The organism is Helicobacter pylori SA213A (genome assembly GCF_000476275.1).
Lineage (GTDB): Bacteria > Campylobacterota > Campylobacteria > Campylobacterales > Helicobacteraceae > Helicobacter > Helicobacter pylori_CL.
In genome coordinates, this window is the sequence record NZ_CBOM010000015.1 from 1 (window position 1) to 40,996 (window position 40,996).

Here is a 40,996-nt window from a genome sequence, read left to right on the forward strand (position 1 = left end):
AAAATCCCCTTATTAGAAATGATTTAAAATCCTATTTAGGGTTATTATATTCAAATGATGGTTTTATTTAGCGTAGTGTTACTAAAAAGTTAACTGATCTTTGTTAAAACGAGCCAAAAGCGTTACTGATAGATACGATTCAAACGAGTGAAACGATTTTAAAAAGCATTCCAAACTCTCAAAAATAGACAAAGCCACGGCTTTAAATAAGAAAGACCCTAAAAGAGAAATGGGGCTTTTGATTTTCCATTCTCAAAACCCTAAATACCCTCTCGTTTTTTGTCCGTTACTGGTTTATGGGTGTTTTAACATATAAAATTCCAACGCTTTTTCAAAGAGGAGCGAGCGATTAGGAAAACCTTTCTCTTTCATGTATTCATCCACTTTAGCCATAAAACTGGGCGAAAGTAAAACGCTGTGATTGATTCTTCGCTCTTTACTTGTTTTTTCTTCATATTCTATCTCTTCTATTTCAGCTAACAAACTCGGCGAAAGCGAAATGTTAAAACTGCTCCTTCGTTCGCTGCTCACTTTTATTTCTGCTTCTAGCTCGGCTAATTCGGTTAGCAACCTTTTGCGTTTGGCTTGTAAAGCCTGAATGGTTGTGTGTGCTTTATGGTGTTCCATTATTGTTCCTTTAAAATATCTTTATTTTTCGCATTCTACTATAAAATAGGATTTTGTGAGTAAATTCATTAAGAATGAAAATTGGAATTTTTCTTTAGAATTTAACTGGATATTTGATTTTAATTTTAATCCAATTCCTTAAGGTGCTTTAACAATTCTTCTTCATTCAAAACGCTCACGCCATGTTTTTTTGCTAGAGCGAGTTTTGAGCCGGGGTTTTCTCCAGCGATTAAAAAATCGGTTTTAGCGCTCACGCTTGAAGAAATTTTTGCCCCTAAATTTTCTAACATTTGAGCGTATTCTTGCCGTGGTTTAGAAAGCGTGCCGGTTAAAACAATCGTTTTATCACTGAAAACGGAAGAGCTTTCCTGCTTTTCTTTAATATCGCTATTTTTAGGGTTTAATAAATCAAATAACGATTGGATAAACTCTTGATTGCTCGCATAAAAATTGACTAAAGAACGCGCCATTTCCACCCCAAAGCCCTCCATTTCTAAAAACTCAGCTTCGCTTTTTTCTAACACATTTAAGCCGTATTTGGCCAACGTTTTACTCGCTCCCTTACCGATATGTTCAATCCCTAAAGCGTTGATCAAACGCCATAAAGGGGGGTTTTTGCTCTTTTGAATAGCGTCTAATAAATTTTGAGCTTTTTTGATTTTGAATTTGTCTAATTGCATTAAATCTTCTAATTTTAAAGCATACAAATCCAGGGCGTTAACAATGAGTTTTTCTTCAAAAAGCTGCTCTATGACTTTATCGCCTAAGCCTTGAATGTTTAAAGCGTCTTTAGAAGCGAAATGAATCAAGCTTTCTTTCAATCTCGCCGGGCAATTAAGGTTTTGGCAATAAGTAAAAATCTCTTCGCATAAGAGTTCATGCGAGCATATAGGGCAAACTTTGGGGCGCATGATTTTTTGTTGCGAGCCATCTCTGTAAGATTCTAAAGGCTTGATGATTTTAGGGATCACATCGCCGCTTCTAATGACGACGACCCTATCGTTGAGCATGATATTCTTTTTTTCAATTTCAGAATAATTGTGCAAGGTTGCTTTGGTAATCATAGCCCCAGCAATTTCCACAGGCTCTAAAAGAGCGACCGGGGTTATCGCCCCGCTGCGCCCCACTTGGTTGATGACTCCTATGATTTTGGTGTGTTTTTCTAGAGCCGGGAATTTATAAGCGCAAGCGAATTTAGGGGATTTTTGCGTGTAACCTAACTCCTTTTGGGTATTCAATTCATTCACAACGATCACCATGCCGTCTAAAAGGGCGAAAAAGCCCTCTCTTTCTCTAATTAGGGTGTGGTAATTTTCTTCTATTTCTTGGTGGTTTTTGTTTAGGCTTAAGTATTGAATAGCGCTAAACCCTAACGAAACAATAAAATCCAAACATTCCTTAAAGCTTAAAAAATTTAAAGAATGTTTGCCCACGCCCCAAGGAATGAATTGCAATTTACGCTTTTTAGTGATTTCACTATCAAGTTGCCTCAAACTCCCTGATGCGGCATTTCTAGGGTTAGCGAATAGAGATTCATTAGCGTTTAAGCGCTCTTTGTTTAAAGCGTCAAAATCCTCTTTAGAAATGATCACTTCGCCCCTGATTTCTATTTCTCCATTATAAGCGATAGAATGGGGGATATTAGCGATGTGTTTGGCGTTGTGGGTAACAAGCTCTCCTTCTAAGCCATTACCCCTAGTGGTTGCCTTCACTAGCTTGCCATGTTGATACAAAAGATTGAGCGAAACCCCATCAAGTTTGGGCGAGCACACGAACGAAGCGTTAGGATAAACTTTTAAAATGCGTTGCAACCACGCTTGCAATTCACTTTGATTGAACACATCATCTAAGCTCCACATCCGCATTAAATGGGGGTTTTTATTGAACGAATTGGTGGCAGTGGCCCCCACTTTTTGGGTAGGGGAATTGGCTTGAATGCTATTAGGGTTTTTTTCTTCATAAGCTTTTAATTCTTGGTAAAGTTCATCATAGATCGCATCGCTTACGATTGACTCATCAAGGTTGTAATAATGGTGCGATAGGGTGTTTAAGTATTCAATTCTTTCTAAATATTCTTTTTGGCTTTTTATCATTTTTGTAAAAACCTTTTAAACTAAATTAGGGTAGTATTATAACATTTAATCTTTGATAGGGCTTTAGGGGAAAATAGGTGGTAAGAGATATTGACAAAACGACTTCGTTGCACTTAAACAACGAAGCGCAATTTCTGTGCTTTAGATTAGATGCAGAAAAAGACGCCCAACTTTATGGCATGAATATTTTTAAGATCCGAGAAATTATCCATTATGACGGGGAGGTTACAGAGATTCTTGGGGGGAGCGATGGCGTGATGCTCGGGTTTCTTAGCGTTAGGGGTGAATCCATTCCTTTGGTGGATGTGAAAAGGTGGTTGCATTATAACGCTAATGATCCGAGCCGCAATTTAACAGAATGCAGCGTTAAAGATGACCATAATTTAGTGATCGTGTGCCATTTTTCTAACCATTCCATCGCTCTAAAAGTTTTAAAAATTGAAAGGATCATTCATAAAAATTGGACTGAGATTAACGCCGGGGACAAACAAGGCATTAATGAAGAGGGTAAGCTTAGCGCTATCACTCGTTTTGATGAAGAACGAGTGGTGCAGATCTTAGATGTGGAAAAGATGATTAGCGATGTTTTCCCTAGCTTGAAAGATTTAGACGATTTGACTTTGCGTTGCATAGAAGCCATTCAAAGCCAAAAACTCATTTTAATCGCTGAAGACTCTCTAAGCGCTCTTAAAACCCTAGAAAAAATCGTTCAAACTTTAGAATTGCGTTATTTAGCCTTTCCAAACGGGAGAGAATTGTTGGATTATTTGTATGAAAAAGAACATTACCAACAAGTCGGCGTGGTCATTACGGATTTAGAAATGCCTGTTATTTCAGGGTTTGAAGTGCTAAAAACCATTAAAGCTGATCATAGAACTGAGCATCTTCCTGTGATTATCAATTCGTCCATGAGCAGCGATTCTAACCGCCAATTAGCCCAATCTTTAGAAGCGGATGGTTTTGTGGTAAAATCTAACATTCTTGAAATCCATGAAATGCTTAGAAAAACGCTTTCATAAATTTAATTTTTGTTTTAATTTAAAGGGATAAAACATGCGAAGTCATTTTTGCACAGAAATTAGTGAAAAAGATGTGGGTAAAATCATCAAAGTGGCCGGGTGGTGTAACACTTATAGAGACCATGGAGGCGTGGTTTTTATTGATTTAAGGGATAAAAGCGGTTTGGTGCAACTCGTCTGTGATCCTAGCTCTAAGGCTTATGAAAAGGCTTTAGAAGTCAGGAGTGAATTTGTGCTAGTGGCTAAAGGAAGAGTGCGTTTGAGAGGCGCTGGGTTAGAAAACCCCAAACTAAAGACCGGAAAAATTGAAATCGTTTTAGAAGAATTAGTCATTGAAAATAAAAGCGCTACCCCGCCAATTGAAATTGGTAATAAAAATGTGAATGAAGATTTGCGCTTGAAATACCGCTATTTGGATTTACGCTCTTTGAGCGCTTATGAAATCTTTAAATTGCGCAGCGAAGTGGCTTTAATTGCTCGTAACACTCTAGCTCAAAAAGGCTTTTTAGAGATTGAAACCCCCATTTTGTCTAAAACCACGCCTGAGGGGGCTAGGGATTATTTAGTGCCAAGCAGGGTGCATGAGGGCGAATTTTTTGCCCTTCCTCAAAGCCCGCAATTATTCAAACAGCTTTTAATGGTGGGGGGGATGGACAGGTATTTTCAAATCGCTCGTTGCTTTAGAGATGAAGATTTGAGAGCGGACAGGCAGCCAGAATTCACGCAAATTGATGCAGAAATGAGTTTTTGCGATGAAAATGATGTGATGGGCGTGGTAGAAGATTTGTTGCAAGAGGTTTTTAAAGCGATTGGGCATACTATCCCTACACCTTTTAAACGCATGCCTTATAAGGAAGCGATGGAAAATTACGGGAGCGATAAGCCGGATTTACGCTTTGGATTGCCTTTAATAGAAGTGGGGGATTGTTTTATGGACAGCTCCAACGCTATTTTTTCTAATATCGCACAAGATTCTAAAAACAAACGCATCAAAGCTTTAAATGTCAAGGGGGCTGATGCAACTTTTAGCCGTAGCGTTTTAAAGGAATTAGAAGAATTTGTGCGCCAGTTTGGGGCTCAAGGCTTGGCGTATTTGCAGATTAAAGAAGATGAAATTAAAGGGCCTTTAGTTAAATTTTTAAGCGAAAAGGGGCTTAAGAATATTTTAGAAAGGACTAACGCGCAAGTAGGGGATATTGTCTTTTTTGGTGCGGGGGATAAAAAAATCGTGTTAGATTACATGGGGCGCTTGCGCTTAAAGGTGGCTGAAATGCTTGATCTGATTGATAAAAATGCCTTGAATTTCTTATGGGTAGTCAATTTCCCCATGTTTGAAAAAACCGAAAACGGCTATCACGCTGCACACCACCCCTTTACGATGCCTAAAAACATAGAATGCGAAAACATAGAAGAAATTGAAGCGTATGCGTATGATGTGGTGCTTAATGGCGTGGAGCTTGGTGGGGGGAGCATTAGGATTCATAAAGAAGACATGCAAAAAAAAGTCTTTGAAAGGATCAATATTGATGAAGATGAAGCGCAAAAGAAATTTGGCTTTTTACTAGAAGCGCTAAAATTTGGCGCTCCTCCTCATGGGGGCTTTGCGATAGGTTTTGACAGATTAATCATGCTAATGACTCAATCTCATAGCATTAGAGATGTGATCGCTTTCCCTAAAACGCAAAAAGCTTCATGTTTATTGACTGACGCTCCTAGCCCCATTAGCGAAGAGCAACTAAGAGAATTGCACATTCGCTTAAGAAAATAAGTTTAAAGGATATGATGTGAAACAACTATTTTTGATTATTGGAGCCCCAGGGAGTGGTAAAACCACGGATGCAGAATGGATCGCTAAAAACAACAGTGCAACAATCGCTCATTTTTCAACTGGGGATTTATTGAGAGCTGAGAGCGCTAAAAAGACCGATCGGGGCTTATTGATTGAGAAATTCACCTCTCAAGGCGAATTAGTGCCTTTAGAAATTGTGGTAGAAACAATCCTTTCAGCGATTAAAAGCTCTGAAAAAGGGGTCATTTTAATTGATGGCTATCCTAGAAGCGTGGAGCAAATGCAAGCTTTAGACAAGGAATTGAACGCTCAAAATGAAGTGGTTTTAAAAAGCGTGATTGAAGTAGAAGTGAGTGAAAAAACCGCTAAAGAAAGGGTTTTAGGGCGCTCTAGGGGGGCTGATGATAATGAAAGGGTGTTTCATAACCGCATGCGGGTGTTTTTAGATCCGTTGGTTGAAATCCAAAATTTCTACAAGGCTAAACGTTTGCATAAAATCATTAATGGCGAAAGAAGCATTGAAGAAATCGTGCATGAAATGCAAGAGTATATTTTGTCTTTTAGGAATTAAATGCGACTAAAGAATGAGCTGTGATTTCTGTCTATATCATTTCTTTAAAAGAAAGTAAAAGGCGTTTAGACACTGAAAAACTCGTTTTAGAGTCTAATGAAAAATTTAAAGGCCGTTGTGTTTTTCAAATCTTTGATGCCATTAGCCCTAAACACCAGGATTTTGAAAAACTTATTCAAGAGCTTTATGGCGCCCCGAGTTTATTGCAATCTGATTGGTATCATTCTTATGTGGGCGCTGGTTTGACTTTGCCTGAATTAGGGTGCTATTTGAGCCATTATCTTTTATGGAAAGAATGCGTCAAATTAAACCAACCGGTCGTTATTTTAGAAGATGATGTAACACTAGAGTCTAACTTTATTCAAGCCTTAGAAGATTGTTTGAAAAGCCCTTTTGATTTTGTCAGGTTTTATGGGTGTTATTGGTATTACCACGAGACAAAATTCCATGTTTTACCTAAAGAGTTTGTCTTCGCTCCTTGTGATGATTCTTCAAAAAGCCGCTTTTTTTTAGGAAAATTTAAAAAATTTTTTAATGTTTCTAGATTTTTAAATCTTTCTACTCATAAAGTTATGCACTATATCCTAAAAAAAATACAAAAAAAGTATTACGAAACGCATGAAAAAGAAGCCTTTTTTTTAGAGCATTTCTACCTCACTAGCGTGTATGTGGCTTCCACAGCCGGCTATTACTTAACCCCTAAAAGCGCTAAAACTTTTACAGAAGCAACGGAGCGTTTTAAAATCATAGAGCCGGTGGATATGTTTATGGATAATTCTTCTTATCATGATGTGATGAATCTGACTTATGTGCCTTGCCCTGTTTCTTTGAATGAGCATTCTTTAGACAGCACAATCCAAAAGCCTAAAAAAGAGAGTTTGAAATCCTACCCGCTTCCGCCTAAAAAATCAATTTTTAAAAATCTTTTCTACTATAGCCTTAACGCTAAAAAACGCTTAAAAGCCTTTAATCAATACAGCAAACAATACGCTCCTTTAAAAACCCCTAAAGAAGTTTAAAAAGAACGGGCTTTATGCTAGAATCAATGCAAATATTTAGGAGTTTATTTGACACAAGTTTATATCATTTCTTTAAAAGAAAGTAAAAGGCGTTTAGACACTGAAAAACTCGTTTTAGAGTCCAATGAAAAATTTAAAGGCCGTTGTGTTTTTCAAATCTTTGATGCCATTAGCCCTAAACACCAGGATTTTGAAAAATTACTTAAAGAGTTTTATGACGCCCCGAGTTTGTTAAAATCTGATTGGTTCCATTCTGATTATTGTTATAAGGAATTATTACCCCAGGAATTTGGGTGCTATTTGAGCCATTATTTTTTATGGAAAGAATGCGTCAAATTAAACCAACCGGTCATTATTTTAGAAGATGATGTAACGCTAGAATCTAACTTCATTCAAGCCTTAGAAGATTGTTTAAAAAGCCCTTTTGATTTTGTGAGACTCTATGGGCATTATTGGGGAGGCCATAAAACCAATTTGTGTGCATTGCCTGTATATACTGAAGAGATCGAAGAGGTTAAGAATACTGAAACACCTATTGAAGAAACGCCCATTGAAAATAATGAAGTTACCCCCCCCCCCCCCCCTACTTCCACACACACACAACAAGACCCTATTATTGAAACGCAACAAGAATCATCTGATCCTTGCATAGCACCCCCAAAAATATCTTTTAATAAAAGGGTTTTTAGAAAAATTAAAAGAAAACTCAACCGCTTCATTGGAAGTATTTTAGTCCGGACAGAAGTGTATAGGAGTATCGTAGCAAAATACGATGAACTCAATAAGAATATTGCAGTAAAATACGATGATCTCACAGGAAAATACGATGATCTCAATAAGAATATTGCGGAAAAATACGATGATCTCACCAAAAAATACGAATCCTTATTGGCAAAAGAAACAAACATTAAAGAGACCTTTTGGGAATCTCGTGCTGATAGTGAAAAAGAAGCCTTGTTTTTAGAGCATTTCTACCTCACCAGCGTGTATGTGGCCACTACGGCAGGCTACTATCTCACGCCTAAAGGCGCTAAAACTTTTATAGAAGCCACGGAGCGTTTTAAAATTATAGAGCCGGTGGATATGTTTATGAACAACCCAACTTACCATGATATTGCGAATTTCACCTATTTGCCTTGCCCTGTTTCTTTAAGCAAGCATTGTTATGTTAGTACCATTCAAAATGTGAAAAAGATTGACTTTTCATTAAAACCCCCTAAAAAATCTTATTATGATAACCTTTTTTATCATAAGTTTAATGCAAGGAAATGTTTAAAAGCGTTTTACAAATACACCAAACAATACGCTCCTTTAAAAACCCCTAAAGAGGTTTAAAAAGAACGGGCTTTATGCTAGAATAAGTCTTTTTACTAACTTATTTAAAGGAGATTGCAATGAATTTAGACAAACTGGAAGTAAGCCATGACGCTAACGCTTTGCTCGTGGTGATTGAAATATCCAAGCATTCTAATATCAAGTATGAATTGGATAAAGACAGCGGGGCTTTAATGGTGGATAGGGTGCTTTATGGGGCGCAAAATTACCCTGCAAATTATGGCTTTGTGCCTAGCACTTTGGGGGCTGATGGCGATCCTGTAGATGTGCTGGTTTTAAGCGATGTGGCTTTCCAAGCCGGGAGCGTGGTGAAAGCGCGCTTGATTGGGGTTTTGAACATGGAAGATGAAAGCGGGATGGATGAAAAACTAATCGCTCTGCCGGTGGATAAGGTTGATCCCACGCATTCCTATGTCAAAGATATTGATGATTTATCCAAACACACTTTAGATAAAATCAAACATTTTTTTGAAACTTACAAGGATTTAGAGCCTAACAAATGGGTGAAAGTCAAGGGGTTTGAAAACAAAGAGAGCGCGATTAAGGTTTTAGAAAAAGCCATAAAAGCCTATCAAGGCTAAAGATTTTAAAGGGTTTGGCTTAAAATGAAGCCATAAAGCCCTTTTTAACGCTCTTTTAAAAGGCTTTATTCTCATTGAGCGTTGGTATAAAATTGCTTTAGGGTAATTTAAAGCGGGTTTTTGCATCAATTCCAAGAAAAACAACACCAAAACCTACAATTTAACGATTTTAACCCCACTACCGCCTAAATTAATAGGAGCGTCGCTAAAGCTTGCCACTTTAGGGTGGTTTTTTAAAAATTCTTTCACAAACTTTTCCAAAATCCCGCTCCCTTTGCCATGACAAATCAGCACTTCTTCAAAGCCTCCTAAAAGCGCGTTGTTTAAAAAAGCGTCTAATAGATCCAAAGCTTCTTCGCTGCGTTGCCCTCTCAAATCAAGGCACAAGCTCGCTTCTTTAGGTTTAGGAATGATGGTTTTAGGGGGTTTGAATTTGTTTTTAGGGGGTTTTTGGATTTTTTTCAACAAACTCCCATGCACTTTCAAACGCATGCCAAGCTCGGTTTCTATCAAATAATAGCCCTTATCCAAAATCTGAGCGATCAGCACGCTTTCATTTTTATAACGCGCCTTTTCGTTAGCCTGAAAGCTTGTTGTGGTTTGTGGGGTTTCATGGCTATTTTTATGTTTGTTTAAAATCTCGCTCGCTTTATGGATTTCTTTATGCATAGAGCTGGTGTCTTTTGAAGCGACTTCGCTTTTTAGCGCATTCAAGGCTTGTTGGTAGGATTTTTCCAATTCCAATTTTTTATTGTGAAAGATTTCTTTTTGTTTTTCTGTTTCCAAAAGCCATGCGTTTTTTAACTCTTCTTGTTCTTTTAAAGCGTTCTCTAAACGCTCATTTTTTTGTTTCAATTCCCTTTCTAGCGCGCTGGAATTTTCAATCAAAACATTCAATTTTTCCTTATCTTCGCCATAAAACGCTTTCGCTTTTTCAATCAAAAACCGTGGCACGCCATAACGCAAAGCGGTTTCAAACGCATAACTTTTGCCAACAACGCCTTTTAAAAAAGTGTAAGTGGGCCGTTCTTTTTCTTCATCATAAAGAGCGGCTAGTAATTCCACTTCTTGGTTTTCTGCCATTAACACGCTTAAGCGTTTGTGGTGTGTGGTGATAATGATTTGATTGTTTTGTTTGAGCAATTTCTCTAACAAGGTTTTATACAAACTGCTCGCTTCATCAGCGTCAGTCCCTAACTCAATTTCATCAACGCCTAAAAGCATGTTTTCTTTGGATAAAAGAGCGCTAAATTGCTTCATTCTGCCTGCAAAAGTAGAGATATTGTTCGCGCTGTTTTGGGGGTCGTTGATAATGGCGTGGATTTCTTTGAAATAAGGGATAACCGAATGATGAGCATTGATTTTCATAGGAATGAGGTGCTTGCTTAAAAAAGCCGCGCTTAAAAGCGATTTTAAGAGCATGGTTTTCCCGCCCGCATTCACGCCAGTAACAGCGAGCATGGATTTTTCAAACTTCAAATTTAAAGGCTTTGGATCTTTTAAAATGGGGTGCGAAAAGTTTTCTAAAACCATTTTTTTTTGCGTAAAACTTGGCATGACAAATTCTAAATTGTAGGCTTTAGCGAAATTGAGCCGTGCTTGCAAGCTGTCTAAAAAGTCAAATTCTTTGAAAAGGAATTTTAAAAATAAAAGGTGTTTTTGCAAGCTATGGCTTAAAGTTTGACACATTTCACTAATACAGCAATCTATTTCATTGTCAATTTGCACGATTTTTTGCGCGATTTTTTGCGCACTTTCTGGCAAAAGATAAAAATAGCCATTAGCGCTCCTTTCTAGCACAACGCCTTTAATCGCGCTAGAGAACCCGCTTTTTAACAAAAGGCATTCATAGCCATGCTTAAAATGGCTTTGAGTATCCACTAAATAAGGGGCAAGCTCTTTAGAATGCGCGTAATTACGAATGATTTTAGCGCCCTCTTTTTTGAGGCGGCTCAAACTCTCATTTAAAGCGTCTAGGGTGGCGTTAGCCCCTTGTTTGATTTTCCCTTCATCATCAAATAAAGGGATTAAATCCTTAAAAAATAAAGGCAACACAATAGCATTAAGGCGTTCATAAAATTTTAAATGCGTGAAATTTTTAAAAGCGTTTTGCAAAATGACAATGTAGTGCAATCGTTTGACAATCTCATAAATTTCATCTAAATGGAGCGTTCCTAATTTGGTGAGCTTGATAAGAATAAGATCGCTTTCTTTCACGCTTTTAGGGGCGATCAAACCGATTGCATCCACTTCATTCAAGTAAGTGAAAGCCTGTTTAAGATCGTTTTCTAAAGCAATAGAACCTCTTTCTTTTGCAAAAAAGGTTTTAAAAAGAGCGATAAACTCTTTTAAATCCAGGCTTTCTTCTAGGGGTTTTGGCGGAGTATTATTCATTGTTATTATTCATCATTAGGGTTGGATTAAGGGATCTTTTTGAAGCGTTTGACAAGAGTCTAAATCCACGAGAACATCTTTCATGGGGGTTTGTTTTTTGCCTAAAAAGCTCAAAGTCCCGCTCACTAAATTAAAGGTTTGGTTATTCACTTTAATGCCTTTACACAACAAGGTTTCCCCCCTTAAAAACGCTCTTTGCAAAGCGATTTCTTGTTGGTTTTGTTGGTTTTGTTGATAAGTATAAACGCTGATGCTCGCTCCTATAATCCCTACGATTAAAAAAGCTAAAATCTTTTGTTTGGGGCTAACTAAACCAAAATCCCTTAAAACTAAAAACAATAAAACCAGCGTTAAAAATAAAACAACCGCTGCACCCATTATATTTCGCCTCTCAATTGATAGGTAATATCCCCCGCTCCAAAACCTATCACAAAGCCTTTTTCAATCGTTTCTACCACATTATCATTGACTAAGAGCTCTAAAAAATCCCCTTTTTTACGCACCCTGTCTATAAAGGTGGGGTTATAATGCTTAAAATGGGCTTTCAAATCAATGTCTCTTTTGACTTCACTCGCGCTATAAACGGGTAAAATGATCAATCTGTCGCAATGCTCTAAAAAACATTTTTTAAACTCTTCTAAATTGTCCATTAAGCGGGAGTATTTGTGCGCTTGCCAGATCACAATAATCTTTTCTTGCGTGTTCAATAAGTTAGCATAAATCCTAGCGCTTTTTAAAGTGGCGCTGATTTCAGTGGGGTGGTGGGCGTAATCATCAATGAGGATGAGTGCGTTTTTTTGCAAAATATCAAAGCGTTTTTTAATGCCTTTGAAATTCAATAAATTATTTCTAATTTCTTCTAAACTTAATTCATCTAAAGCGCTTAAAATGGCCAAACTCGCATTCGTAGCGTTATGTTCGCCTAACCCCCACACCAAAAAAGCCCCCAAGTCTTTCAATTCAAATGAAGTGTAAGGCTCGCCGTCTTTTAAAATGTATTGGATATTATAAATGTCTTTTTTTTCTAAAACAATGGCGTCTTTAGAATAGTTTTTTAAAAAAGGATCTTCCTTATAGATCACTCTTTTTTGAGCATGGTCTAAAAAATATTCATAAGCAAAGAAAAAACGCTCTAAATCGTGATCATAATGTTCCAAATGTTCTGGCTCGGTGTTAGGCACAATCGCAGCATAAGGGTTGGAAAATAAAAAACTTGAATCGCTTTCATCCGCTTCAAAAACCAAGCTAGCATTCGCACTCTCTCGCACATTGGAATCAAACTCTTTAGAATGCGCCCCAATAATCGCTCCAAAAGCGGGGCAAATCGCACTCAACATGGCCGTGATACTGCTCTTTCCATGAGCCCCACACACGCTAAAAACGCGCTTGTCTTTAAGGATAGAATACAAAGCGTCTTTGCGAGACAAAATAGGGATTTCTAATTCATTAGCCCTTTGTATTTCGGTATTGTCTTCTTTAATAATGGCTGAATGGATAATGACATCTTGATCTTTAATCGCCTTTGGATCATGCGGGATATTAATTTCTACGCCTAAAGCTTTCAAATACTTGACGCTAGGGCTTATGGCAATATCAGAGCCGCTGATTGTAGCCCCTTGCGCTTTAAGGTATTTGGCTAAGCCTGAAATGCCAATCCCCCCTATACCGATAAAATGGATCTTGCAATCTTGCAGGTTTTTGAGTAAAACTTTTGGGGTTTCAAGCATGATTTTCTCGGTAAGTTTCAATGATTTCTAAAGGCTTTTCTAAAAGGGGGGTGTCATAGACAAGGGCTAAACGCACGCAGTCAGCGCCGATACGATTACGCCCTAAATACAAAGCCGGTAAAGTAATAATGCCTTCGTTTTGATAAAGCGTTTTGGCAAAATTTTCGCCGTTTTGAACGGGCAGATACGCATAAAAACTATAAGGATAAATGAGCGTATTTTTAAAGATTTTTCGCGCCAATTTCAAATTATTCGCATAAATATTGCGGAAAAATTCTGCATGTTCATCATCTAGCCAAGCGATTTCACTAGCCTTTTGGATCGCATTAGCGCTCGTATAGCCTAAATAGGTGCGAAACGCTTTGTATTTTTCTAAAAGGCTGCTGTCCCCAGCGATAAAACCACTCCTTAGCCCTGGAGCGCTAGAGCGTTTGGAGAGCGAATGGATCACCAAAACATTTTTAAACGCTCCATTACCAACCAGCATGCAAGCTTCTAAAAGCGAAGGGGGAGGCGTATTTTCATAAATTTCACTATAGCATTCATCATTAATTAAAATAAAATCATGTTTTAAAGCGAGTTTGACCCAAATAATCAGCTCTTCTAAAGAAAGGGTTCTTCCGGTGGGGTTGTTAGGGGAATTTAAGATCACTAAATCCACTTCTTGCAACTCTTTTTCATTCAAGCTTGGCGTGAAATCATTTTCTTTAGTTAAGGGCATTAAAAGGCTTTTAGCTCTAGCGAATTGGGCTGATCCTTCATAGATTTGATAAAAGGGGTTAGGGTAGGCGATGGTGGGGTTTTGATAATCAAATAAAACAAAACTAGGGAAATTGAACAACACTTCCCTAGATCCTAGCGTGGAAACTAATTCGTTTTCTTTCAATTCTATCTTGAAACGGCGTTTAAAAAAACCTCTTTGAGCCTCTCTCAAACCCTCTTCAAACGCGCTTTTAGGGTAGATATTGAGCGAATGAGCATGCTGTTTGAGAGCGTCTTGAATGAATTTAGGCGTTTCAAATTGCGGCTCGCCGATGCCTAAATCTAGCCCCTTTTTTTAGGGGTGATCTCTTTAAACAAGGCTCTTAATCGTTCAAAAGGATAAGGCTCAAAAGTCATAGGGCTACTTTAATCTTAAAATGGAATAGTTAATCTTACCTAAAATTTAAGCGTTTATCATTGAAAGCGTTAAAAAAGAGCGAAAGAGAGCATAAAAGAGAGCACATAAAAGAGTATAATAGCGCATAAGAATTTAACTGATGAAGAGGTTTAATGCTAGAAAATAGAGTTAAGACCAAGCAAATTTTTATCGGTGGCGTCGCCATAGGGGGTGATGCTCCTATTAGCACGCAAAGCATGACCTTTAGCAAAACCGCTGATATTGAAAGCACTAAAAATCAAATTGACAGACTCAAACTCGCTGGGGCTGATTTGGTGAGGGTGGCGGTGAGTAATGAAAAGGACGCCCTAGCCTTAAAAGAATTGAAAAAAGTGTCTCCTTTGCCTTTAATCGCTGATATCCATTTCCATTATAAATTCGCTCTCATTGCCGCTCAAAGCGTGGATGCGATCAGGATCAATCCCGGAAACATCGGCTCTAAAGACAAGATCAAAGCGGTGGTTGATGCTTGTAAAGAAAAAAACATTCCTATAAGAATTGGCGTGAATGCCGGGAGTTTAGAAAAGCAGTTTGATCAAAAATACGGGCCGACTCCAAAAGGCATGGTAGAAAGCGCTTTGTATAACGCCAAACTTTTAGAAGATTTGGATTTTACCAATTTTAAAATTTCTTTAAAAGCGAGCGATGTGATGCGCACCATAGAAGCTTACAGGATGCTTCGCCCTCTTGTGATCTATCCCTTCCATTTGGGGGTTACTGAGGCGGGGAATCTTTTTAGCTCCAGTATCAAATCCGCCATGGCTTTAGGGGGGCTTTTAATGGAGGGCATTGGGGATACGATGCGCGTATCCATCACAGGGGAATTAGAAAATGAAATCAAAGTGGCCAGAGCGATTTTACGCCATAGCGGGCGTTTGAAAGAAGGGATTAATTGGATTTCTTGCCCCACTTGCGGGAGGATTGAAGCCAATTTAGTGGATATGGCGAGCAAGGTAGAAAAACGCCTAAGCCACATTAAAACCCCTTTAGACATTAGCGTGATGGGTTGCGTGGTGAACGCTTTAGGTGAAGCCAAGCATGCAGACATGGCGATCGCTTTTGGGAATCGCAGCGGTTTGATCATTAAAGAGGGTAAAGTCATTCACAAATTGGCTGAAAAGGATTTGTTTGAAACTTTTGTGATAGAAGTGGAAAATTTAGCTAAAGAAAGAGAAAAAAGTTTAAAGGATTAGGCATGATCAATAAGTTTAAAAATTTTGTGAGCAACTACCAGCAATCTAACCACTATAAAGAGCCTTTAGGCTTTGGCATTGCCAGAGTGGATATTGCCCCTATTTCCAAAAAGATTTTATGCGCCACTTACCCTGTTTTGAACTGGAAAGAGGAAAATCTAGGCTCTTATGCGGTGTTTTGCAATTCACTTTCTAAAGACAAAATCCTAAAAGAAAGCGCGAGCGAGCACGTTATTGAGATTGATGAAAGTTTTGTGTTAAAAGCACTGGATTTTTATACGCCCTTTTTGAATGAAGCCTATTCCAATAAAATGGCTCATAGAAACATTCAAGTGGTTTTAGAGCTTTTAAAGGCTTTAGAAGAAAATCGTTTGAAGAATAGCGATGGGGAGTCTCTTTATCGCTTGGTGATCTTGTATGAAGACAAGCCTTGCGAGAGCGTGGAAAGCACGTATATGAAACTTCTAGCGCTCTCTTTAGGTAAAGCCCCTTTGAGGAGTTTGAATTTAGAGGGCATTTTTAACCAGCTTTCTAATGCGGCTTGGAGCGGTAACAAGCCTTATGAATTAGAATGGCTCAGAATGAACGAAGTGGCTTTAAAAATGCGAGGCAATTTCCCTAACATTGATTTTATAGACAAATTCCCACGCTATTTAATGCAAGTGATCCCTGAGTTTGATAATATCCGCTTACTAGATAGCTCAAAAACGCGCTTTGGGGCGTATTTAGGGACCGGAGGTTACACTCAAATGCCTGGGGCTAGTTACGTGAATTTTAATGCAGGAGCGATGGGCGTGTGCATGAATGAGGGGCGCATCTCTTCATCGGTCGTGGTTGGAGCAGGCACTGATATTGGTGGGGGAGCGAGTATTTTAGGCGTTTTAAGCGGAGGGAATAACAACCCTATTAGCATCGGGAAAAATTGTTTGCTAGGGGCTAATAGCGTTACCGGTATCAGTCTAGGCGATGGCTGTATTGTGGATGCAGGCGTTGCGATATTAGCCGGGAGCGTGATAGAAATTGAAGAAAATGAGTTTAAAAAGCTTTTAGAAGTGAATAATAATTTAGAAAAACATGCCAACAATCTTTATAAAGGCAAAGAGCTTTCAGGGAAAAATGGCGTGCATTTTCGTTCCAATAGCCAAAATGGTAAGTTGATTGCTTTTAGGAGCGTGAAAAAAATTGAGTTGAATCAAAACCTGCATTAAGGATTAAAAGAATGCTCAAAAAAAGTTTGTTATTGCTTGTTTTTTTAGTCTTACAGCTTAGCGGTGCTGAGGAAAACAATCAAGCCCCAAAAAACACGCCCCCCGAATTAAACCCCGCTAACGCTAAGGGTGCGCCAAACCCTAACACCCAGATCACCCCTAAAAACGATAACTCCAATCTATTAGACAAATTAGGGTCGCCTGAAAACGCTCAAACCGAGCTTTCTGCCGGTATTGATTTGGCTAAAAAGGGCGATTATCAAGGGGCTTTCAAGCTTTTTTCCCAATCGTGCGATAACGGCAATGCGGCCGGGTGTTTTGCAGTGGGGGCGATGTATGCTAATGGGGTAGGGATCCAAACCAACAGATTAAAAGCCGCTCGCTATTATGAAATGGGTTGCAGTGGGGGCGATGCGACCGCTTGCGCGAATCTGGCTCAAATGTATGAAAACAAGAAGAATGCGGATACGAACGATAAAGAAAACGCTTTGCAATTGTATGCGGTGGCTTGTCAAGGGGGGGATATGCTCGCATGCAACAATTTGGGGTGGATGTTTGCTAACGGGAGTGGGGTCCCAAAAGATTATTACAAAGCGATAAGTTATTATAAATTTTCATGCGAAAATGGGAATGATATGGGGTGCTATAATTTGGGCTTGATGTCTAATGTGAATAATATTTATGGCATTGATAAGGCACAGCTCAGTCAAGTGGATTTGAATTATTTGGCGTGTAACGCTGGGGATATGATGGGGTGCGCGAATTTAGGCTGGATTTATGCGAATGGGGATTTAGGGGCTCCTTTGAATAACCACTACGCGGCGAAGTATTTTCAAATGGCATGCGATGGGGGGATTTTGGGGAGCTGTAACAATTTAGGCGTGCTGTATCAAAAGGGCTTAGGCGTGCCTCAAGACGATCAAAGGGCTTTGGATTTATTCTCGTATGCGTGCGATAATGGTTTTGAGTCAAGCTGTCGTAATTACGGGAATTTCAAAGAGCATTTATTGCGCGTGAATCCTAATTACGGGCGCTTGTTCATGCCGTATCATTCTTATGAGATACCCTAGTAGGGGTATTTTGAAATCATTCTCGCCCCATAACTAAACCCTCTCTAAAGATCGCATTTTTAAGAGATTAGTGCTTGCTTTGTGCAGACTCTTTCATCTTTTTTGGATAAATTCAGCCATAAATTGCGGTTTTTTCAAAATTTAAGCTTTCTTTTTTTTTTTTTTTTGTATTTAATACTCAATGCAATTTTAATTTCATTCAAAAGGAAAAGCTATGAAAGCAACGCAAAGCACCATTAACGACTTTTTTGCCTTAACAGGCACGATCTTTTCTATCCCTGTATACCAGAGGAACTACACTTGGGAGAAAGAAAATTGTGAAAAATTACTGCAAGATATTATCAATATCTCTCAAAATAAGAAAAAGCATTTCATGGGTTCTATCACTTATATTTTGCATTTGATTGATGATGAAAAGAGTTTGAGGCAGTTGCAAGAATTTGTCATTATTGACGGGCAGCAAAGGATTACCACCATCATGCTTTTGCTCAAAGCCATAGAGACAAAGATACAAAATGAAGGGATAAAAAAAGAGATTAACAATCTACTCAATCTTTCGGGACAAAGGCTGCGCTTAAAACCCATTAAAAGCGACAGAGAAGCCTTTGATCTGGTCATGCAAAATCGATCGCATGAAATACAAGGTCTATCACACATTAAAAATAACTATAGATTTTTCACCAAAGAGCTTGACAAGTGTCTAGACAAAGGGTATCGCATAGAAGAGATTTATGGTGCGTTTTTGCGGCTTAAAATCGTAGCCATAGGTTTAGAGATAGGCGAAGACGATCCGCAAGTGGTGTTTGAAAGCATTAACGCTACCGGCGTGCAATTAAAAGGGCTGGATCTCATCCGCAACTATCTGATGATGGGGGAAAATTCTGACAACCAGAATCGTCTTTATAATACTTATTGGGTTCCTTTAGAAGATTGGCTTGGCGAAAGGGATTTGAATGATTTCATCAAAACCTATTTGAGAATCTACCTTGAAAAGAAATTAAGTGAGGGAGAGCGTGAAGTGTATTACGCGCTAAAAGACCATCACAGAGACAATTTCTCTGATAATATACAAGGTCTTATGAGCGATATGCGTGAATATGGCAGAATCTATCAAATCTTTTTAGACAGAGATCATTATTTTTTGCATCGTGGAGACCCGCAACAGTTAGCGAATTTACGCCTGCGCATTAAAGATCTTGTGAAAATCAAATTTGGCGTGGCAAAGCCCTTTATTTTGCGTTGCGCCAGAGACTTTGAAGAAGGCAAATTGGATTATGAAAATTTCTACGAAATTTTGCAAATCCTTATCAGCTACTTCGTGCGCCGGAGCGTGTGCGGGGATCCTGCCCCTGCACTTGCTGAACTTCTTTATTCTTTATACAGACAGCTAGGGGAAGATGTTTCAGCCGATGCACTCAAGCGCTATCTGGGCAAGAGCGTTGGACGAACGGCGTTCCCTAATGACGATAAAATTAAAGCGGCATTTCTTGTGCGTAACGCTTATGCAGCAAATCAAGTGTGCAAATTCATCCTGCTTGAGATTGAAAAATTAAGCAACGCCGAACCGCCCAAAGAAGAGAATTTAGAAGTGGAGCATTTCTACCCCAAAACCCCCACACAAGAATGGCGCGACATGGTGGGGGACTATTTCACTTTTGAGCAAGACTACCTCAATAATTTTGGGAATCTGACCTTATCAGGGCAAAATCAAAGGCTTGGCAACAAATCTTACGAGGCAAAAATTGCGCTTATGGAAGAATACAGCTCCTTGCATTTAAACGACTATTTCATCAATAACACCCATTCTTGGGGGATAGAAGAAGTGAAGGCTAGGAGCGGATATTTAGCGGATCAATTTTGTCAAGTGGGATTGTTTAAAGATTTGCCTAAAGAATACCGCGCAAGAGAGATTAATAAAACCCTTGATGATGACTTAACTAATCATAATCTTCAAAGCGTTAAGCTCCCCAATGGCCAAAGGCACATGGCAAGAAACGCTAAGGAATTAGCTAGCACTGTCATAGACTACTTGCTAGAAAATGCCAGAGAAGCCTTTGAAAGCTACACAGATGATGAATCTCCAAGATATATTTGTTGGGATAAAACAAAAGCGCAATTAAGGGATAGAGATGGCACTTTGGTTGTGCCTTTTGAAAAATACGGATTCTATTTTGTGAGCGGTGCGAGTTATCAAACGGTGGGCAGTAATCTTAGGGATCTTATCTTAGGCTGCGATCTCAATCCCAGAGACTTTATTGTGGAATAAACAAGCCCCCCAAAGAAATGGGGGGGTTTTAAAAAACCCTTATTTTAAAATCACTTGCCAAAAGCTTGGTGCAAATGCGTGGTTAGGGAGTTGAGATACTGCTCCACTTGGGGGTTTTTCACCACATCGTTGCAAATAAAAGTAGGCAACGCTGAAAGCCCTAAAAATTGGAATGCTTTATGCAAATGCAAATACACAACATCCACACCCACCCCTTCAAAAAATTCACTAGGATCATTAAAGGCTTCAATGGGAGCGTTCCAGGTCAAGCTCAACATGTATTTTTTGCCTTGCATCAAGCCTCCTTTCCCGTAGTTTTTGGTAGGATTTTGCGAGCTTCTGCCATCGCTAGCATAAAGCTTCCCATGCCCTGAAGTAAAAACTTCATCAATGTATTTTTTCACAATCCAAGGCTCTCCCATCCACCAGCCGGGCATTTGCCAAATAGTCGCATCAGCGTTAAAGACTTTTTCCACTTCTTGAGCGTGTTCATAGCCCTTATCCACGATCGTTGTATCCACTTCTAGCCCTAAAGATTCTAAAGTCTTTTTTGCATGCTGGGTCAAGGTTTCATTGAGTTTCCCCCCAGAATGCCCGAACGCTTTGGCTCCATTAATGATGAGTATTTTTTTCATTTTGTTCCTTTTTTAATAAAATAAAAGGGCATTCTATCCAATAAAACTTAATATTAAAGAAATTCCCTTAACCTGAATAAAAATTAAAAAACAATCAATTGCAACTATATTATTTTTATTATGTTAAGATAATGAAAATTTCTCTTAAGGAGTGGTCATGTTCTATGATGAAAAAAAGACCTATCAAAAGATTGAAGAACGCCTTGAAATAGTCAGCTCGTTTAACGCTCATAACGAGCATAAAAACTTGCAAGATGAGTTTAAGGGTGCAGGCATTTCCAGGCGCGATTTATTGAAGTGGGCGGGCATGATGAGTGCGACTTTGGCTTTGCCGGCTAGTTTCGCTCCCTTGACTTTAAAAGCGGTGGAAGTGGCGAACAGATTGCCTGTGATTTGGTTGCACATGGCAGAATGCACCGGCTGTAGTGAAAGCTTGTTAAGGAGTGCAGACCCCACTATTGATAGCATCATTTTTGATTATATCAACCTAGAATACCATGAAACCATCATGGTAGGGAGCGGTTTTCAAGCTGAAAAAAGCTTGCATGACGCTATAGAAAAGCACAAAAACAATTACATTTTAATGGTAGAAGGCGGTATCCCGCAAGGCACTGAATACTTTCTCACTCAAGGCCCAAACGCTGAAACGGGGGCTGAAGAATGCAGAAAAGCCGCTCAACATGCAGCCGCTATTTTTGCCATAGGCACATGTTCAAGTTTTGGGGGCGTGCAAGCGGCTTACCCTAACCCTTCTAACGCGCAACCCTTACACAAAATCATTGATAAACCCGTGATCAATGTTCCCGGTTGTCCGCCCAGTGAAAAAAATATCGTGGGGAATGTGCTTTATTACTTGATGTTTGGGGCTCTCCCTAAACTGGATGCGTATAACCGCCCCTCTTGGGCTTATGGGAATAGGATTCATGATTTGTGCGAAAGGAGAGGGCATTTTGATGCGGGCGAATTTGTGGAGCATTTTGGCGATGAAAACGCTAAAAGGGGCTTTTGTTTGTATAAAATGGGCTGTAAAGGGCCTTACACTTTCAACAATTGCTCCAAACTCCGCTTCAATTCACACACTTCTTGGCCCATAGGCGCAGGGCATGGGTGCATAGGGTGTTCTGAGCCTAATTTTTGGGATACGATGAGTCCTTTTGAAGAGCCTTTGGCGAACCGCTCCATTAAAACCGCCTTTGATGGATTAGGGGCTGATAAAGTAGCGGATAAAGTAGGCACGACTTTGCTGAGCGCAACCGCTATTGGCATTGTCGCGCATGCGCTCCTTTCTAAAGCGATCAAAAACAAAGAGTAAGGGATTAACATGTCAAAAAAAATCGTAGTCGATCCTATCACTAGGATTGAGGGGCATTTAAGGATTGAAGTGATCGTAGATGATGATAATGTGATTACCGATGCGTTTTCTTCTTCTACGCTTTTTAGGGGGCTAGAGACGATCATTAAGGGCAGAGACCCACGAGATGCAGGCTTTATCGCTCAAAGGATTTGTGGGGTATGCACTTATTCGCATTATAAAGCCGGTATCACTGCGGTAGAAAACGCTCTAGGCATCACCCCCCCATTAAACGCGCAATTAGTGCGATCTTTGATGAACATGGCGTTGCTTTTTCATGATCACGTGGTGCATTTTTATACTTTGCATGGGCTTGATTGGTGCGATATTATGAGCGCTTTAAAAGCCGACCCTTTTGAAGCTTCAAAACTTTCTTTCAAATACAGCCCTTATCCCATTAATACCGGTGCCGGTGAATTAAAAGCGGTTCAAAAACGCTTGAATGATTTCGCTAAAAGCGGATCTTTGGGGCCTTTTAGTAATGGCTACTATGGGCATAAAACCTATCGTTTAAGCCCAGAGCAAAATTTAATCGTCTTAAGCCACTACCTCAAGCTTTTAGAAATCCAAAGGGAAGCGGCGAAAATGACCGCTATTTTTGGGGCCAAACAGCCTCACCCACAAAGCCTAACGGTGGGGGGTGTTACGAGTGTTATGGATATATTGGATCCGACGAGATTGGCTGAATGGAAGAGCAAGTTTGAAGTGGTGGCCAATTTCATCAACCATGCTTACTACCCTGATTTGGTGATGGCGGGCGAAATGTTCGCTAACGAACCATCCGTCATTAAAGGCTGTGGTTTAAGGAATTTTATCGCTTATGAAGAAGTGTTGCTCGGGAAGGATAAATACCTTTTGAGTAGTGGGGTGGTGCTTGATGGGGATATTTCTAAATTACACCCTATTGATGAAAGCTTGATTAAAGAAGAGATTACGCATTCTTGGTATCAATATGAAAATACTAAAGAAGTGCAACTCCACCCTTATGACGGACAAACCAACCCGCATTATACCGGTTTCAAAGACGGCGAGAGCGTGGGGATTGAAAATAAAATAATCCCCACTAAAGTGTTAGACACTAAGGATAAATATTCTTGGATCAAATCGCCTAGGTATAATAGTAAGCCCATGGAGGTAGGTCCTTTAAGTTCTGTCGTGGTGGGTTTAGCGGCTAAAAACCCTTACGTTACTGAAGTGGCTACTAAGTTTTTAAAAGACACTAAATTGCCTTTAGAGGCGTTGTTTTCAACGCTTGGGCGAACGGCAGCAAGGTGCATTGAAGCCAAAACGATTGCTGATAATGGCCTTTTAGCGTTTGATGCGTTAGTGGAAAATCTAAAAAGCGATCAAAGCACTTGTGCTCCTTATCACATTGATAAAAACAAAGAATATAAAGGGCGCTATATTGGTCAAGTGCCAAGGGGCATGCTAAGCCATTGGGTGCGTATTAAAAACGGCGTGGTAGAAAACTATCAAGCGGTCGTGCCTTCTACTTGGAATGCCGGGCCTAGAGACTCTCAAGGCCAAAGGGGGGCTTATGAAATGAGCTTGATTGGCACTAAAATCGCTGATTTAACCCAGCCCTTAGAAATCATTAGAACCATCCATTCTTTTGACCCATGCATCGCATGTTCAGTGCATGTGATGGATTTTAAAGGGCAGTCTTTAAACGAGTTTAAAGTAGAGCCTAATTTCGCTAAATTCTAAAAAGGATACGCATGGATAAAAAGGTCGTTTTACACAAAGAGTATTCAGGTTTTGTGCGCTTTTTCCATTGGGTTAGGGCTTTGAGTATTTTTGCTTTAATCGCTACAGGGCTTTACATCGCTTACCCTTTTTTGCAACCTGGATCTAGTTTTTATAAAGAAATGTATTTTTTGCAAGCCTATATCCGCTCTTTTCATGTCATGTTTGGGTTTTTGCTCATTAGCGCATTAATCTTTAGAACCTATCTTTTTTTCACTAAAGAAAGTTTAGTAGAGCGCAAAAGTTTTAGCCAACTTTTAAGCCCAAAAGCATGGATAGATCAAATGAAAGCGTATTTTCTTATCAGCGGCAAACCCAACACTAAAGGGGCGTATAACCCTATCCAACTCGTGGCTTATTTCACTTTGGTTGTTTTAATCGTATTGATGAGTTTGAGCGGGGTGGTGCTTTATTATAATGTCTATCACGCCGGGCTTGGGGCGTTTTTAGGGAGCGCTTTTAAATGGTTTGAAGCGCTTTGTGGGGGGTTAGCGAATGTGCGTTTTATCCACCATTTAGCGACTTGGGGGTTTATTTTATTTGTCCCTGTGCATGTTTATATGGTGTTTTTCCATTCTATCCGGTATGATAGTTCAGGGGCGGATTCTATGATTAATGGCTATGGTTATACCAAAGAATGAGTCAAAAAATCTTAATTCTAGGCATTGGCAATATCCTTTTTGGCGATGAAGGGATTGGGGTGCATCTAGCCCACTACCTCAAGAGGAATTTTTCTTTTTTTCCTAGCGTGGATATTGTAGATGGGGGGACTATGGCTCAGCAACTCATTCCCTTAATCACTTCGTATGAAAAGGTTTTGATTTTAGATTGCGTGAGCGCTAAAGGCGTTGAAATAGGATCGGTGTATGCTTTTGATTTTAAGGACGCTCCTAAAGAAATCACATGGGCTGGGAGCGCGCATGAAGTGGAAATGTTGCACACTTTAAGGCTTACGGAGTTTTTAGGGGATTTGCCTAAGACTTTTATTGTGGGGCTTGTGCCTTTTGTGATAGGGAGCGAGACCACTTTCAAGCTTTCACAAGAGGTTTTAAACGCTTTAGAGACAGCCTTACAAGCCATAGAAATCCAACTAAAAGCATGGGGAGTGAGCATGCAACGCACCAATAATATTGCCCTAGATTGCATCGCTGAACTTTCTTACAAGGGTTTTTGAATTGGCGTTTGTTTTTCTTTTTAAATGCGTTGATGAAAAAACAAACTTGATTTTTACGCCCCTTTTAGAGCAAATGGCATTCAATTTACAAGCTAGTTTTTATAGCATCTATAAGGATAAAATAACTTCTTTTTACCTCCAAGCGAGCGCTGAGATTACTTTAGAATTCGCGCAAAAACTCAGCGTTGTTTTACCCTTTTCTTTAGATTTTAGCTTTTTATCTTTAAATGAAGTAACAGAGCCTTTAGATGAAAATCTTTTCCAAACAACAAGCCTTTCAAAACCCCTTTTTATGAACGCTAAAGAGCATCAAGATTTTTTGGATAAAAATGCATCTTTGTATGCCAATCCTTCAGGTTTTGTTAAAAACATTGCTTTTAAGGGGGAAGCAATCCATAGCCCTAAAGAGCTTATAGATTGTTTAATGCAATTAAAAGAGACGCTCAAAACGCAAGATTTTATAACTATCCACACTTCTAGGGGGGCGTTATCCCTTTCTTTAAACAAGCCCTCTCAAAGCGTTATTTTTAGCGCTCTTTCTAGCGTTTTAACCTGCACTAAATTGCTTTTAGAGGACGCTAAATACTTGGCCAGTTTGGAAAAACCCTCTATCAAAGCCCCTTTAAAAAGCGTGTTTAAGGATACTTTTAAAAACGATGAAGTCATAGCCCAACTGCCCTATGACCCCATATTGAATTTATTGTGCCATATTTTACAAGATGAGGGGATAGAATTTGTTTTTGCACATGAAAATAATTTTTGTGAAGCGCTTTTAAATTATGAAACGCTTTTTAAAACCCCTAAGCGCTTGATTGTGCCGACTAAAAAATTTGTGCTAGAAAACCATCTCGCTCCCATTCCTTTTAAAGATGAGTTAGAGTTTTTAAGTAAAACTCCGCATTCTATTATCGTGTATCTTAGTTTCAAACACCCTACAAGGCTGTTATTGCATGCTAATGGCTCTTTAAAAACGCTTTTAAACACTAGGTTTGATTTCAATGAAATGCTTGATCTCCTCAAACAAGATGAAAAAGCCTCTAGAATGCTAAAAAACTACGAGATCAAATTCCCTAATTTTTACGCGCGCATTGTAGAGCTTTCTAAATACAATCTAGGGGGCGCTAATTTATTGGATTTTTTTTGCATTTTAGGGTTTGTTTTGGGTTATAGCGAGGATTTTTGCGCACAGAGCGTTATTCCTTTGGCTAAAGAATGCTTACGCCCTAAAGGCCCTAGGATTGATTATAAAATCCTTAAAGACGATTCTTTGAAAATGGCCTTAAACTTTTCAAAGATCATGCACAGCGCGATGAGTTTCAGGCTCGCAGGCGTGGAAAATGAAATCTTGAGTTTGGGGATTTTGGATTCTTTAGCGGAGTTTTTAGGGAATTTCATTTGGGATAATGCGCAGAATTTTAGCGTCCAAGAAGTAACGATCGCTGGGGATTTCTTTGGCGAAAAAGTGTTTTTGGATTTGTTTGTGCGGTATTTCCCTAAAACTCTCGCTCTTAAAATGCATGCGTTTTTGGATTATGAATAAGGGCTTAAAAGCGGATGTGCATCATCAACCCGCCGTCCATGTATTGGGTTTTTTTGCTTTTAGTCCTTTCAAAATAAGGCCCAAAAGACAGAGCTTTATTGAAATTAACAATCGGCACGCTCACCCCTTCGGCGATATTGTTTTTAGCGAGTTGTTTGTAAAACTTTTTATCGCTTTTTTTATGGCTCTTAAGCTTAGGGCTTTTTTCTAAATCTATGCCTTCTAAAGCGCTATTTTTAGTGAAATCATAAAGCTTTTTGTCGTTTTTAGCCTCGGTTTTTAATCCATGGTTTTTATGGAGTTTGTAAAACTTTTTACTGCTTTTTTTTTCGCTTTTAGTCTCGGTTTCTAAATCTGTTGCAAACGCGCTACTATAAGCCACAAACGATACAAGAAATAAATTTCTAACTATACGCATAAGAATATCTCCTCTTAATATAGTCTTTTTCTATCACACCACCCTAGCATGTTAGAAACAACCATTAGAAAACATAAGTGCGTTTGAGTAAAAACACCAACACGCTTATTGTTTAGCGCAAGCTGTTTTAAGCTAATCAATAAAAAACGTAAGGGAAGTATCCAGGCGCTCCATACCCATAAGACCCATAAGGCATAAGACCAGACCCATAAGGCATGAAACCATAGGGCATGTAATAATAAGGCATGTAATAGCCTCCATACATCCCGTTTTGCATGGGCGAATTGAGGTTATCCACTGAATTGTAAAAGCCGTTTAAAGACCCATAAGCGTTATAATTAGTGAAACGATTGATTAAAGGCGTGGTGCGCGCATCAATAGTGGCGTTTTCTTGCTGGATGGCTTTTTCTTCTCTGGCGACTTCTTGGGCTTTAGTCTCTTTGGGATCTTTAACCAACACTTCTTCTATAGGCACATTCGCCCCACAAGCGCTTAACAGATAGGCTAAAAAGCCGGTGTTTAAAAAAAGAATGATTTTAGAGAGGTGAGCGGATTGGCTGGGTAAAAAAGTTTTATTGTTTTGATACATGGGGTTTCCTAAATTTAAAAATAACTAAAGATTAACATGTTTTTGATTTAATGTTGATTAAGCGGTGGTTTTGTGGCTGTTTCATTTTAATTTTGTTTTTCATTAAAACCCAATCTAAAATCTTATTTTTATGATAAAATACCTAATCATAATATCAAATCTTAAACCAAAGAAAAACCATGAAAAAAGCCCTCTTACTCTCTCTCTCTCTCTCTCGTTTTTGGCTTCACGCTGAAAGGAACGGATTTTATTTAGGTTTAAATTTTCTAGAAGGAAGCTATATTCAAGGACAAGGTAGCATCGGCGAAAAAGCTTCAGCAGAAAACGCCTTAAATCAAGCGATCAATAACGCAAAAAATTCATTATTCCCTAACGCAAAAGCCATAAGAGATGCACAAAACGCCTTAAATGCAGTGAAAGATTCAAACAAAATCGCTAGCCGATTCGCAGGAAATGGTGGATCGGGCGGTATTTTCAATGAACTCAGCTTGGGGTATAAATATTTTTTGGGTAAAAAAAGGATTATAGGGTTTAGGCACTCTCTTTTTTTCGGTTACCAACTTGGTGGCGTTGGTTCTGTTCCTGGCAGCGGTTTAATAGCTTTTTTACCCTATGGTTTCAATACGGATTTACTTATTAATTGGACTAACGATAAACGAGCGTCCCAAAAATATGTTGAACGAAGGGTAAAAGGGCTCTCTATATTTTACAAAGATATGACCGGCAGAACGCTAGACGCTAACACATTAAAAAAAGCATCAAGGCACGTATTTAGAAAATCTTCAGGGCTTGTGATTGGCATGGAACTAGGGGGTAGCACTTGGTTTGCAAGTAACAATCTCACCCCTTTCAATCAAGTCAAAAGCCGCACGATTTTTCAGTTACAAGGGAAATTTGGCGTTCGTTTTAGTAGTGATGAATACGATATTGATCGCTATGGCGATGAAATCTATCTTGGGGGTTCTAGTGTTGAATTAGGGGTTAAAGTGCCAGCGTTTAAAGTCAATTACTATAGCGATAATTATGGGGATAAATTGGATTATAAAAGAGTGGTGAGCGTTTATCTCAACTATACATATACTTTTAGACGCAAACATTAAAAACATGCTTTTTATCGCTCTTTGATTGTTTGTCTTAAAAAACGCTTTTGAGTGTTTTTACCAACGCTTTATTGAAACAAAGCCTTAGCTTGAAACTCTTCAAAGCCTTTTTTTCTCAACTGGCATGCCGGGCATTTATCGCAGCCATAGCCATAAGCATGCAAAATCTTTCGCTCTCCTTGATAGCAGGTGTGCGTTTCTTTGATGACTAAATCCAAGACGCCCAAATCTTTAGCCATTTGAAATTCTTGTGCTTTATTCAAAAACATTAAAGGCGTTAGGATTTTAATCGCCGTGTTTGATCCTAAATTTAGGGCATGCTCGATGCTTTTAATAAAATCTTCTTTACAATCCGGATAGCCGCTAAAATCCGCTTGCGAAACCCCTAAAGCGATATTGCTAGCCCCTAGTTTTTGCGCGTAAGAATGCAAAAGGGTGATAAAAATGGCGTTACGATTAGGCACAAAAGAATTGGGTAAATCTTTATTTTGCGCATGCGAATGCCCCATTAAATCGTTAGAGTTTTTAAAAAGCGCGGAGTGGGTGATATTCTCTAAAAAATCTAACGAGATGATTTCATAAGGGAGTTGCAAAAGAGAAGCGATTTTTTGAGCGCATTCTAATTCCACAGAGTGTTTTTGCGCGTAATCAAACCCCACTAAACAGACTTTTTTAAAACGCTTTTTCGCCCATACGGCTAAAGTGGTGCTGTCTTGCCCGCCGCTAAAACTGATCACGCAAATTTCTTGTTCCATCAAAATTCCTTAAAAATTCTAAAAAGATATAATAACACAAAGAAATTTTACGAGTAAAAAGCGTGTTTGAGTTAGAAAAAGAATTAAAAGAATTGTTTGACATTTATGAAAAATCCCCCTATGAGCTTTACTTGGTAGGGGGGTGCGTGCGCGATTATTTAATGGGAATTACGCCTAAAGATTACGATTTGACCTCAAACGCTTTAGTCAATGAAAGTAAAGAGCTTCTTTTAAAGTATCATTTTAGGGTGCTAGAAACCGGCATCAAACATGGCACGATCACGGCTCTTAAAAACCATCAAAGCTATGAAATCACAACCTTTAGAATTGAAAAAGGGCATATCAAGCACCGAAAGCCTAAAGAATTGGTTTTTAGCGCTCATTTAACAGACGATTTAAAGCGGCGCGATTTTAGCATGAATGCGATCGCTTATAGCCCTACAAAAGGGCTGATTGATCCTTTTAAAGGGCAGAATGCGATTGAAAATCAAATGATTGAATGCGTGGGGGGAGCGCGATTAAGGTTTTTTGAAGACGCTTTAAGGATTTTAAGAGCGTTGCGATTTAGCGCGACTTTAGGCTTTAAGATAGCGCCAAGCACTAAAGAAGCGGTTTTTGCGTGTAAGGATTTGTTAAAACACCTCTCCAAAGAACGCTTACAAAGCGAGTTGAATAAGCTTCTTATGGGGAAAAACGCCTATGAAGTGGCTAAAGAATATCAAGAAATTTTAGAGTTGGTTATTCAAGAGAAAATAGAAAATTTAGTGTTTTTAAAAAACGCGCCTTTCAATCTGGAATTAAGATTGTTAGGGTTTTTTAAATATCAAAAAAGTTTAGAAAATTTACGATACCCTAAAAAAACTTGTATTTTATTTTCAAAAGCTAAAGAATGCCATCAAGCTTTTTTAAATATTCATAACAAAACAGAATTAAAATTTTTATTAAAAAACTACGATTTAGAGCCTTTTAATTTGGCTTTAGATTTTTATGTGCTAGAAAACCTAAAACATGCTTTAAAAATTAAAAGCTTGTTAAAAGAAATATTTAACGCTAACGAACCTTTTAAAAAAGAACACCTAGCCCTTAAGGGCAGCGCACTTCAAAGCTTGGGTTATCAGCACCAAAAAATCAGCGAAATTTTAAACGCATGCTTAGATTTAGTCATCGCTCACCCTAAAAACAACGCTTTAGAATGGCTGATAAAATGGGTTAAAGATAATTATTTACCTAATGATGCTATAAATCATTCGCCGATAGGCAGAAAAAATTAAAAACAGAGAAAACATGATAACGATGAATGCGATTCAGTGGTCTAAGAAATGGATTTTAGGAGAGACTGATAATTTTGTGTTCAATGAAGTCATTGTCAAAGGTTTGGATTTTAATAAAGTGGTGCAACATTTAAGAGACGCATCCCATTGGGAAAAGTATTACAAAAATTCAGGGAATGTTCATGTGTATCATCAAGACAATGCCATTCTTAAAGATAAGACTCGTTTCCGCTTTGAAACTTTTGGTTTTTTAGTGGAGACACAGGTGGAAGAGTTTGAATTGAAAGACACCATACTGCGTTTGGCTTGGAGAGGTTGGAATGAAGCTAAAGGCGATGAGTATCTTGAAGTCTATCACGCATGGATTGTTGAAAAATTAGATAATGATCGTGTGCGTATTCTAACCCAAGAAAGCCAATCGGGAGTCCCTGCTAAAGCTTTAGCGAAATCTGTGCCTAATGCGATGCTAAATGGCCATCAAGCTTGGTTAGATGGTTTAGTGGCGTATTCACGCTAATAAGTGAGGATTGAATGAAAATCGGATGGATTGGACTAGGGGCTATGGGGACTCCTATGGCGACTCGTTTGTGCGATGCAAATTTAGAAGTGTCGGTTTATAACCGAACAGAGAGCAAAGCAGCCCCCTTAAAAGAAAAGGGCGTAGCGGTTTATACTAACCCTATAGATTTAGCCGCTAAGGTTGATCTGATTTTTATTATGCTTTCGGATAAAACGGCGATTGATGCTGTTTTAGCACCAGAATTTTGGGAACAGATGTCTGAAAAAATCGTGGTGAATATGAGCACCATCGCTCCTTTGGAGAGCTTATCTTTAGAAAAAACCGCTCAAAAGCATCAAGTAACTTACCTTGAAGCGCCCGTTTCAGGATCGGTTGGCGCAGCCAAAGCTGGGGCTTTATTGATTTTAGCAGCCGGTGAAGAAGAGGTGGTTACTCAACTCAAACCTGTTTTGGTGCATTTAGGGAGTCAAACCTTTTATTTGGGTAAGATTGGTCAAGGGACAGGGGCTAAACTATCCATTAATAGTCTTTTAGCTCAAATGGGGGTCGCTTATTCAGAAGCTTTGCTATTAGCCAAACATTTAGGGGTTGATGCAGAGTTATTTTTACAAATTATTGGCCAATCTGGCATGAATTCGCCTCTCTTTCAAGCTAAAAAAGGCATGTGGCTGCAAGATAGCTATCCGGCCGCTTTCAGTTTGAAACTCATGCTCAAAGACATTCGTTTAGCTAACAATGAAGCAGGAGAGGCGATTCAATTGCCATTCTTATCTAAAGCGCAAGAGCTTTATTCTCAAGCGAAAAAATCCGGTTTAGGCGAAATGGATATGGCAGCCGTTTATCATTATTTAGAAAAAGGAGAACATTAAAATGGACAGAGAACAAGTGGTTGCTTTACAGCACCAACGATTTGCTGCAAAAAATACGATCCTAATCGTCGTATTTCCCAAAAGGATTGGGAAGCTTTGGTTGAAGTGGGGAGATTAGCCCCTTCTTCAATCGGGCTTGAACCATGGAAAATGCTTTTATTGAAAAATGAACGCATGAAAGAAGATTTAAAACCAATGGCCTGGGGGGCGCTTTTTGGTTTAGAGGGAGCGAGCCATTTTGTCATTTATCTTGCACGAAAAGGCGTTACTTATGACAGCGATTACGTTAAGAAAGTGATGCATGAGGTTAAAAAAAGGGATTATGACACTAATTCCAGGTTCGCTCAAATCATCAAAAATTTCCAAGAGAACGATTTTAAACTCAATAGCGAACGATCCTTGTTTGATTGGGCTAGCAAGCAGACTTATATCCAAATGGCGAACATGATGATGGCAGCGGCCATGTTAGGGATTGATTCTTGCCCGATTGAAGGGTATGATCAAAAAAAAGTGGAGGCTTATTTAGAGGAAAAAGGCTATCTGAACACGGCGGAATTTGGCGTGTCGGTAATGGCTTGTTTTGGTTATCGCAACCAAGAAATCACCCCTAAAACCCGCTGGAAAACAGAAGTTATTTATGAAGTGATTGAATAAAAACGCTTTTAGCTTTTTGATAACCAACCATAAAAAGCTTGGCGTTAGCCAAGCGCTAATCTCTTGAATAATGCCTATTCATGTTTGATAAAACAGAACTACCACAACACAATTAAGTATTCTTTAGGTATAATCAAAAACTATTTTTAAATAAAGGGTTTTTATGCTTCGTTTTGCGCCTTCGCCTACAGGGGATATGCACATAGGGAATTTAAGGGCAGCCATTTTCAACTACATTGTAGCTAAACAGCAACATAAACCCTTTCTCATTCGCATTGAAGACACGGACAAAGAGCGCAACATTGAAGGCAAAGACCAAGAGATTTTAGAAATTTTAAAGCTTATGGGGATAAGCTGGGACAAGCTCGTGTATCAAAGCCATAATATAGATTACCACAGAGAAATGGCAGAAAAATTACTGAAAGAAAATAAAGCGTTTTATTGTTATGCGAGCGCGGAGTTTTTAGAAAGAGAAAAAGAAAAAGCCAAAAATGAAAAACGCCCTTTCAGGTATTTAGACGAGTGGGCCACTTTAGAAAAAGACAAGCACCATGCCCCTGTGGTGCGTTTGAAAGCCCCCAATCATGCGGTGTCTTTCAACGATGCGATTAAAAAAGAAGTGAGATTTGAGCCTTATGAATTGGATTCTTTTGTGCTTTTGAGAAAAGATAAAAGCCCTACTTATAATTTCGCTTGCGCATGCGATGATTTGCTTTATGAAATCAGTCTGATCATTAGAGGCGAAGATCATGTGAGTAACACCCCCAAACAAATCTTAATCCAGCAAGCTTTAGGCTCAAACGATCCGATTGTTTATGCGCATTTACCCATTATTTTAGATGAAACAAGCGGTAAAAAGATGAGCAAAAGAGATGAAGCCTCCAGCGTGAAATGGCTTTTGAATCAAGGGTTTTTACCGGTTGCGATTGCGAATTACCTCATTACTATCGGTAATAAAGTACCTAAGGAAGTTTTTAGCCTTGATGAAGCGATAGAATGGTTTAGTTTAGAAAATCTTTCCAGTTCCCCGGCTCATTTTAATTTAAAATATTTAAAACACTTAAACCACGAGCATTTAAAGCTTTTAGACGATGAAAAGTTATTAGAACTCACTTCAATAAAAGATAAAAACCTCCTAGGGCTTTTAAGATTGTTTATAGAAGAATGCGGCACGCTTTTAGAATTGAAAGAAAAAATTTCGTTGTTTTTAGAGCCAAAGGATATTGTTAAAACTTATGAAAACGAAGATTTTAAAGAGCGTTGTTTAGCGCTTTTTAACGCTCTAAAAAGCATGGATTTTCAAGCGTATAAGGATTTTGAAAGTTTTAAAAAAGAAGCCATGCGATTAAGCCAGCTTAAGGGTAAGGATTTTTTCAAACCTTTGCGCATTCTTTTAACCGGGAACTCGCATGGCGTTGAATTGCCTTTGATTTTCCCCTATATCCAAAGCCATCATCAAGAAGTTTTAAGGCTCAAAGCATGATTTTTTCTACCCTTATTAATGCGATAGCGGTGATTTTAAGCTCGCTTCTTACGATTTATATGTGGGTGGTGATCATTTATTCGCTTATAAGTTTCGTGCAGCCTAACCCCAATAACCCCATCATGCAAATCCTCGCTCGCTTGTGTGAGCCGGTGTTTTATTTTTTACGCTCTAAATTCAAGCTTGTGTTTAACGGGTTGGATTTCGCTCCTTTAGTGGTGGTCATTGTTTTGAAATTCTTGGATCTCACGCTCATTCAGTGGCTTTTTGCGCTCGCTAAAAACCTTTAAAGAAAATCATGCGTTTTTTTATTTTATTTTTTATCGGTATGCTTGGCGTTGGTTTTTCTCAAACCGAGTTCAATTTAAAAGATTTAGAAAAAAAGCCCGCCGGGATCGTTAGGGATTATTATTTGTGGCGTTATATTAGCGATAAAAAAACCAGTTTAGAAAACGCTAAAAAAGCCTATGAATTGACTCAAAATAAAAACAACGCCCTACAAAAGGCCATGCAAGAAAAAGGCTCAGACAATGCAGAAAAAAGCCCTGATGTTAAATTGCCTGAAGATATTTATTGCAAGCAAATTACCCTAGAAAGCATGTTGGAAACAACAGACACTTTCCAAGCGAGTTGTATCGCTATCGCTTTAAAATCAAAAATCAGAGATTTTGATAAAATCCCCCTTCAAACCCTTAAGCCCTTACAAATTAAAATCAAAGAGGCTTACCCCGTTCTCTATGAAGAATTAGAAATCTTGCAAAGTAAGCATGTGAGCGCTTCTTTGTTTAAGGCTAACGCGCAAGTGTTTAGCACGCTTTTCAATCATTTGAGTTATGAAAAAAAGCTCCAAATTTTTGAAAAGCATATCCCTATTAAAGAGTTAAACCGCCTTTTAGATGAAGATTATCCGGCGTTTAACCGCTTGATCTATCAGGTTATTTTAGATCCTAAATTGGATCATTTTAAAGACGCTCTGGCTAAAAGTAACGCTACCCACAGCAACGCACAAACCTTTTTTATTCTAGGGATTAATGAAATCTTGCGCAAAAAACCCTCTAAAGCGCTCAAGTATTTTGAACGCTCAGAAGCGGTGGTTAAAGACGATGATTTTTCAAAAGACAGAGCGATCTTTTGGCAGTATTTAGTCTCTAAAAAGAAAAAAACTTTGGAGCGCCTTTCACAAAGCCCAGCTTTAAATCTCTATAGTCTTTATGCGAGCCGAAAACTCAAAACCACGCCCAGTTACCGCATCATTTCTCACATCCAAAATTTAAGCCAAGAAGATCCTCCTTTTAACACTTATGACCCTTTTTCGTGGCAAATTTTTAAGGAAAAAACCTTGAGTTTGAAAGATGAGGGTGCGTTTAATGCGATGCTAAAAAGCTTGTATTATGAAAAAAGTGCTCCTGAATTGACCTATCTTTTAAGCCAACGCAATAAAGACAAGATTTATTATTATTTATCCCCTTATGAGGGCATTATTGAATGGCAAAATGTTGATGAAAAGGCTATGGCGTATGCGATCGCTAGGCAAGAAAGCTTTTTGCTCCCGGCAGTCATTTCGCGCTCGTTCGCTCTGGGACTTATGCAAATCATGCCCTTTAATGTAGGGCCTTTCGCTAAACGCCTTGGCATGGATAATATTGATCTAAACGACATGTTTAACCCCAACATCGCTCTCAAACTTGGCAATTATTACTTGAACCATTTGAAAAAAGAATTCAACCACCCCCTTTTTGTCGCCTACGCTTATAACGCTGGGCCTGGGTTTTTAAGGAGGTGGCTAGAAAGCTCCAAACGATTTAAAGAAAAAAATCATTTTGAGCCATGGCTTAGCATGGAGCTTATGCCTTATAGCGAAACCCGTTTGTATGGCTTTAGGGTCATGCTCAATTACTTGATTTATCAAGAAATTTTTGGGAATTTCATCCCTATTGATGGATTTTTAGAACAAACTCTTAACTCAAAGGACAAACCATGATTAAAAAATGCCTTTTTCCTGCCGCGGGCTATGGCACGCGCTTTTTGCCGATCACTAAAACCATTCCTAAAGAAATGCTGCCCATTGTGGATAAACCTTTAATCCAATACGCTGTAGAAGAAGCGATGGAAGCAGGCTGTGAAGTGATGGCGATCGTTACAGGAAGAAACAAGCGCAGTTTAGAAGATTATTTTGACACGAGCTATGAAATAGAGCATCAAATCCAAGGCACCAACAAAGAAAACGCTTTAAAAAGCATTCGTAACATTATAGAAAAATGCTGTTTTTCCTATGTGCGCCAGAAGCAAATGAAAGGCTTAGGGCATGCGATTTTAACCGGGGAAGCCCTTATAGGCAATGAGCCTTTTGCGGTGATTTTGGCCGATGATTTATGTATAAGCCACGATTATCCAAGCGTGTTGAAGCAAATGACTTCATTGTATCAAAAATACCAATGCTCTATCGTAGCCATTGAAGAAGTGGCGTTGGAAGAAGTTTCAAAATACGGCGTGATTAGGGGCGAATTGTTAGAAGAGGGGGTGTATGAGATTAAAGACATGGTAGAAAAACCAAGCCAAGAAGACGCTCCAAGCAATTTAGCCGTGATAGGGCGCTACATTTTGACCCCGGATATTTTTGAGATTTTAAGCGAAACAAAACCGGGTAAAAACAATGAAATCCAAATCACAGACGCCTTGCTCACTCAAGCCAAAAGAAAACGCATCATCGCTTACCAGTTCAAGGGCAAACGATACGATTGCGGGAGCGTGGAAGGCTATATTGAAGCGAGCAACGCTTATTATAAAAAACGCCTATAAACCTTAATTTCATGGGCAATTTGACTTATTACGCTTTCATGTATTTGATTTTGTTTGCATGCTTATTCCCGGTGTTATTGGTGGGGCTTTTTTGGAGGCTTTCTCGCCCCCCTTTAAAGCAAGAAATGCCCAATAAAAGCCTCTCTTTAGAAAATTTAAACGAACAAATCAAAAACCTTAAAAGCGTACCAGCTTTAGAAAAACTGAAAAACGACTTCAATGAGCGTTTTAAAATTTGCCCCAAAGATAAAGAAACTCTGTGGTTAGAAACGATCCAAAAATTAGTCGCTTCAGAATTTTTTGAATTAGAAGACGCTATTAATTTTGGGCAAGAATTAGAAAACGCTAACCCTAGTCATGTGCAAAAAATCGCTAACGCTACCGGCTTAGCCCTTAAGAATAAAAAAGAAAAAGGATAGAATTGGATTTTTTAGAGATTGTAGGACAAGTCCCTTTAAAAGGGGGGGTAGAAATTTCAGGGGCGAAAAACTCCGCGCTCCCTATTTTAGCCGCCACGCTTTTAAGCCAACAGGAAGTCAAAATCAAATCTTTGCCCCAAGTGGTGGATATAAAAGCGATGGCGTTATTGTTGCAAAATTTAGGAGCAGAACTAGAATGGCTTGATCCTAACACGCTTCAAATTGGCGCCAAATCCCTGCACCACACCGAAGCCACTTACGATTTGGTGCGTAAAATGCGCGCTTCCATTTTGGTTTTAGGCCCACTATTGGCGCGTTTTAAAGAATGCTTAGTGAGTTTGCCCGGTGGGTGCGCTATAGGAGCAAGGCCTGTGGATTTACACTTAAAAGCGATGCAACAATTAGGGGCTGAAATCAAAATTGAGCAAGGCTATATCCATGCAAAAGCCCCTAAAGGCTTGAAAGGGAATGATATTTTATTTGATAAAATCAGCGTTACAGGCACAGAAAACGCCCTTATGGCCGCAAGCTTAGCTAAAGGGATCACGCGCATCATTAACGCTGCTAAAGAGCCAGAAATCACTCAATTGTGTGCCTTTTTGCAAAGTGGGGGGGTAGAGATTGAAGGCGTTGGGAGCAGCGAGTTAAAGATTAGAGGGGTAGAAAGCGATGCTTTGCATTTAAAAGACATTCAAATCATACCGGATAGGATTGAAGCAGGCACTTATTTGTGCGTGGGGGCTATCACTAACAGCCAGCTTAAAATTAATAACATTATCCCTAACCACCTCCAAGCGATCACGGATAAGCTTATAGAAATTGGTTTTTCATTAGACATTCAAAAAAATTCCATAGAAATTTATCCGGCTAAAAAACGCCAAGCTTTTGAAATCACCACGAAAGAATACCCGGGCTTTCCCACGGATATGCAAGCGCAATTCATGGCGTTAGCCACGCAGTGTTTGGGGACGAGCGTGATTGAAGAAACGCTTTTTGAAAACCGCTTCATGCATGCAAGCGAATTGCAACGATTAGGGGCTAACATTAGCCTAAAAACCAATGTGGCTACCATTCACGGATCCACAGAGCTTACCGGAAGCGATGTGATGGCAACCGATTTAAGGGCTTCTTCGGCTCTCATTTTAGCCGCTTTAGTGGCTAAGGGTGTGAGTAGGGTGCATAGGATTTACCACTTAGATAGGGGTTATGAGAGATTAGAGGATAAAATCAACGCTTTAGGGGCAAAAGTGTTGCGTTTAAAAGAAAAATAACCCAAGATTTGGTTACAATAGCTAGAATATTTTTCAATTATTACATAAGGAGCTTTTATGCGTATTGAGCATGATTTCATTGGGCAAATGGAAATTAGCGATGAAGTTTATTACGGGATTCAAACTTTAAGAGCGAGTGAAAATTTTTTCATCACCAACGACAAGCTTTGCAGTTATCCTGTTTTTATCAAATCTTTCGCTCAAGTCAAAAAAGCGGCTGCTTTAGCGAACGCGCAATTAGGATTGATTGATGAAAAGCTTAAAATTGCGATTTGCCATGCGTGCGATTTGTTGGTTGATGGCAAATACCATGATCAATTCATTGTGGATATGATTCAAGGGGGGGCTGGCACAAGCACGAACATGAACATGAATGAAGTGATTGCTAATTTAGCTTTAGAATACATGGGGCATAAAAAGGGCGAGTATCAATTTTGCCACCCCAACGACCATGTCAACCGCTCTCAATCCACCAATGACGCCTATCCTAGCGCGTTAAAAATCGCTATTTATGAGCGCTTGAGTAATTTAGTCGCTCCCATGAAGGCTTTAAGGGACGCTTTCGCTCAAAAAGCTAAGGAATTTTCCCATGTGATTAAAATGGGGCGCACCCAGCTTCAAGACGCTGTGCCTATGACTTTAGGGCAAGAGTTTGAAACTTATGCCTTGATGGTTGATAGGGATATTGAGCAGGTTTTAGACGCTAGGAATTGGGTAAGAGAGCTTAATTTAGGCGGCACGGCCATTGGCACAGGGATCAATTCGCACCCGGATTATCGCAGTTTGATTGAAAAGAAAATCCAAGAAGTAACGGGCCGCCCCTTTGTCATGGCTAATAACTTGATAGAAGCCACTCAAAGCACGGGGGCGTATGTGCAAGTGAGCGGGGTGTTAAAGCGTATTGCGGTCAAACTTTCTAAAGTTTGTAACGATTTGAGATTGCTCAGTTCAGGCCCTAGAGCCGGGTTGAATGAAATCAATTTACCCAAAATGCAACCGGGCAGCTCTATTATGCCTGGTAAAGTCAATCCGGTAATCCCTGAAGTGGTCAATCAAGTGTGTTTTGCGGTGATTGGGAATGACTTGAGCGTGGCGTTAGCCGCAGAAGGAGGGCAATTGCAACTCAATGTGTTTGAGCCGGTTATCGCTTACAAGCTTTTCCATTCCTTTGTGATTTTAGGGCGCGCGATTGAAACCTTAACGACTAAATGCGTGGAAGGCATCACGGCTAATGAAAAGATTTGCCACGATTATGTCTTTAACAGCATTGGCATTGTTACCGCGCTAAACCCTCATATCGGCTATGAAAAATCCGCTATGATCGCTAAAGAAGCTTTAAAAAGCGATCGCTCTATCTATGACATCGCTTTAGAAAAGAAAATCTTAACTAAAGAGCAACTGGACGATATTTTCAAGCCAGAAAACATGCTAAGCCCTCACGCTTTCAAAAAGCATAAAGACTGAACGCTTTGCAACTTTCACGCCTTCAAACTTTACGCTCCCTTTATATGGAGCGTCTTTTGGGCGAAACTTACACTAGTATCAACCTTACCACGCCCCAAAATAAGCCCCTTAACAAACAAGTTCATGAGGGCATAGAAAATTGCAATCTGTGCAAACGCCATCAAAATTCAAAACCGGTGATCGGGCTTTTTAACCCCACTTCCAAGCTCACTTTCATCACGCTAACCCCCATGCTGGATAGCCAATTACATTTCTTAAACAATTTAAAAGCGGCCATGTTAGAAAGCATTATCCAAAAGGTTTTTAACTACCCCTTAAAAGATTGCAGTATTTTATCGCTCCTTAAATGCGACTCTAACAGCCTTAATTTAGAAGAAGAAATCAACGCATGCCTATTTCATTTAACCTGGCAACTAGACAACAGCGCTTCAAAAGTCATTGTGGTATTTGGCGAGGTTTTGCCCAAACGCCTTTTAAACCTTTCTAAAGAAGAATCCTTTGGGCGCATCGTGTCTTTAAAAACAAAACATTTTTTAAGCACCCATGCTTTAGAGGACATGCTCAAAAACCCCACGCTCAAAAAAGAAGCGTTAGCGCATTTTAAAATAGCGCTTCAATTTCTCAATCAGTCTTAAAAGACGCCTTACTTTTTAACCCATCTCCTTATTGTGCGCAACAAGGGTAAGGATTTTTGATAGGCTTTGTAATAGATTTTAAAAGTGGTGTTTTGAGAGAGTTCTAATAAAGGCGAAGCGTTTTGTAAAAGCCGGTCATAATTGGCTCTCAAATCATCATAATTGGCTCTCAAATCATCATAATTGGCTCTCAAATCATCATAATTGGCTCTCAAATCATCATAATTGGCTCTCAAATCATCATAATTGGCT

General features: G+C 39.2%; 36 protein-coding genes and 3 pseudogenes. 28 read left to right on the forward strand and 11 right to left on the reverse strand.

Annotated features, from left to right (window positions below):
* Positions 1–294: 294 nt before the first annotated feature.
* Both QT74_RS05860 and ligA read right to left on the reverse strand, forming a co-directional pair.
* Positions 295–627, reverse strand: a complete 333-nt coding sequence (locus tag QT74_RS05860) for a hypothetical protein (protein ID WP_000399920.1) — start codon at positions 625–627, stop codon at positions 295–297.
* A gap of 125 nt (positions 628–752) precedes the next feature.
* A complete protein-coding gene (gene ligA / locus QT74_RS05865) occupies positions 753–2,720 on the reverse strand; it encodes an NAD-dependent DNA ligase LigA (protein ID WP_033765356.1) in 1,968 nt (655 codons plus the stop codon).
* Between the two features lie 77 nt (positions 2,721–2,797).
* Between ligA and QT74_RS05870 the strand changes: the two genes are divergently transcribed.
* The 6 genes from QT74_RS05870 to ppa are packed head-to-tail and all read left to right on the forward strand — an operon-like array spanning position 2,798 to position 9,034.
* Positions 2,798–3,739, forward strand: a complete 942-nt coding sequence (locus QT74_RS05870) for a chemotaxis protein (protein WP_033765358.1) — start codon at positions 2,798–2,800, stop codon at positions 3,737–3,739.
* 34 nt (positions 3,740–3,773) lie between these two features.
* Positions 3,774–5,507, forward strand: a complete 1,734-nt coding sequence (gene aspS / locus QT74_RS05875) for an aspartate--tRNA ligase (protein ID WP_033765359.1) — start codon at positions 3,774–3,776, stop codon at positions 5,505–5,507.
* A gap of 16 nt (positions 5,508–5,523) precedes the next feature.
* Positions 5,524–6,099: an adenylate kinase gene (locus QT74_RS05880; RefSeq protein ID WP_033765362.1), complete on the forward strand. Its 576-nt coding sequence runs from the start codon at positions 5,524–5,526 to the stop codon at positions 6,097–6,099.
* Positions 6,100–6,119: 20 nt separating this feature from the next.
* The gene (locus QT74_RS05885) at positions 6,120–7,118 is read left to right on the forward strand and encodes a glycosyltransferase family 25 protein (RefSeq protein ID WP_033765364.1); all 999 of its coding nucleotides are present in this window, start codon (positions 6,120–6,122) and stop codon (positions 7,116–7,118) included.
* Between the two features lie 48 nt (positions 7,119–7,166).
* Entirely contained in the window at positions 7,167–8,453 is a 1,287-nt protein-coding gene (locus QT74_RS05890; RefSeq protein WP_033765366.1) for a glycosyltransferase family 25 protein, read from the forward strand.
* 59 nt (positions 8,454–8,512) lie between these two features.
* Positions 8,513–9,034, forward strand: a complete 522-nt coding sequence (ppa, locus tag QT74_RS05895; RefSeq protein WP_033765368.1) for an inorganic diphosphatase — start codon at positions 8,513–8,515, stop codon at positions 9,032–9,034.
* Positions 9,035–9,187: 153 nt separating this feature from the next.
* Here ppa and QT74_RS05905 read toward each other — a convergent pair whose 3' ends face one another.
* The 4 genes and pseudogenes from QT74_RS05905 to QT74_RS05920 form a co-directional block, all read right to left on the reverse strand.
* A complete protein-coding gene (locus QT74_RS05905; RefSeq protein WP_033765370.1) occupies positions 9,188–11,428 on the reverse strand; it encodes an endonuclease MutS2 in 2,241 nt (746 codons plus the stop codon).
* A 15-nt stretch (positions 11,429–11,443) separates the two neighbouring features.
* Positions 11,444–11,806, reverse strand: coding sequence for a hypothetical protein (locus QT74_RS05910; RefSeq protein WP_033765372.1), 363 nt, complete (start codon positions 11,804–11,806; stop codon positions 11,444–11,446).
* Positions 11,806–13,155 carry a UDP-N-acetylmuramate--L-alanine ligase gene (gene murC, locus QT74_RS05915; protein ID WP_033765374.1) on the reverse strand — a complete coding sequence of 450 codons (1,350 nt, stop codon included), beginning with the start codon at positions 13,153–13,155 and terminating at the stop codon, positions 11,806–11,808. Before murC ends, QT74_RS05910 begins: the two co-directional genes overlap by 1 nt.
* Positions 13,148–14,274, reverse strand: a pseudogene (locus QT74_RS05920) (succinyldiaminopimelate transaminase). The gene murC and the pseudogene QT74_RS05920 overlap by 8 nt, the downstream one beginning before the upstream one ends.
* A gap of 153 nt (positions 14,275–14,427) precedes the next feature.
* Here QT74_RS05920 and ispG point away from each other — a divergent pair.
* From ispG to QT74_RS05940, 4 genes are all read left to right on the forward strand, one after another.
* On the forward strand, positions 14,428–15,507 hold the full coding sequence (gene ispG / locus QT74_RS05925) for a flavodoxin-dependent (E)-4-hydroxy-3-methylbut-2-enyl-diphosphate synthase (protein WP_000892473.1): 1,080 nt from the start codon (positions 14,428–14,430) through the stop codon (positions 15,505–15,507).
* Between the two features lie 2 nt (positions 15,508–15,509).
* On the forward strand, positions 15,510–16,715 hold the full coding sequence (locus QT74_RS05930; RefSeq protein ID WP_033765376.1) for a 2,3,4,5-tetrahydropyridine-2,6-carboxylate N-succinyltransferase: 1,206 nt from the start codon (positions 15,510–15,512) through the stop codon (positions 16,713–16,715).
* Between the two features lie 11 nt (positions 16,716–16,726).
* A complete protein-coding gene (locus QT74_RS05935; protein WP_033765378.1) occupies positions 16,727–17,785 on the forward strand; it encodes a tetratricopeptide repeat protein in 1,059 nt (352 codons plus the stop codon).
* A 214-nt stretch (positions 17,786–17,999) separates the two neighbouring features.
* Complete coding sequence (locus tag QT74_RS05940; protein WP_033765379.1) at positions 18,000–20,051, forward strand: DUF262 domain-containing protein; 2,052 nt, start codon at positions 18,000–18,002, stop codon at positions 20,049–20,051.
* A 50-nt stretch (positions 20,052–20,101) separates the two neighbouring features.
* On the opposite strand, the gene QT74_RS05945 is transcribed toward QT74_RS05940, so the two are convergent.
* Complete coding sequence (locus tag QT74_RS05945; RefSeq protein ID WP_033765380.1) at positions 20,102–20,686, reverse strand: NAD(P)H-dependent oxidoreductase; 585 nt, start codon at positions 20,684–20,686, stop codon at positions 20,102–20,104.
* 157 nt (positions 20,687–20,843) lie between these two features.
* Between QT74_RS05945 and QT74_RS05950 the strand changes: the two genes are divergently transcribed.
* From QT74_RS05950 to hydE, 5 genes are read left to right on the forward strand one after another with little or no spacing between them, the layout of a single operon-like run.
* Entirely contained in the window at positions 20,844–21,998 is a 1,155-nt protein-coding gene (locus QT74_RS05950; RefSeq protein WP_033765381.1) for a hydrogenase 1 small subunit, read from the forward strand.
* Positions 21,999–22,007: 9 nt separating this feature from the next.
* Complete coding sequence (locus QT74_RS05955) at positions 22,008–23,744, forward strand: nickel-dependent hydrogenase large subunit (RefSeq protein WP_033765382.1); 1,737 nt, start codon at positions 22,008–22,010, stop codon at positions 23,742–23,744.
* Between the two features lie 11 nt (positions 23,745–23,755).
* The gene (cybH, locus tag QT74_RS05960; RefSeq protein WP_033765384.1) at positions 23,756–24,424 is read left to right on the forward strand and encodes a Ni/Fe-hydrogenase, b-type cytochrome subunit; all 669 of its coding nucleotides are present in this window, start codon (positions 23,756–23,758) and stop codon (positions 24,422–24,424) included.
* A complete protein-coding gene (gene hydD, locus QT74_RS05965; protein ID WP_033765386.1) occupies positions 24,421–24,957 on the forward strand; it encodes a hydrogenase biosynthesis protein HydD in 537 nt (178 codons plus the stop codon). The genes cybH and hydD overlap by 4 nt, the downstream gene beginning before the upstream one ends.
* 1 nt (position 24,958) lies before the next feature.
* A complete protein-coding gene (hydE, locus tag QT74_RS05970; RefSeq protein ID WP_033765388.1) occupies positions 24,959–26,497 on the forward strand; it encodes a hydrogenase biosynthesis protein HydE in 1,539 nt (512 codons plus the stop codon).
* 4 nt (positions 26,498–26,501) lie between these two features.
* On the opposite strand, the gene QT74_RS05975 is transcribed toward hydE, so the two are convergent.
* Positions 26,502–26,915 (reverse strand): hypothetical protein, encoded by a 414-nt coding sequence (locus QT74_RS05975; RefSeq protein ID WP_033765390.1) that lies wholly within the window; start codon positions 26,913–26,915, stop codon positions 26,502–26,504.
* Positions 26,916–27,051: 136 nt separating this feature from the next.
* Entirely contained in the window at positions 27,052–27,504 is a 453-nt protein-coding gene (locus QT74_RS05980) for a hypothetical protein (protein ID WP_033765392.1), read from the reverse strand.
* A 179-nt stretch (positions 27,505–27,683) separates the two neighbouring features.
* On the opposite strand from QT74_RS05980, the gene oipA reads away from it, so the two are divergent.
* A complete protein-coding gene (gene oipA, locus QT74_RS05985; RefSeq protein ID WP_033765394.1) occupies positions 27,684–28,604 on the forward strand; it encodes an outer inflammatory protein OipA in 921 nt (306 codons plus the stop codon).
* A gap of 68 nt (positions 28,605–28,672) precedes the next feature.
* Here the strand turns inward: oipA and queC are convergent, their stop codons facing one another.
* The gene (gene queC / locus QT74_RS05990; RefSeq protein WP_033765396.1) at positions 28,673–29,359 is read right to left on the reverse strand and encodes a 7-cyano-7-deazaguanine synthase QueC; all 687 of its coding nucleotides are present in this window, start codon (positions 29,357–29,359) and stop codon (positions 28,673–28,675) included.
* 62 nt (positions 29,360–29,421) lie between these two features.
* Here queC and QT74_RS05995 point away from each other — a divergent pair, with 62 nt between their 5' ends.
* From QT74_RS05995 to QT74_RS06050, 12 genes and pseudogenes are all read left to right on the forward strand, one after another.
* Positions 29,422–30,630, forward strand: a complete 1,209-nt coding sequence (locus QT74_RS05995) for a CCA tRNA nucleotidyltransferase (protein WP_033765398.1) — start codon at positions 29,422–29,424, stop codon at positions 30,628–30,630.
* A 13-nt stretch (positions 30,631–30,643) separates the two neighbouring features.
* On the forward strand, positions 30,644–31,147 hold the full coding sequence (locus QT74_RS08695) for an SRPBCC family protein (protein ID WP_033765400.1): 504 nt from the start codon (positions 30,644–30,646) through the stop codon (positions 31,145–31,147).
* Between the two features lie 14 nt (positions 31,148–31,161).
* Positions 31,162–32,019 carry an NAD(P)-dependent oxidoreductase gene (locus QT74_RS06005; RefSeq protein ID WP_033765401.1) on the forward strand — a complete coding sequence of 286 codons (858 nt, stop codon included), beginning with the start codon at positions 31,162–31,164 and terminating at the stop codon, positions 32,017–32,019.
* Position 32,020: 1 nt separating this feature from the next.
* A pseudogene (gene frxA, locus QT74_RS06010) lies at positions 32,021–32,673 on the forward strand (NAD(P)H-dependent flavin oxidoreductase FrxA).
* A 163-nt stretch (positions 32,674–32,836) separates the two neighbouring features.
* Complete coding sequence (gene gltX, locus QT74_RS06015) at positions 32,837–34,156, forward strand: glutamate--tRNA ligase (protein ID WP_033765403.1); 1,320 nt, start codon at positions 32,837–32,839, stop codon at positions 34,154–34,156.
* The gene (locus tag QT74_RS06020) at positions 34,153–34,446 is read left to right on the forward strand and encodes a YggT family protein (RefSeq protein WP_033765405.1); all 294 of its coding nucleotides are present in this window, start codon (positions 34,153–34,155) and stop codon (positions 34,444–34,446) included. The genes gltX and QT74_RS06020 overlap by 4 nt, the downstream gene beginning before the upstream one ends.
* A gap of 8 nt (positions 34,447–34,454) precedes the next feature.
* Positions 34,455–36,137, forward strand: a complete 1,683-nt coding sequence (locus QT74_RS06025; RefSeq protein WP_033765407.1) for a lytic transglycosylase domain-containing protein — start codon at positions 34,455–34,457, stop codon at positions 36,135–36,137.
* Positions 36,134–36,955, forward strand: coding sequence for a UTP--glucose-1-phosphate uridylyltransferase GalU (galU, locus tag QT74_RS06030; protein WP_000591497.1), 822 nt, complete (start codon positions 36,134–36,136; stop codon positions 36,953–36,955). The genes QT74_RS06025 and galU overlap by 4 nt, the downstream gene beginning before the upstream one ends.
* A gap of 11 nt (positions 36,956–36,966) precedes the next feature.
* Positions 36,967–37,374, forward strand: a complete 408-nt coding sequence (locus QT74_RS06035) for a hypothetical protein (RefSeq protein WP_033765409.1) — start codon at positions 36,967–36,969, stop codon at positions 37,372–37,374.
* Positions 37,375–37,376: 2 nt separating this feature from the next.
* Positions 37,377–38,645: a UDP-N-acetylglucosamine 1-carboxyvinyltransferase gene (gene murA, locus QT74_RS06040; RefSeq protein WP_033765411.1), complete on the forward strand. Its 1,269-nt coding sequence runs from the start codon at positions 37,377–37,379 to the stop codon at positions 38,643–38,645.
* A gap of 57 nt (positions 38,646–38,702) precedes the next feature.
* Positions 38,703–40,109 carry an aspartate ammonia-lyase gene (gene aspA / locus QT74_RS06045; protein WP_033765413.1) on the forward strand — a complete coding sequence of 469 codons (1,407 nt, stop codon included), beginning with the start codon at positions 38,703–38,705 and terminating at the stop codon, positions 40,107–40,109.
* A gap of 44 nt (positions 40,110–40,153) precedes the next feature.
* Positions 40,154–40,744 carry a uracil-DNA glycosylase family protein gene (locus QT74_RS06050; RefSeq protein WP_033765415.1) on the forward strand — a complete coding sequence of 197 codons (591 nt, stop codon included), beginning with the start codon at positions 40,154–40,156 and terminating at the stop codon, positions 40,742–40,744.
* 8 nt (positions 40,745–40,752) lie between these two features.
* On the opposite strand, the pseudogene QT74_RS06055 reads toward QT74_RS06050, so the two are convergent.
* Positions 40,753–40,996: pseudogene (locus QT74_RS06055) on the reverse strand (glycosyltransferase family 10 domain-containing protein); the annotation flags it as partial.

What these genes read in the sequence shown, in the direction of transcription:
- QT74_RS05860 (WP_000399920.1), bottom strand. Translation starts at nt 627, where the DNA reads ATGGAACACCATAAAGCACACACAACCATTCAGGCTTTACAAGCCAAA.
- ligA (WP_033765356.1), bottom strand. Translation starts at nt 2,720, where the DNA reads ATGATAAAAAGCCAAAAAGAATATTTAGAAAGAATTGAATACTTAAAC.
- aspS (WP_033765359.1), top strand. Translation starts at nt 3,774, where the DNA reads ATGCGAAGTCATTTTTGCACAGAAATTAGTGAAAAAGATGTGGGTAAA.
- ppa (WP_033765368.1), top strand. Translation starts at nt 8,513, where the DNA reads ATGAATTTAGACAAACTGGAAGTAAGCCATGACGCTAACGCTTTGCTC.
- QT74_RS05905 (WP_033765370.1), bottom strand. Translation starts at nt 11,428, where the DNA reads ATGAATAATACTCCGCCAAAACCCCTAGAAGAAAGCCTGGATTTAAAA.
- QT74_RS05910 (WP_033765372.1), bottom strand. Translation starts at nt 11,806, where the DNA reads ATGGGTGCAGCGGTTGTTTTATTTTTAACGCTGGTTTTATTGTTTTTA.
- murC (WP_033765374.1), bottom strand. Translation starts at nt 13,155, where the DNA reads ATGCTTGAAACCCCAAAAGTTTTACTCAAAAACCTGCAAGATTGCAAG.
- ispG (WP_000892473.1), top strand. Translation starts at nt 14,428, where the DNA reads ATGCTAGAAAATAGAGTTAAGACCAAGCAAATTTTTATCGGTGGCGTC.
- QT74_RS05930 (WP_033765376.1), top strand. Translation starts at nt 15,510, where the DNA reads ATGATCAATAAGTTTAAAAATTTTGTGAGCAACTACCAGCAATCTAAC.
- QT74_RS05935 (WP_033765378.1), top strand. Translation starts at nt 16,727, where the DNA reads ATGCTCAAAAAAAGTTTGTTATTGCTTGTTTTTTTAGTCTTACAGCTT.
- QT74_RS05940 (WP_033765379.1), top strand. Translation starts at nt 18,000, where the DNA reads ATGAAAGCAACGCAAAGCACCATTAACGACTTTTTTGCCTTAACAGGC.
- QT74_RS05945 (WP_033765380.1), bottom strand. Translation starts at nt 20,686, where the DNA reads ATGAAAAAAATACTCATCATTAATGGAGCCAAAGCGTTCGGGCATTCT.
- QT74_RS05950 (WP_033765381.1), top strand. Translation starts at nt 20,844, where the DNA reads ATGTTCTATGATGAAAAAAAGACCTATCAAAAGATTGAAGAACGCCTT.
- QT74_RS05955 (WP_033765382.1), top strand. Translation starts at nt 22,008, where the DNA reads ATGTCAAAAAAAATCGTAGTCGATCCTATCACTAGGATTGAGGGGCAT.
- cybH (WP_033765384.1), top strand. Translation starts at nt 23,756, where the DNA reads ATGGATAAAAAGGTCGTTTTACACAAAGAGTATTCAGGTTTTGTGCGC.
- hydD (WP_033765386.1), top strand. Translation starts at nt 24,421, where the DNA reads ATGAGTCAAAAAATCTTAATTCTAGGCATTGGCAATATCCTTTTTGGC.
- QT74_RS05975 (WP_033765390.1), bottom strand. Translation starts at nt 26,915, where the DNA reads ATGCGTATAGTTAGAAATTTATTTCTTGTATCGTTTGTGGCTTATAGT.
- QT74_RS05980 (WP_033765392.1), bottom strand. Translation starts at nt 27,504, where the DNA reads ATGTATCAAAACAATAAAACTTTTTTACCCAGCCAATCCGCTCACCTC.
- oipA (WP_033765394.1), top strand. Translation starts at nt 27,684, where the DNA reads ATGAAAAAAGCCCTCTTACTCTCTCTCTCTCTCTCTCGTTTTTGGCTT.
- queC (WP_033765396.1), bottom strand. Translation starts at nt 29,359, where the DNA reads ATGGAACAAGAAATTTGCGTGATCAGTTTTAGCGGCGGGCAAGACAGC.
- QT74_RS08695 (WP_033765400.1), top strand. Translation starts at nt 30,644, where the DNA reads ATGATAACGATGAATGCGATTCAGTGGTCTAAGAAATGGATTTTAGGA.
- QT74_RS06005 (WP_033765401.1), top strand. Translation starts at nt 31,162, where the DNA reads ATGAAAATCGGATGGATTGGACTAGGGGCTATGGGGACTCCTATGGCG.
- gltX (WP_033765403.1), top strand. Translation starts at nt 32,837, where the DNA reads ATGCTTCGTTTTGCGCCTTCGCCTACAGGGGATATGCACATAGGGAAT.
- QT74_RS06020 (WP_033765405.1), top strand. Translation starts at nt 34,153, where the DNA reads ATGATTTTTTCTACCCTTATTAATGCGATAGCGGTGATTTTAAGCTCG.
- QT74_RS06025 (WP_033765407.1), top strand. Translation starts at nt 34,455, where the DNA reads ATGCGTTTTTTTATTTTATTTTTTATCGGTATGCTTGGCGTTGGTTTT.
- galU (WP_000591497.1), top strand. Translation starts at nt 36,134, where the DNA reads ATGATTAAAAAATGCCTTTTTCCTGCCGCGGGCTATGGCACGCGCTTT.
- QT74_RS06035 (WP_033765409.1), top strand. Translation starts at nt 36,967, where the DNA reads ATGGGCAATTTGACTTATTACGCTTTCATGTATTTGATTTTGTTTGCA.
- aspA (WP_033765413.1), top strand. Translation starts at nt 38,703, where the DNA reads ATGCGTATTGAGCATGATTTCATTGGGCAAATGGAAATTAGCGATGAA.
- QT74_RS06050 (WP_033765415.1), top strand. Translation starts at nt 40,154, where the DNA reads ATGGAGCGTCTTTTGGGCGAAACTTACACTAGTATCAACCTTACCACG.